The following is a 57671-nucleotide window of genomic DNA, read 5'->3' on the forward strand; positions in this document are numbered from 1 at the left end:
AGGTGGAAAGCCCTGTACTGACGTACAGGGCTTTTTGCTATGGGGAATTTGGATTTTATTGTTCAATATTTGTTCGAAAATCGTAAGTGTTTACTCGTTTGACGCCTGTTTCTTATCGCATCTTTCCCTTCATTTCCCGTTCTTTATAACCAGACCCTCTAAATTAATAACTGAAGCTGAAACATTTTCACTTACCACTTGCAAGCTCGACATCTTAAACAAAACCCGTTATCTTCGGCTATCTAGAAGTCTAAACGTATAAATGGATGCAGTGAGGAAGTTGTTATGCCGATCCGGGTTCCAGATGAACTACCAGCCGTGAATTTCCTGCGCAATGAGAACGTCTTTGTCATGACGTCATCACGTGCGAAAACCCAGGAGATCCGTCCTCTTAAGGTGCTGGTTCTCAACCTGATGCCGAAGAAAATTGAGACCGAAAATCAGTTTTTACGGCTGCTTTCAAACTCGCCTCTTCAGATTGATGTACAGCTGCTGCGCATCGATAGCCGTGAGTCTAAAAACACCCCCGCAGAGCATCTGAACAACTTCTATTGCGACTTTGAAGACATTCAACATGACAACTATGACGGTCTGATCGTCACCGGTGCGCCTCTGGGATTGGTCGACTTTTGCGATGTGGCCTACTGGCCGGAAATTGAGCGTGTCATTCACTGGGCGAAAGAGCATGTAACATCGACGCTATTTGTCTGCTGGGCGGTTCAGGCTGCACTGAATGTACTTTACGGTCTGCCTAAAATGACGCGTGAAGCCAAGCTCTCAGGGGTGTACCCGCATCAGACGCTGCAACCTCTGGCGTTACTGACCCGCGGTTTTGATGAAAGCTTCCTCGCTCCGCATTCTCGTTATGCAGATTTCCCCGCTGATGTGCTTCGTCAGCATACGGATCTGGATATATTCGCGGAATCTGAAGAGGCGGGGGCGTATCTCTTTGCGACGAAAGATAAGCGTATGGCCTTCGTGACGGGACATCCTGAATATGATGCAGGAACGCTGGCCGGAGAGTATCTGCGCGACGTCTCAGCGGGCTTATCTCCGGAAATGCCTTACAACTACTTCCCGCAGGATAACGCCGAACTTTCACCGAAGGCGACCTGGCGGAGTCACGGTCACCTGTTGTTCACTAACTGGTTGAATTATTACGTTTATCAGATCACGCCGTTTGACCTGCGTCAGATGAATCCAACCCTCGAGTAATCCCTTGTTCACGTTTTCAGCAGACGATCTTGCCGGTCGTCTGTTCATCCTCTTTTTATCCCTGCGATCCTTTTCTCTGGTCCCTTCCTGTTCTTCGTACTCTTCCTTCGATCGAAATTCATTACCATTTTATGAAAAAATAATTTACGCATATCTCATTGATTAAAAATAAGTCTTTTTATATTTAAAAATAAAATGGAAATCGTTTTTGATTTTATTGAATTCCTGATTACGCTTAAATCTATCGGGCAATAAATGACCAGAGGAAAATTGCCTCAGAAATATGAGTGCATCTCCGGTGTATTTCCAACCGTAAAAGTGTCTGTTCAGTGAAGCGGTCTGGCAGATTAAGCAGATAATTCAGGAGAAAAGCGATGTCAGAGCAAATTACACGCAGTCAGCTTGGCTTTACGCGTCGTTTTGGCGAGAACGAAGCGCAAATTCTGACCGAAGAGGCCGTGGAGTTTTTGTCCGAGCTGGTCGTGCATTTTACACCGCAGCGTAACCGCTTACTGGCTGACCGTATTGCCGTGCAGCAGAACATAGATCAGGGGGCATTGCCTGATTTTATTTCGGAAACTACTTCCATTAAAAATTCAGACTGGAAAATACTCGGGATCCCTGCTGATTTGCTGGACCGCCGCGTAGAGATCACCGGTCCTGTTGAACGCAAGATGGTAATCAATGCGCTCAATGCCAATGTGAAAGTTTTTATGGCGGATTTTGAGGATTCTCTGGCTCCGGACTGGCAGAAAGTCATCGAAGGGCAAATCAACTTACGCGACGCGGTGAACGGGACGATCAGCTACACCAATGAATCCGGGAAAATTTATCAGCTCAAGCCCGATCCGGCCATCCTGATTTGCCGTGTCCGTGGGCTGCATTTACCCGAAAAGCATGTGACCTGGCAGGGCGAAGCTATTCCCGGCTCGCTGTTCGATTTTGCTTTGTATTTCTTCCACAACTACCGCGCTTTGCTGGAAAAAGGCAGTGGCCCTTATTTCTACCTGCCAAAAATGCAGTCTTATCATGAAGCTGACTGGTGGAACCAGGTCTTCAGTTTTGCCGAAGACTATGCCGGATTATCTCGCGGTACGATTAAAGCGACGGTACTGATTGAAACCCTGCCTGCTGTTTTCCAGATGGATGAAATCCTTTATCACCTGCGGGATCATATTGTCGGCCTGAATTGTGGTCGCTGGGATTACATCTTCAGCTATATCAAAACACTGAAGAATCATGCTGACCGCGTATTACCCGATCGTCAGTCCGTGACCATGACTCAACCTTTCCTCAGTGCGTACTCGCGCCTGCTGATTAAAACTTGTCACCGCCGTGGCGCATTTGCGATGGGTGGCATGGCGGCCTTTATTCCCAGCAAAGACGTTAAGCGCAATGAATGGGTGCTGAACAAAGTCCGGACAGATAAAGAGCTGGAAGCGAATAACGGACATGATGGTACCTGGATCGCACACCCCGGGCTGGCTGACACCGTGCTTGAAGTGTTTGACAAAGCGCTGGGCAACCGTTCAAACCAGCTGGATGTCTTGCGGGAAGAAGATGATCAAATTACCGCCGGACAATTGCTCGAACCTTGTTCCGGCGAACGCACCGAAGAAGGTATGCGCGCCAATATCCGCGTCGCAGTGCAATACATTGAGGCCTGGATTTCCGGTAATGGCTGCGTGCCGATTTACGGGTTGATGGAAGATGCCGCCACCGCTGAAATCTCCCGGACATCTATCTGGCAGTGGATCCACCATGGCAAGTCGTTAAATGACGGCCAGCCGGTCACGAAACCGCTGTTCCGCCGCATGCTCAATGAGGAAATGCTGGTCATTCAGCAGGAGTTGGGCGAACAGCGTTTCAGCGCAGGTCGCTTCACACAAGCCGCGGCACTGATGGAAAAAATCACCACACAGGATGAATTAATCGACTTCCTGACCCTGCCGGGCTATCAGCTGCTGGCCTGACTCTTCTTACCCTACATAAAAAAGACCGGAGCATTTGCCATGAAAACGACCCGTACTCAGCAAATTCAGCAGCTTGAAGAAACCTGGAACCAGCCGCGCTGGAAAAATATCACGCGACCTTACACGGCGGCAGAGGTGATCAGCCTGCGTGGCTCAGTAAACCCTGAATGTACATTGGCTCAGCACGGTGCGGCACGTCTGTGGAATTTACTGCATGGCGCTTCGCGTAAAGGTTATGTGAATTGCCTCGGTGCTCTGACCGGCGGGCAGGCATTACAGCAGGCGAAAGCGGGGATTGAAGCCATTTATCTGTCCGGGTGGCAGGTGGCTGCCGATGCTAATACGGCTTCCAGTATGTATCCGGATCAGTCGTTGTATCCGGTGAATTCGGTGCCTGAAGTGGTGGCGCGGATTAACAATACTTTCCGCCGTGCGGATCAGATCCAGTGGGCGAATAACATTGAACCCGGTCAGCCCGGTTATACCGACTATTTTCTGCCGATTGTGGCCGATGCTGAAGCCGGTTTTGGTGGCGTACTCAATGCGTTTGAACTGATGAAATCCATGGTTGAAGCCGGTGCTGCAGCCGTTCATTTTGAAGATCAGCTCGCTGCTGTTAAAAAGTGCGGGCATATGGGCGGAAAAGTTCTGGTGCCAACACAGGAAGCGGTACAGAAACTGGTTTCCGCGCGTCTTGCCGCCGATGTTCTCGGGGTGCCGACGTTGCTGGTGGCGCGCACCGATGCAGATGCCGCAGATTTACTGACATCCGATTGTGACCCGTATGACAGCCAGTTTATTACCGGCGAAAGAACGCATGAAGGTTTCTACAGAACGCATGCGGGTATTGAACAGGCTATCAGCCGGGGGCTGGCTTATGCGCCATACGCTGACGTGGTGTGGTGTGAAACATCTACGCCAGATTTGAAACTGGCTCAGTGTTTTGCCGAGGCCATTCATGCCAAATTCCCGGGCAAACTGCTGGCCTACAACTGTTCGCCATCGTTTAACTGGAAGAAGAATCTCGACGATAAAACCATCGCCAGTTTCCAGGATCAGCTGGCCGCGATGGGCTATCAGTACCAGTTCATCACGCTGGCGGGCATTCACAGCATGTGGTTCAACATGTTCGATCTGGCTCATGCATACGCACAGGGCGAAGGGATGAAGCACTATGTCGACAAAGTGCAGGAACCTGAATTCGCTGCCATCAGCCGTGGCTACACTTTCGCTTCCCATCAGCAGGAAGTCGGAACGGGCTATTTCGACAAGGTCACCACCATCATTCAGGGCGGGCGCTCCTCGGTGACCGCGCTGACCGGTTCTACCGAAGAACAGCAATTCTCATCCACATCGCACTGACTCTCTTCCTGGCCCGGCGAAATCCGGGCCTTTTTCTCTTTTGGAGCTGCCACTATGCGTATAGAACTGTTGATTGCACAGACTATTTTGCAGGGATTCGACGCACAGTACGGCCGCTTTCTGGAGGTGACATCGGGGGCGCAGCAACGTTTTGAAAATGCCAACTGGCCAGCGGTACAGGCGGCGATGAAGCAGCGTATTCATTTGTATGATCACCATGTCGGACTGGTGGTTGCCCAGCTTAAATGCATCACCGGTCAGCACTTTTATGATGCCGCATTCCTGATCCGCATAAAGGAATGTTACTCCGAATTACTGCCTGATTATCCCCGGGCTGAAATCGCCGAAAGCTTTTTTAATTCAGTCTATTGCCGGATCTTCAAACATCGTGATCTGACGGCAGATAAGCTTTTTATTTTCAGCGAGCAGCCTGTCAGAAAACCACAAAATTGTTCACGTCCCTTGTCACGTGAGTATCCGGTGCAGGGCAATCTGATAGCCGCATTATCAAAGGTGCTTGATGACCTGCCGGTACGTTTACCGTGGGAAGAGGCGAACCGCGATGTTGATTATATTGCTACGGCATTGCAGCAACGCTTTTCCGCTGAGTGGCTGGCGGATGCTGATATTGAGATCGCCACAGAGCTTTTTTATCGCAATAAGGCCGCGTGGATTATCGGGAAAATCAGGGCAGGGTCGCAGATATTCCCGCTGCTGTTGCCGGTACATCTCAGTCATCAGAATCAGTTGTTTGTGGATACCTGTCTTACTGAAGGTAATGATGCCAGCATCGTTTTCGGGTTTGCGCGCTCTTATTTCATGGTGTACGCCCCACAACCCGGCGCGCTGGTTGAATGGTTGCGTGAGATATTACCGGCGAAAACCACTGCTGAACTTTACAGCGCCATCGGCTGCCAGAAGCATGCAAAAACTGAGTGTTACCGCGAGCACTTACGCTTTATGGCGCAGACCGACGAGGCTTTTATTATTGCGCCGGGTGTCAAAGGCATGGTTATGCTGGTCTTTACTTTGCCCGGCAGTGACCGGGTGTTCAAAGTCATCAAAGACAATTTTGCGCCGCAAAAAGAAGTGACCGAAGCACAGGTCATGGCCTGCTATCAGTTAGTGAAAGAGCATGACCGCGTAGGGCGGATGGCCGATACGCAGGAGTTCGAGCATTTTGTTCTGCCGAAGAAAAATATTAGTCCTGAGCTGATGACTGAATTACAGCGAGAAGTGCCGGCTAAAATTGAAGATCTAGATGACAGCATTGCGCTTCGTCATCTGTATATAGAACGGCGTATGACGCCGCTGAATTTATATCTGGAGCAGGCCAGTGATGCGCAGCTTCATGATGTGATAGAGGAATATGGCAATGCAATCAAGCAGCTGGCCGCGGCGAATATCTTTCCCGGTGATATGTTGTTTAAGAATTTTGGCGTGACCCGTCATGGTCGTGTGGTGTTTTATGACTACGACGAAATCTGCTACATGACCGAAGTGAATTTCCGCGACATTCCAGCAGCACGTTATCCTGAAGATGAACTGGCCAGCGAACCCTGGTACAGCATTGCGCCCGGTGATGTTTTCCCGGAAGAATTCCGGCATTTCCTGTGCAGTGACAAGCGTCTTGGCCAGATTTTTGAGTCGCTGCACGACGACCTGTTTAGCGCCGGTTACTGGCGCGGTTTACAGCAGCGTATCAGCGAAGGGCATGTGGAAGATGTGTTTGCTTATCGCCGTTCTCAGCGCTTTAGCCGCCGCTAAAGCGCGTAATCGTCCCGCCATATTTCGGCGGGATTTCATTGCCCTGTCAGTGTTTCCCGCCGCCGTACGCCTGCGTAATTTCTTTCGCCGCATGGATCACCAGAGCACCCAGCTCCGTCACCCGGTCATCAGTGATGCGCGAAATCGGGCCAGAGATGGAGATCGCCGCGTACGCATCATTATGCTCGTCGTAAATGCAGGTCGCCACACAGCGCAGGCCAAGTGCATGTTCTTCATCATCAAAGGCATAGCCGCGTTTACGTGTGTCCGCCAGCTCCTGCTTCAGGTTCGCCGGAGAGGTTTTTGTCAGCGGCGTATAGCTGTGCAGGCCAATCTTATGCAGCAGTTTTGCCAGGCGTTCTTCCGGTAATGTCGAAAGAAAGGCTTTACCGGCACCTGACGCATGCATCGGTAATTTGCCGCCAATCGGCGCGGACATTCGCATCAGCGCATTGCATTGCACCTGATCGATAATGATCGCCTGATAATCACTGTGATCCAGTACCGCCAGATTCACCGTTTCGCCGGATTCCTCCATCAGGCGACGCAACATCGGGTGGACCATCGCCAGTAAATTCCGGCTTTGCAGGAAACTGCTTCCCACAACAAAAGCGTGCGAGCCTATGGTCCACAAACCCAGATCGCCGACCTGACGGACAAAACCTTGTTGCTGCATCGTGGTCAGCAGGCGATGGGTGGTGGAATTCGGCAATCCTGCCTGCTGAGCAAGATCTGTCAGCGCTACGCTGCCTTGCGCTTCAGCGATATATTCCAGCAACTTAAGGCCACGTGTCAGAGACTGAACCTGCCCGGTCGCGGCGCTGCTTGTTGCAGTCGCGGCTTTGGTTTTCTTAGCACGTTTGGCCGGAGTCGATACGGACGTTGCCATGAGCCTGTTCCTTGTAAGATGCGCCAAATGCTGGCGAAGAAAAATCATTTTTGGAATTGGTTTTCGTTTTTACAGTATGGATCGCAACCAGCCTTTGCGCTCATCCGATGTGTTGCACTGCATTTGCGGGATGCCTTCCTGAATTGAAAAAGTCTCACGTCGGCGCGGGCTTTTGGTTGGGGAAGGTATGCTAGGATGTTGACCATAATTTCCGGCGCATGAATGCACAATTTGCCGGGTGTGAGTGACGGGTGATGAGGTGAAAGTGACTAATCGAGTTGAGGCGCTACATAAGCAACTGGCACAGCGCATTTTGGTTCTGGACGGCGGCATGGGCACCATGATCCAAAGCTACCGTCTGGAAGAAGAAGATTACCGTGGCGAACGTTTTGCTGACTGGGAAAGCGATCTTAAAGGCAATAACGATCTTCTGGTCTTGTCTAAACCTGAAGTGATCGTCGAGATCCATAACGGTTATCTGGCTGCTGGCGCCGATATTCTCGAAACCAACACTTTTAACTCCACCACGATTGCGATGGCTGACTACCATATGGAATCGCTGTCGGCTGAAATTAACTATGAAGCAGCCCGGCTGGCGCGTCAGTGCGCCGATGAGTGGACCGCCCGCACACCGGATAAACCACGTTACGTCGCCGGTGTGTTAGGCCCGACCAACCGTACGGCGTCGATTTCCCCAGACGTCAACGATCCCGCTTTCCGTAATGTGTCTTTCGATCAACTGGTCCAGGCCTATCGCGAATCGACCCGTGCGCTGATTGAAGGCGGCGCAGATTTGATCATGATCGAAACCATTTTTGACACGCTCAACGCCAAAGCCGCCACATTCGCGGTTGAAAGCGAGTTTGAAGCGATGGGCATTGTATTGCCTGTGATGGTTTCCGGCACTATCACTGACGCTTCCGGCCGTACGCTATCAGGCCAGACGACAGAAGCTTTTTATAACTCACTGCGTCACGTTAAACCGCTCACTTTCGGTCTGAACTGCGCTCTGGGTCCTGATGAGTTACGTCAGTATGTTGCTGAGCTATCCCGCATTGCAGAATGTTATGTGACAGCTCACCCCAACGCCGGTTTACCCAACGCCTTTGGTGAGTACGATCTGGAAGCCAAAGAGATGGCGGAGCACATTGCCGAATGGGCGCGCTCGGGCTTCCTGAACATCGTCGGTGGCTGCTGTGGTACCACGCCTGCACATATTGCGGCGATGGTGAAAGCTGTCGAGGGCGTACCGCCACGTGCGTTGCCGGTTATCCCGGTTGCCTGCCGTCTTGCAGGGCTGGAACCACTGACTATTGATCCGCAGACGCTGTTTGTGAACGTCGGTGAACGCACCAACGTCACCGGTTCCGCCAGATTTAAACGGCTGATTAAAGAAGAAAAGTATTCGGAAGCGCTGGCCGTGGCCCGTCAGCAGGTGGAAAGTGGCGCCCAAATTATCGACATCAACATGGATGAAGGGATGCTCGACGCCGAAGCGGCGATGGTGCGTTTCCTCAATCTGATTGCCGGTGAACCGGATATTGCACGCGTGCCGATCATGATCGACTCGTCCAAATGGGACGTCATTGAAAAAGGCCTGAAATGCATTCAGGGCAAAGGGATTGTTAACTCCATTTCCATGAAAGAGGGCGAAGAAGCCTTCCTGCATCACGCCCGCATGGTGCGCCGCTATGGTGCGGCCGTAGTGGTCATGGCATTCGATGAAACCGGACAGGCGGATACCCGCGCCCGCAAAATTGAAATATGCCGCCGTGCTTACAAATTACTGACTGAAAAAGTCGGTTTCCCGCCGGAAGACATCATTTTTGACCCGAATATTTTCGCGGTCGCCACCGGCATTGAAGAGCACAACAACTACGCTGTCGATTTCATCGAAGCCTGCGCCGATATCAAAACACAATTGCCGCACGCACTGATTTCCGGCGGTGTTTCCAACGTTTCCTTCTCGTTCCGGGGTAATGAACCGGTGCGCGAAGCTATTCACGCCGTTTTCCTGTATCACGCTATCCGCAACGGTATGGATATGGGCATCGTCAACGCCGGGCAGCTGGCGATTTATGATGATTTACCTGCTGAACTGCGCGACGCCGTTGAAGACGTGATCCTCAACCGCCGCGACGATGGTACTGAGCGTCTGCTTGAACTTGCCGAAAAATACCGTGGCAGCAAGGACGATGGCGAAGCCAACAAACAGCAGGCGGAATGGCGCAGCTGGGAAGTCAAAAAACGCCTTGAATACTCGCTGGTGAAAGGCATTACCGAATTTATCGAACTGGATACCGAAGAGTGTCGCCAGCTCGCTGCGCGGCCGATTGAAGTGATCGAAGGTCCGCTGATGGACGGCATGAACGTTGTCGGTGACCTGTTTGGTGCCGGTAAAATGTTCCTGCCGCAGGTGGTGAAGTCTGCACGCGTAATGAAGCAGGCCGTGGCCTATCTGGAGCCGTACATCGAAGCGAGTAAGGAGAAGGGCCAGACCAACGGAAAAATCCTGCTTGCAACAGTCAAAGGCGACGTACATGACATCGGCAAAAACATCGTTGGCGTGGTACTGCAATGCAATAACTACGAGATTATTGATCTCGGTGTGATGGTGCCGACCGACAAAATCCTGAAAACGGCAATTGAAGAAAATGTCGATATCATTGGGCTTTCAGGGCTGATTACGCCGTCACTGGATGAAATGGTTAACGTGGCGAAAGAGATGGAACGTCGAGGTTTCACCATGCCGTTGCTGATTGGCGGCGCGACCACCTCAAAAGCGCACACCGCGGTTAAAATCGAACAAAACTACAGTGGCGCGACCTGTTATGTGCAAAATGCCTCGCGTTCTGTCGGCGTGGTCTCGGCCTTGCTGTCAAAAGATCAGCGTGACGCGTTTATCGAACGTACGCGCAAAGAGTACGACACCGTGCGTATCCAGCATGCACGTAAAAAACCCCGCACACCGCCGGTCAGCCTTGAGGTCGCCCGCGATAACGCCACGACCATCGACTGGGACAACTACACGCCACCTGTCGCTCACCGGCTGGGCATTCAGAAAGTGGAAGCCAGCATTGAAACGCTGCGTAATTACATCGACTGGACGCCGTTCTTCATGACCTGGTCGCTGGCCGGTAAATACCCGCGCATTCTTGAAGATGAAGTGGTCGGCGAGGAAGCGAAGCGCCTGTTCAAAGATGCCAATGACCTGCTGGATAAACTCTCCACAGAGAAATTGCTTAATCCGCGTGGTGTCGTCGGCTTGTTCCCTGCAAACCGCAAGGGTGATGACATTGAAATCTATAGCGATGAACGTCGTGAAGACGTGCTGGTCGTCAGCCATCATTTACGTCAGCAAACCGAAAAAACCGACTTCGCCAACTACTGTCTGGCGGACTTTGTTGCGCCGAAATCCAGCGGCAAGAAAGATTACATGGGCGCGTTTGCTGTCACCGGCGGGCTGGAAGAAGACGCGCTGGCTGAGGCGTATGACAAGCAACATGATGATTATAATAAAATCATGATTAAAGCGCTGTCAGACCGTCTGGCAGAAGCGTTCGCAGAATACCTGCATGAAAAAGTGCGTAAGGTTTACTGGGGCTTTGCGCCGACAGAAAATCTGAGCAATGAAGAACTGATCCGCGAGAATTATCAGGGCATCCGTCCGGCTCCTGGTTATCCGGCCTGTCCTGAACACACTGAAAAAGGTCAAATCTGGAAACTGCTTGATGTCGAAGCCAACACCGGTATGCAACTGACCGAATCCTTCGCCATGTGGCCGGGGGCGGCGGTATCGGGCTGGTATTTCAGTCACCCGGACAGCAAATATTTCGCCGTGGCGCAGATTCAGCGTGATCAGGTGGAAGATTATGCGGCGCGTAAAAATATGCCTGTCGCCGAAGTCGAACGCTGGCTGGCGCCGAACTTAGGTTACGACGCCGACTGATCCTGAATACTCCCGCTCTCTGGAGGTGAAAACAGGCAGAAGAGTAAAGCGTCCGCGCCATGGATGGCGCGGTTTGAGCCATCAGGGATGATTTTACGGCGTCTTTACGATCTGCCTGTTTTCACTGATCCTGACATTCATCTTCAGCCCTCGTCCGGTTCCACCTGCCATTTCTCTGCTTCTTTAAATCAGTTGACTTCCACATCAATGTGCAATGCGTCATAGCGCCAGTATTCCAGATCGCAGTCGATAACCCGGTCATGCTGGTCACGGTTGATACGCGTAATAAACAACGCCGGACTGCCGGAAGCAACTTTCAGCGCATGTGACGCTTGTTCAGGCAGCAATGTCGGCACCATGTCGAAACGCACGCGTCCATAGTGGATGTCATAGCGGGATGCGTACAAATCAGTCAGCGATGTCGTGAGATCCGCGTCAAGAATGCCCTGAAAATACAGAGGATTAAGATAGTGCTCGACGTACAAAACCGGACGTTTATCGATATAACGCAGCCGGCGGATACATATCACCTCACTCTCAGACGGTAACAGTAACTTCTGGCAGACAGTCTCACTGGCAACGCAGTGCTTCGCATCGATCACTTCGGTCTGCGCGCTACGTCCCTGGTCTTTCGCCATCGCGTGAAAGTGACTTCTTTGCAACGGGTTGTAAACAATGCGGGGCGGTGACACAAACCAGCCACGGCGCACTTCCCGGTAGATCAGCCCCTGTGCCTCAAGCTGGCTTAATGCTTCCCGTATTGTGATACGGGTTGTGGAAAATTGTTCACTTAACGCCCGCTCAGAAGGCAGCCTTCCCTCGGCAGAAAATGCCCCGGCCGCAATACTTTCGCTCAATGCCTTGCAGATAACAGTAAGGGTGGTCTGCGATTCACTCATCGGTCAGCAAGCCTCATTTCAGTGCGTTTTTGCACCAATCCGACTCTTTATCGCGTAAATAATGTGCGCGTGTTAACAGCGATAAGCTTAAAACTGCTGCTTTTTCACGCTGACATATAATTATCACAATTGAGCGTTAGATTGGCTTGGTTCTTGCTGGACTAGACCAGCACTTCACACACTACCATCCGGAGCATCCGTTATGAAACAGTTGTTCGCATCTGTGTTAACCAGCGCGCTTGTCCTCTCCTCCTCATCGGTATTTGCCGCTGAGCCTCCTGCTGAACTCCTGAAAGCGGCGCAAGCCGAAGGAACCGTAAACAGCGTCGGTATGCCTGATGACTGGGCGAACTGGAAAGCCACCTGGAGTGATCTGAATACCAAATATGGCCTGAAACACAGCGATACCGACATGAGCTCCGCGCAGGAAATTGCGAAATTCCTGGCGGAAAAAGACAATGCCAGCGCTGATATCGGTGATGTGGGGGCGGCCTTTGGTCCGGTTGCTGTTTCAAAAGGTGTGACTCAACCTTATAAACCTACCACCTGGGATCAGGTGCCAGACTGGGCGAAAGATAAAGACGGTATGTGGGCACTTGCTTACACCGGCACCATTGCTTTTATCATTGATAAATCTCAGGTCAAAGATGAGCCTCACAGCTGGGCTGATCTGCTGAACAGCAAATACAAAGTGACCATCGGTGATGTGAGCACGGCAGCGCAGGCCGCGAACGGCGTGCTGGCGGCAACGTACGCGATGGGCGGCAATGAAAAGGATCTGAAACCAGGTCTGGAATATTTCGGCAAACTGGCGAAAGCAGGGCGTCTTAGCCTGACTAACCCGGTCATTGCTTCTCTGGAAAAAGGTGAAGTGCAGGTCGGCGTGGTCTGGGATTTCAATGGGCTGAGCTATCGCGACAAAATTGACAAAACCCGCTTCGACGTGGTGATCCCCTCTGATGGCAGCATCACTTCCGGCTATACCACCATTATCAACAAATTCGCCAGGCACCCGAATGCCGCCAAACTGGCGCGTGAATACATCTTCTCTGATGCAGGTCAGATCAACTTAGCGCAGGGTTATGCCCGTCCAATCCGTGCTGATCACATCACGCTGCCCGACGATGCCAAAGCCAAACTGCTTCCTTCAAGCGAATACAAAAATGCTCACCCGATTGCCGATCCGGCTGCCTGGGATAAGAGTGCCAAAACCTTGCCTCGTCTGTGGCAGGAAAACGTCATGATCAACATGCAGCAGTAATCCATTAAGCAAAAATAAGAAAAACCGGACAGCGAAAGCATTGGTTCAATGACAACACCTGTTTGAAACGAAAGGCATAAGTGTAATGAAGAGCATTCTGGTAGTACTCGACGGCCTGAATTATCAGGTCGGCAAAGACGCAATGGGTTATTTACAGGCTCAGTGTGCCGCAGGACGCGGCCGCTTGTATCAACTGGAATGCGAACTGCCATCGCTGTCCCGGCCGCTTTATGAATGCATCCTCACCGGCATTACGCCGGTGGTGAGTGGGATTGTGCATAACCACGTTGACCGGTTATCCACGCAACGCAGTATTTTCCATTATGCCCGCGACGCCGGTCTGACCACGGCGGCTGCGGCTTATCATTGGGTCAGCGAATTGTATAACCGCACGCCGTTTGACCCGCCGCGTGACCGCCATACCAGCGATGAGTCGCTGACAATTCAGCATGGTCATTTTTATTACGATGACGGTTACCCCGATTCGCATTTGTTCGACGATGCAGAAAGCCTGCGCCGTCGGCATGACCCCGATTTTATGCTCATCCACCCGATGAATATTGATGATGCTGGCCATAAATTTGGCCTGTCGACGCCGCAATACCGCAACAAGGCACGGACGGCGGACGGCATACTTTCGCGCTATCTGGGCGACTGGCTGGATGCCGGTTATCAGGTGATGGTGACCGCCGATCACGGCATGAACGATGACCGCAGCCACGGTGGTATTTTGCCAGAAGAGCGACAGGTGCCGCTGTTCGTGTTCGGCAGTGCGTTCAGCTTGAAAGACGCCGCGCCGTTGCAAACCGAGCTGTGCGGAACAATTTGCCAGATCCTGAATATTGCCCACGACAAGCCACATTGCGCGGCATTACTGGCCTGAATCCTGTCACTTTTAGAGGATAACCGATGAAAGCTAAGTGGATTGCGGCGCTGTTTATGTTGCCATTTCTGGTGTTTTTCATCGCTTTTCAGCTGGCGCCGCTGGCCTGGATTGCGGTGAGCAGTTTTTACAGCGAAACCTATGAAGCCTGGGGGCTGGGCAATTACAGCGACATTCTGACGTCACCGTTTTATCTGCAGGCGATGCGCTTCTCGCTGGATATTTCCATCTGGTCGAGTTTGTACGGCTTACTTATCGCGTTAGTGGGCAGTTATTCACTTCGCCAGTTGGGTCCGACAAAACTTCACGACTTCGTGATGTCATTTACCAATATGACCAGCAACTTCGCGGGTGTACCGCTGGCGTTCGCCTTTGTGATTTTGCTCGGACTGAACGGCTGCCTGACGCTGCTGCTGAGAAAATATGGCCTGATGGAACACTTCGACCTGTATTCGAAAGACGGGCTGATTGTTCTCTACACCTATTTCCAGATCCCGCTTGGTGTTTTGCTGATGTATCCGGCATTCGATGCCCTGCGCGAAGACTGGCGCGAATCTGCAGCGTTGCTGGGTGCGGGGCGCTGGAGTTACTGGCGGTATATCGGCATTCCGGTGCTGTTCCCGGCGCTTCTGGGGACCTTTGTGATTTTGCTCGCCAATGCACTGGGCGCGTATGCCACGGTCTACGCGCTGACCACTGGCAACTTTAACGTGGTGCCTGTGCGTATTGCGGCGCTGGTGTCGGGAGATATTTCGCTCGATCCCAATATGGGCAGTGCGCTGGCGATGTTACTGGTGGTGCTGATGGCGTTTATCACCCTGATCCATCAGTGGTTATTGCGTAAAAGCTATCTCAGTCAGCGCAGCTGATTGCCTGAAAAAGGAACGTAAGATGTCGCGCTCTGAAGCGATTTACCACCGTGTGGTGATCTGGGTTTTACTGATTGTCCTGATGTTGCCGTTGCTGGCGACGCTGGTGTATGCGCTGGTACTGGAATGGGGCGCCACCATTTTGCCTAGCGGCTTTACGCTCAAATGGCTGGTGGAACTGTGGAGCGATCCGCGATTCCTGATCGCACTCTGGCACTCACTGCTGGTGTGTTTCGGCACGCTTTTCCTGTCGCTGGTGCTGATCCTGCCACTGATGTTTGTGATTGCTTACTACTTCCCGAAGCTCGACGCGCTGATGAATATCCTGATCCTGCTGCCGTTTGCCGTGCCGCCGGTGGTGTCTTCAGTGGGGCTGATGCAGCTTTATTCCGCTGAGCCACTGGCGCTGACCGGTACGCCGTGGATCCTGATTGGCTGTTACTTCACCATCGCCTTGCCGTTTATCTATCGCGCCATCTCAAACAACATGCAGGCCATCAATCTTCGTGACCTGATGGATGCGGCGCACCTGCTCGGTGCCAGCACCTGGAAAGCCGCGCTGCTGGTGGTTTTACCGAACTTACGCAAGGGCGGAATGATTGCCGTGCTGCTGTCGTTCTCGTTCCTGATCGGGGAATTCGTATTCGCCAACCTGCTGGCGGGCAGCCGTTATGAAACGGTGCAGGTTTATCTCTATAACATGCGCAATGGCAGTGGCCATTTCACCAGCGCATTGGTTATCTCCTATTTCATGGTCGTCCTGATTTTCACCTGGGTGGCGAACATGCTGAACAAAGGAAAGAGCTGATTATGTCGTATTTGCAGGTCACTCAACTCAACAAGTCTTACGGCCCGACACAGATTTTCAACAACGTTGATTTCTCGGCAGAAGAGGGCGAATTCGTCACGCTGCTGGGGCCGAGCGGCTGCGGGAAATCCACGCTGCTGCGCTGTCTGGCCGGGCTGACTTCGGTCGACAGCGGAAAGATTCTAATCCAGGGGCAGGATATCGTGCCGTTGCCGCCACAACAGCGCGGGATCGGGATGGTCTTCCAGAGCTACGCGCTTTTCCCAAATATGACGGTGGAAGCCAACGTCGCGTTTGGTCTGAAGATGCAGAAGATACCGGCTTCCGAACTGCATCGCCGCGTGGGAGAAGTGCTGGAACTGGTGGAAATGAACGATTACGCCAAACGTTATCCGCACCAGCTTTCCGGCGGTCAGTGTCAGCGTGTGGCGCTGGCGCGCTCGCTGGTGACTCAGCCGCGTCTGCTTCTGCTCGACGAACCCCTTTCCGCGCTCGATGCCCGTATCCGTAAGCATCTGCGTGAGCAAATCCGCCGCATTCAGCGCGAAATGAACCTGACGGCGATTTTCGTTACTCACGATCAGGAAGAAGCACTGACCATGTCAGACCGGATTGTGCTGATGAACAAAGGACAAATCGTCCAAAATGCCGATGCCGAAACCCTGTATACTGAGCCTGTCGATGCGTTTGCCGCGGGCTTTATCGGCAGCTACAACCTGCTGAGCCCTGAACAGGCGATGGCGCTGACCGGTATTACTTACACGGGCCGCGTTGCCATTCGTCCGGAGTCGGTGACGATATGCGAGCTGATTGAAGGTATTCCGGCTAAAGTTCTCAGCCACAGCCTGCTTGGTAATGTGGTGCGTTATCGTGTTATAGCGCACGGAGTCGAGCTTTCTGTGGATGTGTTAAACCGTTCTGTGGCCTCACTTCGCGCCGATGGCAGCGATATTGGTCTACAGTTAGATCTTGTTACGTTACGGGAAGTTGCATGAAACTGGCGCTGTTTGATCTCGATGAAACCCTGATTAGCGGCGACTGTTCCAGCCTCTGGTCTGCCTACATGGTGGAGAATGGCTGGGTGGCAGATGAGCAGGCTTTCCTGCAACAGGATGCCGCGCTGATGCAACAATATGCCGTGGGTAAGATGGACATGCAGGAGTACATGCGCTGTACTTTGGTGCCACTTGCCGGACGCAGCGAAAGTGACGTCGCGGCAATGGTCGCGGGTTATATTCAGGCTGTGATTGCACCGCGCATTTATGCGCAGGCGCGTGAGTGTCTGGCCGCTCACCGCGCACAGGGCGATCGGACGGTGATTATTTCCGCGTCCGGAGAGCATCTGGTGCGTCCGATTGCCCGTTACCTCGGTATTGAGGAAACGCTGGCGATTGGTGTTGAAATAAAAGACGGGCGCTTTACCGGCGCCACGCAGGGGATGATGACCTATCGCGAAGGTAAAGTGTCGCGTTTGCTTGAACTCATCAATCAGGACGATTCCCTGCTGCAACAAGCCAGTTTCTATTCGGATTCCCATAATGATCTGCCCTTACTGACCCGTGTGGGTCAGCCGGTGGCTGTGAATCCGGACGCCATCCTGCTCCAGCACGCCCGGCAGGCAGGATGGCCGGTCTATGCCTGGCGTTAATGGAGCTGTTCTTTCGTGTTAACCCTTTTGCATCTGTTGTCTGCTATTTCTTTACTCGTATGGGGTACGCACATCGTGCGTACCGGCATCATGCGTGTCTTTGGCGCCAATCTGCGCCGTGTTCTGAGTAACAGTGTCGAGAAAAAACCGCTGGCGTTTGTCGCCGGTATTGGCGTGACCGCACTGGTACAAAGCAGTAATGCGACGGCGCTGCTGGTGACGTCCTTTGTTTCGCAGGGGCTGGTTGCGCTGACACCGGCGCTGGTGATTATTCTCGGCGCAGATGTCGGGACCGCCGTGATGGCGCGTATCCTGACGTTCGATCTGTCCTGGCTTTCCCCGCTGCTGATTTTCGTCGGTGTCGCTTTCTTCCTCAGCCGCAAGCAAACCCGCGCCGGACAAATGGGACGTGTCTGTATCGGGCTGGGTCTGATTTTACTGGCGCTGGAACTGATTGTGGGTGCGGCAACGCCGATCATGCAGGCGTCCGGCGTAAAAGTGTTGTTCTCTTCCCTGACCGGTGATGTGCTGCTCGATGCCCTGACCGGCGCAGTCTTTGCCATCATCAGTTATTCCAGTCTGGCCGCAGTTCTGCTGACGGCAACGCTCGCCGCAACCGGCGTTATCTCACTGAAAGTGTCGTTGTGTCTGGTGATTGGTGCCAACCTCGGCAGCGGGCTGCTGGCGATGATCAATGCCAGCAAAATGAACGCCGCAGGCCGACGTGTCGCACTGGGCAGTACGCTGTTTAAACTGATTGGTTTGGTGATTGTGCTGCCGTTTGTCGGGCCGCTTTCGACGCAGCTGGCGCGACTGGGCATTCCGGACGAAGAGCTGGTGATCTATTTTCACATGTTCTACAACCTGATCCGCTGTCTGGCGATGGTGCCTCTGACCGCGCCGATGGCGAAGATTTGCCAGCTGATGATTGCCGATGTGCCGGAAGATGACCCGCGTTTGCGTCCGCGCCATCTGGACGTCAGTGCGATCGATACCCCGACGCTGGCGCTGGCTAATGCCGCACGTGAAACGTTGCGTATGGGCGACGTGGTCGAACATATGCTGATCCTCAACCGCGAAGTGATGCACGGCAAACTGGCGCAGGATCGCGAAGTACGCCGTCTCGACGATGATGTGGATGTGCTCTACACCGCCATCAAGCTGTATCTGGCTCAAATCAATAAAGAAGGTCTGGGCGAAGATGATTCACGCCGCTGGGCTGAAATCATTGAAATGGCGCTGAACCTCGAACAGGCCGGTGACATTATCGAGCGCATGACCGGCGATATCACGGCCAAATCTCACGCCACGCGCCGGGCATTTTCGCCGGAAGGGCTGGTGGAGCTGGATGCTCTACATGAAAAATTGCAGGATAACCTGCGTCTGAGTCTGGGTGTTTTCCTGTCGAACGACCTGACCAGTGCGCGCCGTCTGCGCCGTTCTAAACATCGTTTCCGTATTCTTGACCGGCGTTATGCGCACGCTCATGTTGACCGTTTGCATCAGCATAACGTGCAAAGCATCGAAACCAGTTCGCTGCACCTCGGGTTGCTGGGTGATATGAAACGTCTGAATTCGCTGTTCTGTGCGGTGGCGTATAACGTGCTGGATCAGGACGAGCAGGAAGATGAACAGCGCGAACCGAATGACGATATGAAACGGGTTTAACATCATCGGTCGTTAAGAAAACAAATGGTTCGTTAAGAAAACAACGGGCGCTGTAAAAAGCGCCCGTTGTTTTATAAGAGGAGAGTTAGTCTTTTTTAACCGGTTTACCGGACCAGTAACCGGCAAGCAAAGAACCCGACAGATTGTGCCAGACCGAGAACAGCGCACCTGGCAGCGCGGCCAGCGGGGTGAAGTAGATTTTCCCCAGCGTCGCCGCTAAACCTGAGTTCTGCATCCCGACTTCCATCGCCAGCGTGCGGCAGGTGGTTTCGTCAAAGCCAAACAGTTTCCCGCCCCAGTAGCCGCTCAGCAGGCCGATGCCGTTGTGCAGGATCACCGCCACAATCACGATAAGGCCGACGGAGCCAATAAAACCCTGACTGCCCGCGACCACGGCGCTGATAATTGCCACGATGCAAATCATGGAGAAAAGTGGCAACAGCGGTTCGATGCGTTTCACGGTTTTCGTGAACAGATGATGAATAATCAGACCGGCTAAAATCGGGATCACCACGATCTGCAAAATGCTCAGCAGCATGCCTTCCACATCCACCTTGATGTGTGTATCGACATACAAACGTGTCAGCAGCGGGGTTGCGAAAACGCCCACCAGCGTGGAGACAGCCGAAATGGTCACGGAAAGCGCAACGTCACCTTTGGCAAGGTAAATCATCACGTTAGAAGCCGTTCCGCTGGCCACGCTGCCGACCAGGATCATGCCCGCCGATAAATCTGCAGGCATATGGAACAACTTCGCCAGTACCCAGGCCGCCAGCGGCATCACCAGATAATGCAGGAATGTCGCCGCAGCGACCGGGCCGGGACGTGAAAGAACGCGTTTGAAATCACCGAATTCGAGGGTAACGCCCATCGCGAACATAATCAGCATCAGCAGTGTGGAAACGTGCGGGCCGATTGGGGTGAATGTGCCGGGCGAATAATAGGCCGCGACGGATAACAGCACGGCCCACAGCGGGAACAGGCGGGTTATTTTAGCTAACATTGAGGATGATCCTTGTCTTTGTTGTTTTGCAAAAGTACAGACAAAAAAAGACCGGGCACATGGCCCGGTCTTCTCATATACCGCGCCCGTAATTATTCGAACAGGTTGCGGTGTAGAGTTTTAACGACCTGATCCGCATCATTGCCCGGCACCAGGAAGCACAGGTTGTAGCTGCTTGCGCCGTAGCAAATCATGCGGATATTGAACGGATCCAGCACGCCGAACACTTCTTTGCCGACGCCGCAGGCCTGTGACAGTTTGTTGCCGATGATGGCGACCAGCGCCAGATTTTCTTCCACTTCCACGCGGCACAGTGAGGATAATTCTGTCAGCAGCGAGGTGGTCAGCAGGCTGGCATCAGAAGAGGTCGAACCGGTGGTATCCAGCGTCAGCGCTACGCTGACTTCGGATGTGGTGATGAGATCCACGGAAATGCTGTGACGAGCCAGAATGCCAAACACTTCGGCGAGGAAACCGCGTGAATGCAACATGCTCAGGCTGTGCAGCGTGACCAGCGTTTGTCTGCGACGCAGGGCAATCGCGCGGAATAGCGGCGGGTTGTCAGTGGTATCACACACTAACGTGCCACCGCCCGACGGATCTTTGCTCGAACCGACAAACACCGGGATCCCGCGACGTACTGCCGGCAGTAATGTGGCAGGATGCAGAACTTTCGCGCCAAATGTCGCCATTTCAGCGGCTTCTTCAAAGGCGATATGATCAATGCGTTTTGCCGCGGGCACCAGACGTGGATCGGTGGTGTAAATCCCCGGTACGTCCGTCCAGATATCGACACGGACGGCGCTCAGCGCTTCGCCCAGCAATGCAGCGGTGTAGTCACTGCCGCCACGGCCAAGTGTCGTGGTGCGGCCTTTGCCTTCAGAACCGATAAAGCCTTGTGTGATAACCAGCGCGTCCTGCAGTCGCGGTTGCAGTTGCTGAACGGTCAGCTCGCTCAGTACCTGCGTGTCCGGTTCAGCACGACCGAAACGATCGCTGGTGCGCATGATTTTACGCACGTCGAACCACTCCACCGGCACGTTGCGCTGGCGGATGATTTCTACAAATAACAGCGTGGACATCAGCTCGCCGTGGCTGACCAGTTCGTCAGTCAGTGCCGTTGATGTCGCGAGGCTGGCAGCTTCGGACAACATGGCGATGTTTTCCAGCATGCGGGTCAGCTCTTCACGGATCACCGTCGGATTGTCCAGACGGTCAATAATGGCATTCTGGATACGGCGAATTTCATCAAGCAGGAACGCCCGGCGTTCGGCTTCTTTGCCTTCGGCCAGCTCGACTAATAAATTGGTGACGCCCGCAGAGGCGGAGAGAACAACCAGACGCACTTCAGGGCGCGACAGAACGATATCTGCACTGCGATTCATGGCGTCGAAATCCGCTACGCTGGTACCGCCGAATTTGGCGACGATAACGTTGCCCAGAGGCTGCGGGTTGGCGTTGCGGGTTGCTGCGTAATTCATGTAAAACCTCGTGTCAGGGTCGTCATACCAGACGGCCATCTATTCCATAAACTTTAAGAATTGGCACAAGGGGAGAGCGGGAAGGGGGCAGACGTAGAAATGCTACGATACACCCAGAAGCGCCCCACCTTGTCGACATCCTCTCGGATGCCCGGTGACAACCCAGGGGATTCAGCCCCTGTAGTCGATCATATGCCTGCCGCGGGCTTCAGACCTCGGCGTCGCTCCCCCTGATGTACCTTCGTAGGATTCGGCTCCTCCGATACACTTCCTGGGCGACGCGCCTCTTCTGGCTCACGCGACACGCGCGCGAGTTAGGTGCTTAGGAATAACGGGTTATGGCGCGTCTGTCAACGGTCTCGCGGCCCTTGCGCCACATTTTGAACGATTCTCATCTAATATTGTTCTCTGTCATTGTGATTTAGCAGATCTGACCTATCGCAAGAAAAGGCATCTCTTCCCGGGAAGTTCAGGATACAATCGGGACAGTTACCTCATATTTATTCTCAGCCTAAGAGCATTGCTATGAAAAATATCAATCCAACTCAGACCGCTGCCTGGCAAGCCCTGCAGCAGCATTTCGACAAGATGAAAGATGTGCAGATTAGCCATCTGTTTGCTGAAGATGGTGATCGTTTCTCCAAATTCTCTGCCACGTTTGAAGACCAGATGCTGGTCGATTTCTCCAAAAACCGAATCACTGCAGAGACGCTGGACAAACTGCAGGCGCTGGCGAAAGAGACCGACCTTCAGGGCGCCATCAAATCGATGTTCTCTGGCGAGAAGATTAACCGCACAGAAGACCGTGCCGTGCTGCACGTTGCCCTGCGTAACCGCAGCAACACGCCGATCGTCGTGGACGGCAAAGATGTGATGCCGGAAGTGAATGCGGTTCTGGCGAAAATCAAAGGTTTCACCGAGCGCGTTATCGGTGGCGAGTGGAAAGGTTATACCGGTAAGGCCATCACTGACGTGGTGAACATCGGTATCGGCGGTTCAGATCTCGGTCCGTTCATGGTCACCGAAGCGCTGCGTCCGTACAAAAACCACCTGAATATGCATTTCGTCTCCAACGTGGATGGCACGCACATCGCCGAAACGCTGAAAGACTTGTCACCGGAAACCACGCTGTTCCTGGTCGCATCAAAAACCTTCACCACCCAGGAAACCATGACCAACGCCCACAGCGCGCGCGACTGGTTCCTGAAAACCGCTGGCGACAACAAACACGTGGCGAAACACTTCGCGGCGCTGTCCACCAACGGTAAAGCGGTGAGCGAGTTTGGTATCGACACCGACAACATGTTCGAATTCTGGGACTGGGTCGGCGGCCGTTACTCACTGTGGTCTGCAATCGGTCTGTCCATCGCCCTGTCTGTTGGTTTTGATAACTTCGAACAACTGCTGAGCGGTGCTCACGCGATGGATAATCACTTCGCGAATACCCCGGCGGAGAAAAACCTGCCTGTTCTGCTGGCGCTGATCGGTATCTGGTACAACGATTTCTACGGCACCGAAACCGAAGCGATTCTGCCATACGACCAGTACATGCACCGTTTTGCTGCTTACTTCCAGCAAGGCAACATGGAATCTAACGGTAAGTTCGTTGACCGTAACGGCAACCCGGTAGATTACCAGACGGGCCCGATCATCTGGGGCGAACCTGGCACCAACGGCCAGCACGCGTTCTATCAGCTGATCCACCAGGGAACCAAAATCATCCCTTGTGACTTCATCGCGCCGGCCATCAGCCATAACCCGCTGAGCGATCACCACGCCAAACTTCTGTCTAACTTCTTCGCACAGACAGAAGCGCTGGCGTTCGGTAAATCTCTGGATGTCGTCGAGAAAGAATTCGCGGATCAGGGTAAAAAACCGGAAGACGTTAAACACGTTGCACCGTTCAAAGTGTTCGAAGGTAACCGTCCGACCAACTCTATCCTGCTGCGTGAAATCACGCCTTACAGCCTGGGTGCGTTGATCGCGATGTACGAGCACAAAATCTTTACTCAGGGCGTTATCCTGAATATCTACACCTTTGACCAATGGGGCGTAGAGCTGGGCAAACAGCTGGCGAACCGTATCTTGCCAGAGCTGGAAGACGACAAAGATGTTACCGGTCACGACAGCTCGACTAACGGTTTGATTAACCGCTTTAAAAACTGGCGCTAATCCCTCGTTATCCTTCGCGCTGACCCGGCATTGGCTGCCTTCACGAATCCCGGTCACATACTTGTGTATGCTCCCGGGAGTTCACTCAGTTGCAGTCTGGATGCAGCACGAATGATTTAGAGGGACGGGCCAAAATATTTCTAAATAAAAGGGTTAGCCTTCACCGGCTGACCCTTTTTTAATGCTCGTTTTCTGGTGCGGACTCTGTGGTATTCTGCGGGTATTCATAACAAAAGTGGGATGTAGATCACATGGCAGGATCAAAACGCGCAATGATGATATCCGTCATTATGCAGCGAATCTTGAACGTTTTCTTGTTGGGACTGGCCGCGATCCTGATGATTTTTATCGGGCGCGAGACGTATCATCTGGCGATGGTATTGTTCGTGAATAACGACCAGTCTTCGTCGTATTTACTGATAGAGGGGATTGTCATTTACTTCCTCTATTTCGAGTTTATTGCACTGATTATCAAATACTTTTCCTCGGGCTATCACTTCCCGTTGCGCTATTTTATTTACATCGGTATCACCGCGATTATCCGTCTGATTATCGTCGACCATAAAAGTCCTTATGACACGCTGGTTTACGCCTGTGCGATCCTCGTGCTGGTCGTGACGCTGTTCCTGGCTAACGGCGAACGTTTGCGCCGCGAATAAAACAGGCCATTACTGACCCGCATTCATGCGCTAGAATGCGGGGCAGATAATTCATTGGAGGTATGAATACCTTCATTACGGAGCCGTTGATGTCTGATTCCCATTCCCCCGAACAATCCCCGATCCACTGGTTTGACGATCCCTCGCAGGTGCCTGCAGATGTCGCCGACTGGCTGATGGAAATGGGATCCATGACCCGCCGGTTCGAAAAGCAGGGTGTTACCGTCACCGTGAAGCCGCAAAACGAATGTTTTGTCAGCCGCGAGGAATTGGGTGAAAGCGAAGCACAGCAGTTGCCGGAAAGTGCCCGTTACTGGATCCGCGAAATCGTGCTGTTTGGCGATGCCGAACCCTGGCTGTTGGGCCGCACGGTCATTCCTGAAGAAACGCTGACCGGGCCAGACCTGGCGCTGGTCGATCTGGGCACCGTGCCGCTCGGACGCTATCTGTTTAGCGGCAACAACCTGACCCGCGATTACATTCACTTAGGGCAATTACAGAGTGAACAGGGCGATTTATGGGCGCGTCGTTCCCGCCTGCGGCTTTCAGACAAACCGCTGCTGCTGACGGAAATTTTCCTGCCGGACTCGCCGGTGCATCGCCCCGAGGGTAAAGTGAGCAAGGCATGAGCCAGACTAATCAACAAGGAGAACAGAGAGTGTCAGGAAGTATGACTCAGGGCACATGGCGTGATTACTGCCGCCTGATGCGTATTGATAAACCTATCGGCTCGCTGTTGCTGCTGTGGCCAACATTATGGGCATTGTGGGTGGCCGGTGGTGGAATGCCATCTGCTAAGATTTTGCTGGTGTTCGTACTGGGCGTTTTCTTTATGCGTGCAGCCGGTTGCGTGGTGAACGACTACGCAGACCGTAAATTTGACGGTCATGTAAAACGGACCGCGAACCGTCCGCTGCCAAGCGGTGCGATCACCGGTAAGCAGGCGAAAATGCTTTTTGTCGGGCTGGTGCTGGTGTCCTTCCTGCTGGTTCTCCTGCTCAACCGCATGACCATTTTGCTGTCTCTGGCCGGGCTGGCGCTGGCATGGATTTATCCGTTTATGAAGCGGGTCAGTCATCTGCCGCAGGTCGTTTTGGGCGCGGCGTTTGGCTGGGCAATTCCGATGGCGTACGCGGCGGTAAGCGAAAGCGTACCGCTCAGCTGCTGGCTGATGTTTGCCGCCAATATCTGCTGGACGGTGGCTTACGATACGCAATATGCCATGGTGGATCGCGATGATGATTTGAAAATCGGCGTGAAATCGACAGCGATTCTCTTTGGTCGTTTTGACACGCTGATTATCGGCCTGCTGCAACTTGCCACACTGGTTCTGATGGGATTTGTGGGACATCTTTCACAACTTGGCGCACCGTTCTACTGGTCGCTGCTGCTGGCCGCTGCGCTGTTTATGCATCAGCAAAAGCTGATTGCTAAACGCGAACGCGATGCCTGTTTCCTGGCTTTCCGTCAGAACAACTATGTCGGACTGGTGCTGTTCCTCGGCATTCTGATGAGCTTATCAGCGTTCAGTTTCTAAGATTTCCAGACCAAAGACGGCATCCATAAAAAACGCCCGGACTCTGTAAAAAGTCCGGGCGTTTTGTTTTACCAGCCAGCAGGCGTTCGCTAATACCGGTTAATGATCGGTATCGCGCACATCCATTTTCGGCTCAGCCGGTGGCTCTGTCGGTTGTGGCAGCTCAGAAGGCATTCCCGCACTTTCGATCGTCAGCTTGATATCCGGCGTCATCAGATCACTGAGCATGATGTAAATCTCACGCGTTTGTTCCTGAATCGCATCACCGGTGTCACTGATATAACCCTCAGCGCGCAATGTGCCGACCAGCGTTGAGAACACTGCTTTGTCGAAGAATTCAGGTGCATTGATACCGTGTAAAACGGACAAGCGCTGCGCCATAATCCGGCTCTCTTTCTCCAGCGCACCGCGGTTGATGCTTGGATTATTGGTGAGCAGCGAGAAAGTAATGGCATAGCGTTGCAGCGTTTCACGCACACCCGCGGCCAGCAGTTGCAGGGTACGGATACGCGCCGGGTTCAGGGTCAGTTCATCGTCTTCCAGATGAATGATTTGCTGACGTGCCAGTTCCAGCGTCAGAACATCCAGTACCTGCGGCAGCTCTGACTTATCGAAATGCATAAACAGTTCAGCTTTGAGCATCGGGTAAATCAGTTCCACCTGACGCAGTAATTCTGCGCGGGTGACCTGACGGTGATGCATCACGATGCTTGAAATCAGTGACGGCAATACCAGCATATGGTGGATATTGTTGCGGTAATACGTCATCAGAACAGCCTGCTCGCGCGGCAGAACGATGATGTCACCGATGTTGTCTTTCTCGACCTGGAACTTGTTCATGTTCAGCGCGTGATCGAGCAGCTGATCGGCGGTCAGATCAGGCACCGTCGAATCTGCGTTATACGGCACGTTACGCAGCAATTGCAGATAGCAGTCGATTTGTTCGGTCAGCTGTTCACGGGTCAGTGAACGCTGACGCGATGCCAGCAGCGCGGTACAACACAGGTTCATGGCGTTAGCCGCGGCTGAGTTGTTAATACGCACCATAATCTGCTCTGCCAGATCCTGCACCGTTGGCGTCAGCCAGCTCGGACGCTGCGCTTCGATTGGGTCGATCGCTTCACGCCAGGTAGGTACATTCTGGTTCAGGTAAGTGGTTAGATGCAGCGGCTCGCCGAAGTTCACATAACCCTGACCGAGGTTGCGCAGCTTGCGCAGCCCGTTCAGCATCTGCGTCAGGCTTTCTTTCTCTTTGGTCGCACCGCGTAATTCTTTGGCGTACGTGCCCACTTCCATCACGTGCTCGTAACCGATGTAAATCGGCACTAACGTAATCGGACGTGAACCGCCGCGCAGCATGGCCTGAATGGTCATCGCCAGCGTACCGGTTTTCGGTTCCAGCAGACGTCCGGTTCGTGAACGGCCACCTTCCACAAAGTATTCGACCGAATAACCGCGGCTGAACAACTCACCCAGATATTCGCGGAAAACGGTGGAATAAAGCTTGTTGCCTTTAAAGGTACGACGGATGAAGAACGCACCCAGACGACGGAAAATCGGGCCAGCCGGCCAAAAATTCAGGTTGATACCGGCAGCGATATGCGGCGGCACCAGCCCCTGGTGATAGAGCACGTAAGACAGCAGCAGGTAATCCATATGGCTGCGGTGGCAGGGCACATACACAATTTCCTGACCATCGAGCGCCAGCTGACGGACACGCTCAGCATTGTTGACGTTGATGCCTTTATACAAGCGATTCCACGTCCAGCTCAGCACGCGGTCTGACAGACGCACGGCCTCATAAGAGAAGTTCGCCGCGATTTCTTCCATCAGCGCGATAGCATTCTGCTGGGCTTTTTCGTGGGAAATTTTCTTGCTGCGGGCTTCGTCTTCGATCGCTTTTTCGATGGCTTTGGAAGCCAGCAATTTATTGAATAAATCCTGACGCGCCGGAAGACGCGGGCCGACCGCTGCCAGACGCTGGCGGGAGAAATGCATACGCGCCACGCGTGCCAGTTTCTGAGCGATGGTTTTGTCGGTGCCGTGCTCTGTCGCCATATAGCGCAGGGAAACGGTATTGGAGAAACGGACAAAACTGTCACGTCCGAGCCACAGCACGGCAAAGAATTTCTGGATGCCATTCAGTACGCGCAGATGCGGCGTATCATCCTGACCTTCACGGCCCGGCGCACGACCAAACATCACGGAAACCGGCAGCATCTGGATGTCTAAATCCGGATTGTTGCGGTGCAAATCCAGATAGTCGTGGAACAGCTTTACGGATTCCTGCTTCGGCGTGTAATACGAGAACACGCGCGGGCCTTCAGCAATGAAAACATGGCTTGGCAGCAGCGTTCCGTCGATTTCCAGCGGAATAAGGGGATCGGGCAGATTCTCTGCCAGACATTGCGCACGCAACGTCAGCAAGTCTGCTTTGGAGTTGTAAGGCAATACGTACAAAATCGGGCGCGTCGGGTCCAAATGCAACTCGGTAACCGGATCTGAAGGTATGACCTTGCTCTTTACCAGCAATGAGAGTGGTAAATTCAATAATGTGTAATAAAGTCTACGCCAACCTGACATAAAAACGTGAAGCCTCTTGTTAGCCATTTCGCCGCAAGGATACCAGAAAGATCCGTGGAGATCTGTGGTCATATAAAAGCTAAAATACGGCACACTTTTAAGGACAACCCTTCAAGGATCAGTACCCGAAATGGCGAACCAAGTCACTGGATTTACCCGAATTTATAAAGCGGCCGGATATTCCTGGAAAGGATTGAAAGCCGCATGGCAGAACGAAGCGGCTTTTCGCCAGGAAGCCAGCGTGGCTATCCCGTTAATTTTGTTATCTTTCTGGCTCGATGTCAGCACGGTTGAACGCATTTTACTTGTAAGCTCCGTGATGCTGGTCTGCGTCACCGAGTTGCTCAACAGTGCGGTGGAATGCGCGATTGACCGTATCGGCTCTGAGTTTCACGTGCTCTCAGGGCGGGCAAAAGATATCGGTTCTGCTGCCGTACTTCTGACCATCATATTGGCGATTTTTGTCTGGGTCAGTATCTTTTGGCCGCGATGGTTCTGATCTGGAATCTGTATTCCAGGAATCACCGTTATGCCCTGTTTTTATTCAATCTTAGGTTTTCATTGACCGTTTAGCTGTATATACTCACAGCAAGACTGTATAAACAACCAGGGGGCGGAATGAAAGCTTTAACGACCAGACAACAAGAGGTCTACGACCTTATTCGCGATCATATCTCCACCACCGGTATGCCACCGACTCGCGCAGAGATTGCATCGCGTCTGGGTTTCCGTTCTCCCAATGCGGCGGAAGAACACCTGAAAGCGCTGGCACGTAAAGGCGTTATCGAGATTGTCTCCGGTGCATCTCGTGGTATCCGTCTGCTGATGGAAGAAGAAGAAGGTTTACCGCTGATCGGCCGCGTTGCCGCCGGTGAACCGTTGCTGGCACAGCAACATATCGAAGGGCATTATCAGGTTGATCCAGCGATGTTCAAGCCGAGCGCCGATTTCCTGCTGCGCGTCAGCGGTATGTCGATGCGTGACATTGGTATCCTCGACGGCGATTTGCTGGCCGTGCATAAAACGCAGGATGTGCGTAACGGCCAGGTTGTCGTGGCGCGTATCGACGATGAAGTCACCGTGAAACGCCTGAAAAAGCAGGGCAGCGTGGTGCAGTTATTGCCTGAGAACAGCGAATTCCAGCCGATCGTGGTGGATTTGCGCGAACAGAATTTCAGTATTGAAGGGCTAGCCGTAGGCGTCATCCGTAACGGCAACTGGATCTGACCTTCGTACTTCGAGCTGCAGACGCGTTGGCTGCGTGCGTTCACCCGAATCACTGACTCATGTCAGCTCATCGGGATTCTCTTACTTGCCGCCTTCCTGCAACTCGAATTACTCGGTCAGAAATTGCTGAGTCAGCAATTGCCGGGTCAGAAATAGAAAACTAAAACTAATTGAATATGGATGGCGGCCGCCTCTGGCATCCATGTGAATTCAAAGAGAAATGCGTTTCTCTCATCATCGCCCCTTTCGGGGCGATGTCATTTTGGGCATAACCTGAACCTCCGGCATGAGATTCTCTATGCAACATCATTCCCTGCGACAATCATTTAAAAACACCTTTCTAAGCCCCGCAGATAAAGCACTCTGGACGCTGGCGTTACCGATGATTTTTTCCAATATCACGGTGCCTCTTCTTGGTCTGGTGGATACCGCAGTGATCGGTCATCTCGACAGTGCCGATTATCTCGGTGGTGTGGCGGTTGGTTCGATGGTCACGACTTTCCTCTTCATGATGCTGCTGTTTCTGCGCATGAGCACCACCGGCATGACCGCACAGGCGCTGGGCGCAAAAGACAATCAGTTGCTGGCACGTGCTTTTGTGCAGCCCTTTTTGCTGGCGGTGCTGGCCGGTGTCATCATCCTGTTATTTCGCCATCCGCTGATGGAGCTGGCGTTTCATGTTGTGGGTGGCAGTCAGTCGGTGCTGGAACAGGCGAGGCTGTTTATCGAAATCCGCTGGTACAGTGCGCCTGCTTCTCTGGCGAATCTGGTGATCCTCGGCTGGTTGCTGGGCATCCAGTATATTCGCGGGCCGGTGATTTTGCTGATCGCGGGAAATCTGCTGAATATTATTCTGGATATCTGGCTGGTAATGGGGCTGGGGCTGAACGTACGTGGTGCGGCAATGGCAACTGCCAGTGCAGAGTATTTCACGTTGTTCATCGGGCTGTATTTAGTCTGGCGTGTCATGAAACGACGCGGTATCACCGGTGCAGAAATCACCGGTGCGTGGCGCGGTAATTTGCGCCGTCTTCTCGGACTTAACCGCGACATCATGCTGCGCTCATTGCTGTTGCAGCTATGCTTTGCCTCACTGACCATACTGGGTGCGCGGCTGGGCAGCCACATTGTTGCGGTCAACGCTGTTCTGATGAACCTGCTGACCTTTACCGCATTTGCACTCGACGGCTTTGCGTATGCCATCGAAGCCCATTCCGGTGAGGCATTCGGTGCGCGCAATCGCGAAAAGCTGCTCAACGTGTGGCATGCCGCGTGCCGTCAGGCCGGACTGGTGGCGCTGGCCTTTGCGCTAATTTATGCCGTAGCCGGCGGGGCGATTATAAATGCGCTCACATCACTCCCCGAATTGCGCGAGCTGGCGGATCATTACCTCGGCTGGCAAATTGTATTGCCGCTGGTGGCGGTCTGGTGTTATCTGCTCGACGGGATGTTTATCGGTGCCACGCGCGGGCGGGATATGCGTAACAGCATGGTGGTTGCAGCGCTCGGATACGGGCTGACGCTTCTGACTTTACCGGTACTGGGAAACCATGCGTTATGGCTGGCGCTGACCGTCTTCCTCGGCTTGCGCGGGATTTCACTGGGCTGGATATGGCGTCGTTACTGGCAGCGCGATACCTGGTTTTCTTCTCCCGGACACTGAATTGGCAGTGTTTTATCAAAAAGATAAATGTTCTTTTGCCGTTATTTCCTGCTTTGGAATAATCCTAATAATGGTTTTTATCCCTGTTCGGGGAGGATTAATCCAGATTCTCTACTAACCTTAGAAGTGTTAAGGACGGGCTGCCGGAACAAAACGCAGCTCCATAAACCCAAGGTAACAGGAGATATTTTATGAATAAGGACCAAGCCGACGGTAACTGGAAACAGTTCAAAGGGAAAGTGAAAGAAAAATGGGGCAAACTGACCGATGACGACCTGACAGTGGTTGAAGGTAAACGTGATCAGTTGGTTGGTAAGATTCAGGAGCGTTACGGCTATCAGAAAGATCAGGCCGAGAAAGAGCTCAAGGAATGGGAAACCAGCAACAAATATCACTGGTAATACGCGACTCCCCCTCGCGTGTCAGTGACGTATCCTGAGATTTAGCTGCTCCTACCCGAAACGCTTCAGGATACGGGTACACGGATGTACCCAACTGTATGTCTTCACTACTTAATGTCTTCACTTCTTAGCTTTTGCACTTCACTTCTTAGCTTTTTCACATACTCAGCTTCAGTAAATCCCCGCTCAAATACCCAAATCCCTTAGCGTTTTTTCACCACAATACTATGGTCATGATCGCAGTGCTCATGGCTGTCACAGGTTTCCACAACCTTACATTCCCCGCATAAACCGTGGGCTTCCACGACAGAATGGCGAAGCTCAAAGCCGGATTCCGTCGCCAGTTTCGCCAGACGCTCTTCAATACCGTCAGTGGTTTTTTCTGTCACCAGCCCGCATCGGTCGCAGATGAACAGCGCAGACGTGTGGCTCGGCTCTTCGAAATGGTGGCAAAGCACGTAGCTGTTAGCCGACTCAACCCGATGGATAAAGCCTTGTTCAAGCAGAAAATCCAGCGCGCGGTAAACGGTTGGCGGTTTTGCCTGTGGCTCGCTGACACGCAGCAGATCCAGCAAATCGTAGGCGCTGATGGCACCGGGTTGTTGCGCCATCAGGCGCAGTACTTCCAGCCGCTGCGGCGTAAGACGAACATTGCGCTGCTGGCAAAGTTCTTCAGCTTGCGAAAGTAATTTTTCCGGATTATTCAGGGTCATAGCAACGTTCTCTGAGCGCAGATTGGGATCGACAGGCCACAACATGCGACCATTGTTGATTTTATCATGCTTAGGCTAAAACGACGAATTATGCGCCATTCATTAAGATGTATTGCGGCGACGTTATTTCTCTGCACGATGGCGCAGGATGCCGAATCTTTGTTCTGTGGTATAATCACCGATTAACTTCTCTCTGGCGTTGCGTCAGAGAGAGCGCCACGAACCCCTTCAGCGAATGTCAGGCCGATGTCAGAAACTCAACACGCAATGCCCCAGACCACTCCGTTTTCCGCTCAGCGTTTTTCCGTTGCGCCGATGCTCGACTGGACCGATCGCCACTGCCGCCATTTTCACCGGCTGATGACCGGCCAGACGTTGCTGTACACCGAAATGGTGACTACCGGTGCCATTATTCATGGTAAGGGGGATTATCTCGGGTTTGGCGACGCTGAACATCCGGTGTCATTGCAGCTTGGCGGCAGCAATCCTGCCGATCTGGCACATTGCGCTAAACTGGCAGAAGAACGCGGTTATGACGAAATTAACCTCAACGTCGGTTGCCCGTCGGATCGCGTGCAGAACGGCATGTTTGGTGCCTGTCTGATGGGGCAGGCGTCGCTGGTAGCGGACTGCATCAAAGCCATGCGCGATGTGGTTTCAATTCCGGTGACGGTCAAAACCCGTATCGGTATTGACGATCAGGACAGCTACGAATTCCTGTGCGATTTCATCCGTCAGGTGTCTGAAAACGGCGGCTGCGATACCTTTATTATCCATGCGCGCAAAGCCTGGCTTTCCGGTCTCAGCCCGAAAGAAAACCGTGAAATCCCGCCGCTCGATTACCCGCGTGTGTATCAGCTTAAGCGTGATTTCCCGCAGCTGACGATGGCGATTAACGGCGGCATTAAAACGCTCGAAGAAGCCAAAACGCATCTGCAATTTATGGATGGCGTGATGGTCGGTCGCGAGGCTTACCAGAATCCGGGCATGTTGCTGAACGTCGATCGCGAGCTGTTTGGCTCCGACGCGCCGCTGAAAACCGGGCCGGATATTATCCGCGCGCTGTATCCGTATATCGAAGCGGAACTGAGTAAAGGCACCTATCTGGGCCACATTACCCGCCATATTCTTGGTCTGTTCCAGGGCGTGCCGGGCGCACGTCAGTTCCGTCGTCACCTGAGTGAGAACGCTCATAAAGCCGGCGCGGGCATTGATGTGGTTGAACAGGCATTGCAGATGGTCGCTCAGCAACAGGAAATGGCGGCACAGGCCTGAAAATCAGGTGAGTAAAATCACTATCTGTTAGTCAAATTTACTATCTTTTCGCAGGCCATTCGTGCCTGCGAAATATTTTCTTCTTGTAATTCAATCCATTATTTATCCCGTCACACTGGCACGTTTCTTGTAATAGCTAACGTGTGTTCTGACATCACGTCTTATTGCACATGGCTTATTAAGGAGCACCCGATGCTGGAAATTCTCTTCGTGCTTGGTTTTTTCTTTATGCTGATGCTGACCGGCATTTCGTTGCTGGGCATGATCGCTGCGCTGATCGTCGCATTCGCAGTAATGATGTTGGGTGGCTTTCTGGTGATTGTTATAAAAATGTTGCCTTGGCTGATTTTGGCCGTGGTTGCCGTGTGGATTTACCGGGCATTTATCAAACCGGATCAGCCAAAATATCGCCGCCGCCGTTTACCGTAATTTCTACTGTCGATAACTAGTTTCTGTAACTGCATGAAATACTGGTGATTAGCGGGGGTATTTTGAGCACAAAAAAATGTAACCGTTGCAGCGATAACTTTTGCTTATGTGCTAGCGATCACAAGCTGGGTCAGAATGTGCGGTCGAAATGCATAAATCATATTTTTTAACATGGGTGACTGTTAGGATGGAATTCATTGGCAGCCGTCAGGCTGTAAACCGAATTCATCAAGTCCGCTGAGGCATACAATAGTCGCTTAAGTGACATCGCCCTGCGGATTTACCCGGCAGTACCCTACAGCAGTACCCGTCTGAAATCAGAGGTCGTCTGAGTCAGACAGTAAGAAAGGCTTTCACATCTGTGAAAGCCTTTTTTGCATTGGCTTAGGGAACTGTTATGGGATCAGTAAACTTGAGCCTTGTGTCACGCGGCTTTCCAGCGTTTCGTGCGCGCGTCTGGCTTCGGAGAGCGGGAATTTCTGCGCATCGCTGACGTCCACTTTTATCGCGCCGCTGGCAATCAGTGAAAACAGCTCGCTGCTCGCGTTTGCCAGTTCTTCGCGGTTGGTCACGTAGCCATTCAGGGAAGGGCGCGTCACGAACAGCGAACCTTTCTGATTGAGGATCGCCAGATCCACGCCTTTCACCGGGCCGGAAGCATTGCCGAAACTGACCAGCAAACCGCGACGTTTCAGGCTGTTCAGCGATTTCTCAAAGGTGTCTTTACCGACGGAATCGTAAACCACGCCGACTTTTTCACCGCCGGTCAGCTCCGCCACGCGGGACGCGATATCTTCTTTCTGATAATTAATCGTCGCCCAGGCACCGGCCTGTTTCGCGCGTTCGGCTTTTTCGTCCGAACCCACAGTTCCGATCAGTTTAACGCCCAGCGCTTTCGCCCACTGGCAGGCAATCAGACCGACGCCACCGGCCGCAGCATGGAAAAGAATGGTTTCGCCGGCCTGCACTTCGTGGGTCTGGCGCAGTAAATAGTAAACCGTCAGTCCTTTGAGGAAGGACGCCGCCGCCTGTTCAAAACTGATGGCATCCGGCAGCAGGGCGATTTTTTCCTGCGGCACGTTATGGAATTCACTGTAAGCACCGAGCGCCGATTGCGCGTAGACCACGCGGTCGCCCGGCTTAACACCGGTCACGTCGCTGCCGACTTTACTGACAATCCCTGCCGCTTCAGTCCCTAAACCGGCCGGAAAACTGGCGGGCGCATAAAGACCGCTGCGCACGTAAGTGTCGATATAGTTGATACCGATGGCCTTATTCTCAACCTGAACTTCGCCAGCCTGCGGATCTTGTGGCTGATAATCAACGTATTGCAGAACGTCTGGAGTGCCTGTCTCAGAAAACTGGATGCGCTTTGCCATGTTTATCCCTCGTGATGGAGTCTGATTTCAACCCTAGGCTAAATGTCCGGGACAATCCAGATTTTCGGCACTAAGGGTTAATACCCTTTTGAAATGGTTTATACTGTCGCGCGAGTCTGGCTCTGATTTTTGGAAACCGGACGCTCATAAAACAGGCGCTTAGAGCAGGAACTATTCCACAGATGGCAGCAAAAAAACCGACCAATCAACAGAACGAAAACCGCGATCGCCAGATGGAAGGATTGAAACTTCCGCCGCATTCGCTGGAAGCTGAACAATCCGTTCTGGGCGGGCTGATGCTGGATAACGAACGCTGGGATAACGTCGCCGAGCGTGTGGTCAGCAATGACTTCTTCAGCCGCCCGCATCGCCTGATTTTCACCGAAATGCAGCGTTTGCTGGAGATGAGCAAACCGATCGACCTGATTACGCTTTCTGAATCCCTGGAACAGAAAGGCGAACTGGATTCCGTCGGCGGTTTCGCCTATCTGGCTGAGCTCTCGAAAAACACCCCAAGTGCGGCGAATATCGGCGCTTATGCCGACATCGTGCGTGAACGCGCAGTCGTTCGCGAAATGATTTCCGTCGCCAATGAAATTGCCGATGCGGGTTATGATCCGCAGGGGCGCAGCAGCGAAGACCTGCTGGACTTAGCCGAATCCCGCGTATTCCAGATTGCCGAATCCCGCGCCAGTAAAGACGAAGGCCCGAAAAGCATCGACCGTATTCTGGAAAGCACCGTTTCGCGTATCGAAGAACTGTTCCAGCGCCCGCACGACGGCGTAACCGGTGTGTCCACCGGCTATGCGGATCTCGATAAGAAAACCGCCGGTTTGCAAAAATCGGATCTGATCATCGTGGCGGCACGTCCGTCGATGGGTAAAACCACGTTTGCGATGAACCTCGCCGAAAATGCGGCGATGATGCAGGATAAACCGGTCTTAATCTTCAGTCTTGAGATGCCCGGCGACCAGATTATGATGCGTATGCTGGCGTCGCTTTCCCGCGTCGATCAGACCAAAATCCGTACCGGTCAGCTTGATGACGAAGACTGGGCGCGAATTTCCAGCACCATGGGGATCCTGCTCGAAAAACGTAACATGTATATCGATGACTCGTCCGGCCTGACGCCAACGGAAGTCCGTTCGCGCGCGCGCCGTATCTTCCGTGAACACGGCGGTCTGAGCCTGATCATGATTGACTATCTCCAGCTGATGCGCGTTCCGTCGCTGTCCGATAACCGTACGCTGGAAATCGCCGAAATCTCCCGCTCGCTTAAAGCGCTGGCGAAAGAATTGCAGGTGCCGGTGGTGGCGCTGTCGCAGCTTAACCGAAGCCTGGAGCAACGCGCCGATAAACGCCCGGTCAACTCCGACTTACGTGAATCAGGTTCCATCGAGCAGGACGCCGACTTAATCATGTTCATCTATCGTGACGAGGTTTATCACGATAACAGTGAAGAAAAAGGCATCGCGCAAATCATCCTCGGTAAACAACGTAACGGCCCGATCGGTACCGTCCGCCTGACCTTTAACGGTCAGTGGTCACGATTTGATAATTACGGCGGCCCGCAATACGACGAAGACTAGTGCGGAGCTAGCTTACTTGCCATTTTGAACCCGGGCAGTGCTCACTTTTTTTGGAAAGATTGGCTCACGTACTTTGTGTACGCTCCGGTTTTTCCGCGCTGGCCGTGTCCAAACTGGCCGCGACGCTGACGCCCCTAAGCATTAGCGGTTAGGTTAACACTCTCAATTTCATGCAAAGGACTTAAAATGAAAGCGGCTACGGCTGTCATTGATCGCCGCGCTCTGCGACACAATCTGCAACGGGTGCGTCATCTGGCGCCACAAAGTCGTCTGGTTGCGGTAGTGAAAGCAAACGCTTATGGGCACGGTCTGTTAGAGACGGTGCATAGCTTGCAGGATGCCGATTATTACGGCGTTTCCCGTCTCAGCGAAGCACTGATGCTGCGCAAAGCCGGTGTCGTTAAACCTGTTCTTCTGCTCGAAGGCTTTTTCTCCGCCAGTGAATTACCGTTGCTGACTGAACATCAGCTGGACACCGCCGTTCACAGCATCGAACAGCTCGACGCGCTGGAAAGCGCTGACCTCGCGCGTCCGCTGAATGTCTGGCTGAAAATCGATACCGGTATGCACCGTTTGGGCGTTCATCCCGCACAGGCCGACGCGTTTTATCAGCGCCTGAGTGCCTGCAAAAATGTCGTTCAGCCGGTCAATATCATGAGTCATTTCTGCCGTGCCGATGAACCGGAAAGCGATGCCACAACCAGGCAACTGAACAGCTTTAACGCGTTTGCTGAAGGCAAGCCGGGGCAGAAATCGATCGCGGCTTCCGGCGGGATTTTGCTGTGGCCGGAATCGCATATGAATCTGGTTCGTCCCGGCATTATTTTGTACGGCGTCTCGCCGATGGAAACCGGAACGGCCAGCGATTTCGGGCTGAAACCGGTCATGACGCTGACGTCCAGTCTGATCGCCGTGCGTGAGCATGCTGCCGGTGAACCGGTCGGTTATGGCAGTACGTGGGTCAGCGATCGCGACACTCGTCTGGGCGTCGTGGCGATGGGCTATGGCGACGGGTATCCGCGCAGTGCGCCGAACGGTACGCCGGTGCTGGTCAATGGCCGGGAAGTGCCGGTTGCCGGGCGCGTGTCGATGGACATGATCACCGTGGATTTAGGGCCGGAATCGACAGATAACGTTGGCGATGAAGTGATTTTCTGGGGCGAAAAATTACCGGTTGAGCGCATTGCGCAGGCAACCGGTATCAGTGCTTATGAGCTGATTACCCAGCTCAGCGAGCGCGTTGCCCGCATTTATACTGGCGACTAAACCTTACTTCTTCACGCCCAGCCACTGGCTGACAATCTTCTGATAGTCGCCGGTGGCTTTACTCAGGTGCAGCCACTGGTCGACATACATCTTCCAGCTCACGTCATCACGCGGCAACATGTAGGCTTTCTCGCCATATTGCAGCGGCTTTTTCGGATTCACCGCACACAGTTTCGGATAGTGTTTCTGCTGAAATAGCGCTTCCGACGCATCCGTAATCATCACATCGGCTTTCTTATCCATCAGCTTCTGGAAGATGGTGACGTTATCGCTCAGCGTCAGCGTGGCTTTTGGCAGGTGGCTGTGGACAAAGGCTTCGTTGGTGCCGCCCTCCGGTTCAATCAGGCGCACAGATGGCCGGTTCAGCTGTTCAACCGTCTGGTACTGACGCACATTCTCGCAGCGCACCAGCGGGATTTTCCCGTCCTGATCCAACATGTTAGCGAACCAGGCTTTCTGCTGGCGTTTCAGCGTGACGGAAATTCCGCCCATGGCGATGTCACAATGACCGGCACTCATTTCGTCTGGTAATGATTTCCAGGTGACCGGCACCCAGTTCACTTTAACGTCCAGACTCGCCGCCAGCGATTGCGCCATGGCGATATCAATGCCTTCATATTCCCCGTTTTCTTTCAAAAACGTATACGGCTTATAGTCGCCAGTGGTGCAGACATTCAGCGAACCTTTCTGTAATACCCGCTCAAGATGGGAAGACGTGGTATCCGCCTGTGCAAAAACGGGTAAAGCAGACAGTAAGGCGAGAGAAAAGAGTACTTTTTTCATTATTTTTTCCTTGCGGTATCAATGTGCGCAAGTATAAGAAAAAACAGCCGATAAGTATTTATAACTCGTTATAGTGGGAATGCTTTTTGCAATAAGATTGCAACAGGAATGCGACATATAAAAAAATTAAAACGACAGGAAAGGCGCCATGTACAGCGTTGATGATTATGACCTGAAAATTCTGACCCTATTACAAGCTAACGGAAGACTGACCAACCAGGAATTAAGCGAACTGGTCGGGCTGTCAGCTTCACAATGTTCACGCCGCCGGATTGGTCTGGAACAGGCTCAGTTAATCCTCGGTTATCACGCGCGTCTGGCACCGGAGGCACTCGGCTTAGGCATGATTGGTCTGATTGAGGTCAGACTTATCAACCATTTGCCCGCACAGGTCGATGCTTTCCACAGCATGCTGGGAGAAGTGGCTGCGATTATTGATGCCTATAAAACGACCGGGGATGCGGATTACTTGCTCAAGGTCGCGGTGAAAGATTTAGCCGGTTTAAGCACGTTGATCAGCCAAATCCTGTCAGTACATAAAAGTGTGGCGCATGTAAAAACATCGGTAGTCCTTAACCGGTTAAAAGAAAACGGCTTATTAACGCTGGGATAAGATTATTAACCCTGTATTTTGTGCGCACTGTTATGGTGATTTATTTTGGTGCAATCTCACTTTAATGGTGCATTATTTTGAATTGTTATGCGCGTTCTGTGCATGTAAAGAATAATTAACGCGTCATAAAATCTTATTTTCGATTTTTAATGCAAATTCCGTGAGTGAATATTGCCTTAATTCCTCATCTCATTAATTATCTCAAAATCAGTCTTTAGTCTTAATATTTTGGGGTACAGGGAATTATGGCAAGTGTTGACGACATCAAACAGCCGGTTGAGCAGCCGCGCATCGGGCATACGCTGGTGGAAGATGCGCTGGCGATCATTATCGGTACGCTGATGGTTTCTTTTGGCGTGGTGATGTTACGTCAGGTTGGCGCACTGACCGGTGGCACGGCGGGAATGGCATTTCTGGCGCATTACGTGACACAAATTTCGTTCGGCACCGCATTCTTTATCATCAACTTACCTTTCTATTACCTGTCTTTCCGCCGCATGGGCTTGCAGTTCACGCTGAAAACCTTTGCTGCCGTTGCGCTGGTTTCCGTCTTCTCGGACCTTCATCCGCTGTTTGTGCATTTCGATCATCTTCAGCCGTTCTACGCCACGTTATTTGCCAATGTAATCATGGGCATCGGCTTCATTGTGCTGTTTCGCCATAAAGCCAGCCTCGGCGGCGTGAACATTCTGGCGCTGTTTCTGCAGGACAAATACGGGATCCGCGCCGGTAAATTGCAAATGGGCGTGGACTGCTGCATCGTGCTGGCGTCGCTGTTTGTCGTCAGTTACGAAATGCTGATTGCCTCGGTGCTGGGCGCAGTGATTGTGAATCTGATTATCGCGATGAATCATCGTCCGGGGCGTTACAGCGTCTGAAGATAAGAAATAATGGCGCACACGTGCGCCATTATTTTAGTGAACTCTGGCCAGTTAAGCGCCGAAACCTCCGTCAATGGTCAGGTTCGCGCCGGTGATGTAACCCGCTTCCGGACCGGAGAGATAGGCGACAAAGCTGGCAATTTCGCTGTCTTTACCGTAGCGGTTGAGCGCCATGTAGGAACGCATGCCCTCAGCCATTTCGCCGTCAGCCGGGTTCATATCGGTATCAACCGGACCGGGTTGCACGTTATTCACGGTAATACCGCGCGGACCTAAATCGCGTGCCAGACCTTTGGTCAGACCGACGATCGCGGATTTACTCATGGCGTACACCGCACCGCCCTGGAATGGCATTCGGTCGGCGTTGACGCTGCCAATGGTGATGATGCGACCGCCGTCAGGCATATGGCGCGCAGCCTGCTGGCTGGCGACAAACACGCTGCGGACGTTGATGGCAATGGAACGGTCGAAATCATCGATTGTCAGCGCATCGATTTCGCCGAAGGCCAGCACTCCGGCGTTATTCACCAGAATATCGATTTTACCGAACGCCTTTGCCGCGTTGTCGATAGCGGTGCGAACGCTGCTTTCATCGGCGCTGTCGGCTTTAATCGCCAGCGCTTTGCCACCACCGGCTTCAATACTTTTTACCAGTGCCTGCGCTTTGTCATCAGAAGAGACGTAGGTGAATGCCACGCTGGCGCCTTCGCGGGCCAGACGCTGAACGATAGCGGCACCGATGCCGCGTGAACCGCCCTGAACAAAAGCGGCTTTACCCTGCAGTGAATGTTGCGTCGTCATTGGTTTGCTCCGGAAAGAATGAGAGGTCCATTTGATCGTAGTCCATGCGTGCAGATCAGCATCTCAGACGAACGGGCGGTTTGATACGCACGGTGTGCTCGCTAAATGACAACATAGTTGTCATCTTTTTTAACGAACTTTGATAGTCTGTGAAACAGTCGTGATCCACCCGAAAACCGGGACGGATCGCCGCGCCACTCAACCAAACCAAGGAGATGTATACCGTGTTCCAACATGTCGATGCCTATGCCGGTGACCCGATTTTGTCGCTGATGGAAAGTTTCAAGACCGATCCGAGACAAGATAAGGTAAACCTGAGCATCGGACTTTATTACGACGAGCAGGGTATTATTCCGCAACTGGCTGCGGTGGAAAATGCAGAGAACCAGCTGAACGCGGGGCCACAGGCTGCGTCAGTGTATCTGCCGATGGAAGGTCTGCCGGCATACCGCGCAGGCATTCAGGAACTGCTGTTTGGTGCCGATCATCCGGCGCTGAAACAACAGCGTATCGCAACCATTCAGACCGTCGGCGGTTCCGGCGCGCTGAAAGTGGGTGCGGATTTCCTCAAGTTTTATTTCCCGAATTCAGACGTTTACGTCAGTGATCCGACCTGGGAAAACCACGTGGCTATCTTTGGCGGCGCAGGCTTCAAAGTGCATACTTATCCGTACTTTGATGCAGAAACGCTGGGTGTGAATTTCACCGCGATGATCGAACGCCTGAAAACCTTACCGGCGCAAAGCATTGTATTACTGCACCCTTGCTGTCATAACCCGACGGGTTCTGACCTGACGCCAGCGCAGTGGGATCAGGTGATTGAAGTCACCAAACAGCGCGAGCTAATCCCGTTCCTCGATATCGCTTATCAGGGCTTTGGTGCAGGCATTGACGACGACGCTTACGCCATCCGTGCGATGGCGGCGGCAGGCGTGAACTGCTTCGTCAGCAACTCCTTCTCGAAAATTTTCTCCCTGTACGGCGAACGTGTCGGCGGATTGTCCGTGGTCTGTGAAGACAGCGAAGCCGCAGGCCGCGTACTGGGTCAGCTGAAAGCGACCGTGCGTCGTAACTACTCCAGCCCGCCGAATTTCGGTGCGAAAGTGGTGGCGAAAGTCCTGAGTGACAGCGCCCTGAACGCGCAATGGAAAGCCGAAGTCGAGAAAATGCGTACCCGTATTCTCGAAATGCGCCACACGCTGGTCGACAGCCTGAAAACCGCGTTGCCGGGTCGTAATTTTGACTACCTGCTGCAACAGCGCGGGATGTTCAGCTATACCGGATTCAGCGAAGCGCAGGTCGTGCGTCTGCGTGAAGAGTTCGGCGTGTACCTGATCCTCAGCGGTCGCGTGTGTATGGCGGGTCTGAATCACCACAATGTGAAGCAGGTGGCTGAAGCTTTCGCCGCCGTCCAGTAAATCCCCGTCATACTTCGGGCTACGGATGCGTTGGTTGCGTTCACTCACCCCGGTCACAGGGTACGTCCCTGCTCCCGGGGCTTCCTGAACTTACCGCCTTCCCGTAACCCAAATTACTTAGGGGATTGGATGTGTATAAGGCCGACAGAAATGTCGGCCTTTTTCGTATTTGCGATCTGCTACCTTTCTTTTTTGCGAAGTTTCTGCACACTAAATAGACGATTCCGGTTCGCGGGGTCGTCAACATCAGACAAGGAGAAAGGCCAAAATGACCAGTGCGGAATTGCTCGACTATTGCATGGGGAAACCCGGAGCAGAACAAAGTACCCAAAATCAGCACGGCGCGAATCAGATAAAAGTGGGCGGCGTGATGTTCGCCATGTTCTGCGATTGTCAGGGACATGAAGCGGTTTCGCTGAAAACCAGCACCGGCATGGCCGGCAAGTTACGCGCCGAACATACCTGTATTCTTCCGGGTAAGAATCTCAACAAAGCGCACTGGAATACCGTGGTTCTTGATGGCACTTTGCCGGATTCTCAATTTTATTCCCTGATCGACAGTTCTTACCAGACGGTCATCTCCGGTTTAGAAGAGCATCTGCGTCAGGAAATAGGCAACTGACCGCCCGACCAGTGGCCGGTTTTCAGGGCCGCGGGGGAGAAATCGGCTGATGCTGCACGCCACGGTAACGCGGCACGAAAGCGCCACACGCGGGTGATGTCCAGACTCCAGTAGCGTTCCGCGCCTTCCGGGCCGGGAAATACCTCCGGCTGCCAGTGGATCTGCGTATGTCCCTGCAGATGCAAAATATCGCCGTTATCGAAATCCATAAACAGCAACGCTGCACGCGGCTCTGCCAGTAAATTTCCCAGCGTATTCATAAAGCGGTTGCCGCGATAATCCGGCACCCACAAACGGTTTCCCACCAGATGTGCGAATCCCGGCTGACCACCGCGATGTGACACATCCGCGCCGCCGTGCGCGTGACTGGCGATGAAAAAAGTGTCCGAACGCGCAATCAGCGCACGCGCATCCGCATCCGGCTCCGTCATGTCCTCTCTTGCGGGCAAGGGTAAACTGACCGGTACATCCGTCAGTTTGCGGATCTGGATATACTGCGGACAATTACCAAAACTTTGATCGACCACGATCTCGATCCGATTTTTATCGATGCGCCCGATCCTGCCATTCACGCGATTACGCCGCCGGTTGGAAAAATCGATCCCCAGTCCACCGATCTGTTTTCCGGGCTGTAAGGCCACCAGCGCCGGATCGTCAGTCCGTCTTGGCGCGTTAATCCGTAAATGCGTGTCATCCGGTGTGCGGATAAAACCGGCTGGTCCGGTCAGCAATGTCGCCACCGGCCAGCCGTTTTCATCCAGCGTTGAGATAAACAAATAGGGCAGTGCGGTGAAAAACAGCCGGTGCTGTTCCGGCATCGCTTCACGGATGCCGTGTGCTTCGACGTCAAACCCTGCCATGTCCTGAGCCAAGATTTCGTCTGCATGGAAAGGGTTATTCATCGTTTTACCCCGCAATTTCTGGTAAAGGTAACGCCGGAAGCGGCGTAAAGCCGGGCAGACTTTCAATCCGTGCAAGCCAGCGCTGAATGGCCGGATAACCCGTCAGTGAAACGCCGCCTTCCGGGGCAGTCGCCACATAGCTGTAACAGGCCAGATCGGCAATGGTGGCGCGCTCCGTCGCCAGAAACTCATGGCTTTCCAGATGTTGTTCCAGCTGCGGCAGGAATTTCGCCGAAATCTGCAGTGCGCTTTCGTACGCTTCCGGCGCCGAGAATTGTTTGACCATACGCGCAGAGGCCGGACCGAAACGCACTTCACCGGCGGCGCGGGATAACCATTTCTGCACCTCAGCGGCCTTCAGCGGATCTTCCGGCAACCAGTGGCTGTCCGGCGCGTAGCGTTTGACCAGATACACCAGGATCGCATTGCTGTCGGTGAGCACGTGCCCGCCGTCGATCAGAACGGGGATCTGACGCAGCGGATTCAGCCGCGCAAAATCTTCCGTCTGGCGCACGCCGGCACCGGCTTCCATGGCCTCGAAAGGCAGACTGAGCATGTTCAGCAGCAGGGTCACGCGGTGGCAGTGGCCGGAAAGTGGCGTGCTGTAAAGTTTGATGTCGGGCATGGGCTGTCTCCTTAAAGTGTCTGAACACAACATTACTCTTGCGCTAAACGATTGGGATCCACGAAGATTGAAATTGAGTGTTTCACTTTGTGGAAGAATCTATGGATCGATTGGATGAAATGGCGATTTTTGTCGCCGTACTTCAGTATGGCAGCCTGGCGGAAGCCGCCCGTAAACTTCACCGGTCGCCACCCGCGATCACCCGCGCCATTGCCTCACTGGAGCACCGTTTCGGCGCAAGGCTGGTCGAGCGCACCACGCGCAGTCTGGCACCGACAGAAGCGGGCGCACGGCTGGCGGAAAAGGCCCGCCTGCTGCTCAGCCAGTATCAGGACGCAGTGGAAGACACCGCAGAAACTCAGCTCAGCGGCCTGTTGCGTATCACCGCGCCGGTGCAGTTCGGGCGTAAACATGTCGCGCCGCTGGTAATGGAATTTCTGGCGCAACATCCTGATATGCAGATCGAAATGATGCTTAACGACCGCAATCTGGATCTGATCGATGAAGGATTGGATCTGGCGGTGCGTATCGGGCACCAGGAAGATTCAGGCAAAGTGGCGCGTAAGGTCGCGGAAGTGACCCGCGTACTGGTCGCCAGCCCGGCGTATCTGGCGCGGCATGGCGAACCGCAACATCCTTCGGAACTGGCCGCGCACCAGACGGTGATGGGCACGCTGCGTACGCAAATCCGCGAATGGCGTTTCGGACCGCATGAGGATGATTTGCGCGTCCGGCTGTCACCGCGTCTGCTCTCCAATGACGTTGAATCTCAGCTGCTGGCAGTGCGCAGCGGGCAGGGGATTGCACGCTTGCTGTCCTATCAGGTGAGCGACGATTTGCAGGCTGGCAGCATGGTGCGGCTTCTGGCGGAATTCGAACCACTGCCGTTGCCGGTACAACTGGTGGCGCAACAGGTGCAGCAGATGCCGCGCAAGGTCCGTACATTCTGGGATTTCGCCTGTCAGCGGCTGAGCGAACTTCCGCAACTTCATGCGCTGGACGCATCTTCTGAACAGTGACGCCGATCACGCTTGTATGCGGTAAAAATAACCTACTCTGAGAGTTGTGCAAAAACAGTGAGTTACTTCAGGACAGGTTGTCCGTTGCTCACGCCAACCCAGAAGGAAAGGATGATGACCCGTAACCGGCTGAATCTTGCCACGCTTTTGATACTGGCGCTCAGCGCGCCGATCTCCCTGACTGTCTCCGCGCAGAGTTTGCCACAGGATCCTGATGCTTCGGTGCCTGCGAAAAATTACATCACGGCAGTAAATCCTGATTTAACCATTACTTACCGCCTGTATGCACCGGCTGCTGAACACGTTGACGTGGTAACCGGCGCGACGCCGGTGACGTACATTCCGCATCAGATGAGCAAGGACGATAAAGGCGTCTGGAGCTGGACGTCCGCAGCGCAAAAACCTGATCTGTATGAATATTTCTTCAATGTTGATGGCCTCCGGATTGCCGATCCGGGCAGTGCGATGCCTAAGCCGCAGCGTCAGGTGAATACCAGCCTGATCCTGGTGCCGGGCAGTATTCTGGATGTGAAAAGCGTTCCGCACGGTGAAGTCCGTACGCTGACCTATCATTCCGCTGCGCTGAATTCTGAGCGTCAGGTTGCGGTATGGACGCCGCCGGGTTACAGCGATGCGTCACAGCCGTTGCCGGTGCTGTATTTCTACCACGGCTTTGGTGACACCGGCCGCTCGGCGCTGGACCAGGGACGCATTCCACAAATCATGGATAACCTGCTGGCGGAGAAGAAAATCGCGCCGATGCTGGTGGTCATTCCTGATACCGAGACCGATGCCAAAGGTGTGGTGCCGGAAGATTACGTCACCAAAGATCGCCGTAAGGAATTCTATCCCCGAAATGCGGCGGCGGCCGATAAAGAACTGACCGGAGACATTATCCCGCTGATTTCCAAAACCTTCCGCGTACGCGATGACGCCGCCGGACGCGCACTCGCCGGGCTTTCGCAAGGCGGTTATCAGACGCTGGTCAGCGGCATGACCCACCTCGACCAGTTCGGCTGGCTGGCGACCTTTAGCGGCGTCAGCACCACGACAGTCCCGAATGCTGACGTCGAAAAACGCTTCGCCGAACCGGAGAAAATCAACGCACAGCTGAAAAACTTCACGTTAGTGGTGGGGGAAAAAGATGTGGTAACAGGCAAGGACATCGCCGGACTGAAGTCTGAACTGGAAGAGAAAAAGATTAAGTTCGATTATCACGAATACCCGAATCTTGGCCATGAAATGGATGTCTGGCGTCCGGCCTACGCGGAGTTTGTGCAGAAGATATTTAAGTGATCTACGCGCCTCCCTCTGCGAAGGGGGAGGATGGGAGGGGGTTCTAAAGGCATAACCAACGTTAAAGCCTAATTCAACTTATTGATTTTCCATTAATACCCCACCCCAACCCTCCCCTTCGCAGGGGAGGGCGCTGATCGGCACTATCACCTCTGGGCAGGAGAGGATCTAAATCATTAAGCGCTTTTCTTCGCCTGCTGGCTGTGGCGTTCCAGCAACGGTTTCAGGAAGCGTGCGGTATGCGATTCTTTGCATTCTGCGACGGTTTCCGGCGTACCGGCAACCAGAATCTGTCCGCCGCCCGCACCGCCTTCCGGCCCGAGATCGACAATCCAGTCCGCCGTTTTAATCACGTCCAGATTGTGTTCAATCACCACGATGGTGTTGCCCTGATCGCGCAGCTGATGCAGTACTTCCAGCAGTTGCTGAATGTCGGCAAAGTGCAGGCCCGTGGTCGGTTCGTCGAGAATATACAACGTCTGACCGGTGCCGCGTTTGGACAGCTCACGCGCCAGTTTCACGCGCTGCGCTTCACCGCCGGACAGCGTGGTTGCTGACTGGCCGAGGCTGATGTAAGTCAGACCGACGTCGATCAGCGTCTGCAATTTACGCGCAAGAGCAGGGACGGCATCGAAGAAATCACGCGCTTCTTCAATGGTCATCTCCAGTACTTCGTGGATGCTCTTGCCTTTGTATTTAATTTCCAGCGTTTCGCGGTTATAGCGTTTGCCTTTGCACTGATCGCACGGCACATAAATATCCGGCAGGAAGTGCATTTCGACTTTGATCACGCCGTCGCCCTGACAGGCTTCGCAGCGTCCGCCTTTGACGTTGAAACTGAAACGTCCCGGCGTATAACCGCGTGAACGGGATTCCGGTACACCGGCAAACAGTTCGCGAACCGGCGTGAAAATGCCGGTGTAGGTTGCCGGGTTAGAACGCGGCGTACGACCAATCGGGCTCTGGTCGATGTCGATGACTTTATCGAAATGCCCCAGACCTTCGATTTCGCGATACGGTGCGGCTTCGGCAATCGTCGCACCATTCAGTTCGCGCTGTGCCAGCGGGAATAGCGTGTCGTTAATCAGCGTCGATTTACCCGAGCCGGACACGCCGGTGATACAGGTAAAGAGACCTACCGGCAGCGTCAGCGTGACGTCTTTCAGGTTGTTGCCTTTGGCGCCAGATAGCTTCAGCACTTTGGTGGCATCCGCCGGAACGCGCTGCGCCGGTACAGAGATTTCACGTTTGCCGCTCAGGAACTGGCCGGTCAGTGAATTCTCGGTCGCCATAATGTCTTCAGCGGTGCCTTCTGCCACCACTTCGCCGCCATGCACGCCCGCACCCGGACCGATATCAATAATATGGTCAGCGGCGCGGATCGCGTCTTCGTCGTGCTCGACCACAATGACGGTATTACCCAGATCGCGAAGGTGGATCAGGGTTTCCAGCAGACGTTCGTTGTCGCGCTGATGCAGACCGATAGACGGCTCATCCAGCACGTACATGACGCCCACCAGACCGGCACCAATCTGGCTCGCCAGACGGATACGCTGGGCTTCGCCGCCGGACAGCGTTTCCGCAGAACGGGACAGCGAGAGATAGTTCAGACCAACGTTCACCAGGAATTTCAGGCGATCGCCAATCTCTTTCAGCACTTTCTCAGCAATCTTGGCGCGCTGACCGCTGAGTTTCATATTGCGGAAGAAATCCATCGCATGACCGATGCTGAAATCAGAGATTTCCGGCAACGTCGTTTCTTCCACGAACACGTTACGTGCTTCTTCACGCAGGCGTGTGCCACGGCAGGATGTACACGGGCGGTTGCTGATGTATTTCGACAGTTCTTCACGTACCGCGCTGGATTCCGTTTCTTTATAACGGCGTTCCATATTGTGCAGCACACCTTCAAACGGATGGCGGCGGATAGATGTATCACCGCGATCGTTGATGTATTTGAATTCAATCGTAGTTTTGCCGGAGCCGTGCAGGATCGCGTGTTTTACGTCGCTGCTCAGTTCGTTAAACGGCGCTTCCACGTCGAAATCATAATGCTCGCCAAGAGAGCGCAGCATCTGGAAGTAATAGAAGTTACGGCGATCCCAGCCACGAATTGCGCCACCTGCCAGTGAAAGCTCAGGGTTTTGCACCACGCGTTCCGGGTCGAAGAATTGCTGCACGCCCAGCCCGTCACAGGTCGGACAGGCACCGGCCGGGTTATTGAACGAGAACATACGCGGTTCCAGTTCGCGCATACTGTAACCGCACACCGGACAGGCGAAGTTGGCAGAGAACAGCATCTCATCGGCTTTCGGGTCATCCATATCGGCGACCACGGCGGTACCGCCGGAAAGCTCGAGCGCGGTTTCAAACGATTCCGCCAGACGCTGTGCCAGATCCTCGCGCACTTTAAAGCGGTCAACGACCACTTCAATGGTGTGCTTTTTCTGCAATTCTAATTTCGGCGGATCGGAAAGATCACACACTTCGCCGTCGATACGTGCACGGATATAGCCCTGCGACGCCAGGTTTTCCAGCGTCTTGGTGTGCTCGCCTTTGCGGTCTTTAACAATGGTCGCCAGCAGCATCAGGCGCTGGCCTTCCGGCTGCGCGAGGACGTTATCCACCATCTGACTGACGGTCTGGGCTGACAGCGGAATATTATGATCCGGGCAGCGCGGCTCGCCCACGCGGGCAAACAGCAGACGCAGGTAGTCGTGGATTTCGGTGATCGTCCCGACGGTTGAACGCGGGTTGTGTGACGTTGATTTTTGCTCAATCGAAATCGCCGGAGACAGACCTTCAATATGGTCGACGTCCGGTTTTTCCATTAAGGATAAAAATTGGCGTGCATAGGCAGACAGCGACTCGACGTAGCGGCGCTGGCCTTCGGCGTACAGCGTATCGAACGCCAGAGAGGACTTGCCTGAACCGGATAAGCCGGTGACAACAATCAGTTTGTCGCGCGGAATAATCAGGTTGATATTCTTGAGATTATGGGTGCGTGCGCCCCGAACTTCGATCTTATCCATTCATCATTCCCGGATTAACTTGATAGCTCACCGTGCCGGTAACCGCCGTGAAAACCTGTTTCGCGCCAGCCATCGAATCGGGCACAGAGAAGAACGTAACGCGCAATTATGACACAAATCACAATCTGTGCCACCCCAAAACCTGAATGTATATCCAGTACTCGATGTAACGATGGAATGTTTGCTGAACAATCTGGAAAGAATGCCGCATCCTCAGACATCCATGGTACGAAGGTATCGTTTTATGGTTATAATGCTGCAAAGTGTGACCTTCCACACCTCGGATTGTGGTTTCAACCACGACATACATCATCAGGAGAATCCACATGGCCAGCAGAGGCGTAAACAAAGTTATTCTCGTCGGTAATCTGGGACAAGACCCGGAAGTCCGCTACATGCCTAACGGCGGCGCGGTTGCCAACATCACTCTGGCAACGTCTGAAAGCTGGCGTGACAAAGCCACCGGCGAGCAGAAAGAAAAAACGGAATGGCACCGTGTGGTGTTGTTCGGCAAATTAGCGGAAGTCGCAGGCGAATACCTGAAGAAAGGTTCTCAGGTCTACATCGAAGGCGCACTGCAAACCCGTAAATGGACCGATCAGGCTGGCGTTGAAAAATACACCACCGAAGTCGTCGTTAACGTGGGCGGCACCATGCAGATGCTCGGCGGCCGTGCCGGCGGCGGCGCACCAGCAGGTGGCGGTCAGCCATCCGCAGGCGGCCAGCAAGGCGGTTGGGGTCAGCCTCAGCAGCCACAAGGCGGCAACCAGTTCAGCGGCGGCCAGCAGGCTCGTCCGGCTGCGCAAAACAACGCGCCAGCACAGAACAACGAACCACCAATGGATTTCGACGACGATATCCCGTTCTGATTGTTTGCCTTCGGGCATCAACGTTCAGAACAACAAAAAGCCCCGAAAGGGGCTTTTTGCTATCCGGCATTCAGGGATCTCTGATACCTCACACTTTCCCAACAGCTCCAAACACTAATCTGCCCTGATGGAATGTCGCTTTCACCTCCGACACCCGCGCGACCGCTTCGGCGGAGCAGCTGGCGTCGACCAGGATCATTTCGGCGTTATCGTTCACCGCAGGCCACTGGCGTTTGCCGCTGTCGTCGAGCGGCAGGACGTTGCCGGTGGCGATAGCGAGGGAGCGCGTCAGGCCAAATTCGTCGGAGTTGCCGTAGAGCTGGGCGTAGAGGCTGGCTTTTTCCAGCATGCTGCCGGTACCGAACGGCGACCAGTGGTCGATTACACTGTCGGTGCCGGTCATAACAAATACGCCATTCTGGCTGAGCTGCGGCAGCGGCATGTTCAGTTTACCGAGCGGAATGGTGGAGGCGACGGTGAACTGCTGTTCGGCAAGCCCGTTGATTACCTCGTCGAGTTCTGCGCCCTGCATCATCGCCAGTGCGAAACCGTGGCTGAGCGTCACTTTGCCTTTCAGCTGCGGGTTTTTCTCCACCGTCTGAATCATGTATTTTACTGCCGCAATACCGGCTGGCGTGGTTTCATGCAGATGAATATCCACGCCCTTGTTGGTATCGAGCGCAATCTGGAACATCGCGTCGAGGGATTTTTCCATCGCGCCGTCCACGTTGGTCGGATCCAGCCCGCCGACGTACTGCACGCCCATTTGCATCGCTTCGCGCATCAGGCCATAGACTTTTGAATGCAGTAAACCGTGCTGCGGGAACGCCACGATTTCACAACTGAAATCCTGTTGATGTTTTTCCAGCGCAATCTTCAGATGTTCAAGGCTTTTCAGGCCGCTGACCGGGTCGATATTGCAGTGGCTGCGCGCAACAGTCGTGCCTTTGGAATGCAGCAGGCCAATGATTGCTTCAGCGTGTTCCACCGATGTCGGTAACAGTTGGGGGATCAGCACCTGTTCGCGGGCAATCATGTCCATGATGGTTTTGCCTTTCCGCGGGCGGGGTGCTTCCCATTTGCCGCCGTAGAAGGTCTTGTCGAGGTGAATATGCATGTCGCGTGTGGCGGGCAGCAGAAGTAATCCTCTGGCATCAAAAGCAGGCAAGGTACTGGCCGGGGCATCTTTTGCAGGCTGGATCGCCACGATTTTGCCGTTGTTGATTTCCAGGTTGTACAGCCCGGTTTGGGTGGCGACAACGATATCGTCTTCGCGCTCAAAACCCTCTTCCAGCCGCACATTGCGCAGCTGGTAATGCGGTGCAGAAATCGCGTTGATCTGGCTTGCATCGTTACATTTTTCGTCCATCGCGCCCGCTTTAAACGGCGCGGCTGATGCGATTCCGGAGGACATTCCTGCGGTGAGCAATGCGCCGGTGGCGGTGATTTTGGCGCTATGAGAGAGAAAGTTTCTGCGGCTTTGATGCTGAGGATTTTGCACGTCGAATTCCTTAATCATGATGCGGGAGGATGCTGTTTCCCTTTCACCCTAAAAGATATCGCCGGTTCCGGCTGCGATTTTTCCCACTGCCTGTCAGTGGGAAACGTAATGGCTAACTGAGCTGACAAAAATCTTTTAATTTTCCGGCCAGTGCGATTTGTGCCGGTGTTGCGTCGGGGCGATAAAACAGCGCGAGTTCGACGTTATTCACCGGCGGCAAGCCGCTTTCGGTGTCTAAAATCCGGTGTTCCGGCAGGCGGCAACTGGCAGGCAATAAGGTGACGCCCAGTCCGGCGGCACTGGCGGCGACCAGCGCCGCGAGGCTGGCGCTGCTGTAACTGATGCGCCAGCTGCGTCCAAGAGTATCCAGCGCCTGACACAGTTCTTCGCGGTATAACCCGTTGAGCGGAAACAGCACCAGCGGGATCGGATCCCGTTCAAACGCCGGAAACGCGGCGCTGTCGAGCCACTGCATCGGCTCGGGGCGCGAGGCATTGGCTTTCTCGCCGGTCAGCTGTTTCACCAGAATAATATCCAGCATCTCCTGCTGCCAGGCGCGGCGCAGTTCGTGGCTCAGGCCGCTGGTCACATCGAGGCGGATATGCGGATGGGCGCGGCTGAACTGGGCCAGCAACGATGTGGTGGCGGCGGCAAAATCTTCCGGCACGCCAAGACGCACCACGCCGTCCGGCCACTGGTCACTCAGCGCGTCGTGCGCTTCACCGTTCAGCGCGATAATCCGCCGCGCATAACCCAGCAACCGTTCGCCTTCTTCGGTGAGCTGAACCTGATGTGAGGTGCGTTCCAGCAGCGGTTTGCCCAGCGCCTCTTCCAGCCGGCGGATTTGCTGGCTGACGGTGGATTGCGAGAGATAAACGCGGTCGGCAGCACGGGTAAAACTGCCGGTTTCGCAGACGGCGACAAAACTAAGCAACTGCTGCGGGCTGAACATCGGATAGCGATTCATTTTATAAATACTTATGTTTTATGTATTCAAAATATCAATACTACCCAGAGTATCAACCTTCGCCCGTGCGCACCAGACTGGTTCATTGCATGCTGGTTGCGGCACGTTTGCTCCAAAAGTGCGCCTCGTTTTAGCGCATTCCTTCCGTGCTTTGGCAGTGGTTGATTTCACTTAAGATTGACTATAAGGCTTTGGCGGCAAATCGTCTTTCTGGTACAGAAATTGCTTTCCCCTAAAGAGACTCAGGGGAGAAAAATATGAAAGCGATCGTGATTGGTGGCGGTATTGGCGGGGCGTGTGCGGCGATTGCGCTGAAGCGTTTTGGCATCGAAACGGCGGTATACGAGGCAGTGAAAGAGATCAAACCGGTCGGCGCGGCGATCTCCATCTGGCCTAACGGAGTGAAGTGCCTGAATTATCTCGGCATGAAAGATGCGCTGCGCGAACTTGGCGGCAACATGCGTTTTATGGCGTACAAAGAATATCAGCAGGGTCAGACCATGACGCGTTTCAGTATGGATCCGCTGATCCAGAGCGTCGGCGAGCAGCCGTATCCGGTGGCACGTGCGGAACTTCAGTCGATGCTGCTCGAGACGTATGGCCGCGATCAGGTGCAGTTTGGCAAGCGCGTGACGCATGTTGAAGGATCCGCCGACAGCGTGACCGCCTGGTTTGACGACGGCACGTCTGCGACCGGTGATTTATTGATTGCCGCCGACGGCACCCATTCTGTTATCCGCCAGCATGTTCTGGGCTATGCGACGGAGCGCCGCTACGCCGGTTACGTCAACTGGAACGGTCTGGTGGAAATCGACGAAAGCATCGCGCCAGCCGATCAATGGACGACGTTTGTCGGCGAAGGTAAACGCGTTTCGCTGATGCCGGTGAGCGGCAACCGTTTTTATTTCTTCTTTGATGTGCCGCTGCCGAAAGGTTTGCCGCAGGATCGCACCACCGTGCGCGAGGATTTGCAGGGCTACTTTGCGGGCTGGGCGGAACCGGTGCAGAAGCTGATCAGCCAGATCAATCCTGAAACCACTAACCGCGTCGAAATCCACGATATCGAACCCTTTATGCAACTGGTCAAAGGCCGTATTGCGCTGCTCGGCGATTCCGGCCACAGCACCACGCCGGATATCGGGCAGGGTGGTTGTGCGGCGATGGAAGACGCAGTCGTACTGGCGAATATGCTGCAAACCAATTCATTAGGCATTGAAGACGCATTGCTGCGTTATCAGGAAAAACGCGCATATCGCGTGAAGGATCTGGTACTGAAAGCGCGTAAACGCTGTGATGTCACTCACGGCAAAGAAATGGCCGTGACCGAACAATGGTATGAAGATTTGAAAACTGAAACCGGTGAACGCATTCTTTCCGGAATGTGTGAAACCATTCTGGGCGGCCCGCTGGAATAACGCGGTGACTGACAGGAAATAACTTTTTACACATCCTTAAAGTTTCCTGTGTTTTTGCCGAAAATAGCATCAGAAGGATCAAGGTATCCACTGGCGCTTTGACGCAAAAACATAGGGACTCATCAGGATGACAGTTATCTCTGCGACAGGTAATCAGACGCTTAATACGCTGGTTACGTCAACAAAATCACTGACGGCAGTCACTACTGCAGCCAGTCAGCAGCAGGCTTCAGCGACGCAATCCTCCGCAGTGATGATCGGCCAGACGGAATCTGCGTCGCCGGTATACAGCATCACCAAACCGGCTCTGGTCTGGGAACGTTCTTCCAGTGATCTGATGTCTTCAAAGCTCGCATCCAATTTTAGCAACGCTGGCAATGCGGCGCGTTTTACCGGACTCGGTGCGGCGCTGCTTGAACGATTTACTACCGACAGCAGCAGTTATTCCCAGTCGGTGATGAAGCAGACTTCCGCTCAGTCAGCCAGTTCTGCGGCCAACGTCGCCGCCCAAACCCAGCTTCATACTAAAGCCGATAACCAGATAAGCCTGAGCATTAAAACCGCCAGCGGCGCGCTGGTCGATATCACGCTGGGCAGCGATGATGACGGTCTCGGCGTGCAGGTGAATGTCAGCAAAGGCACGCTCAGCGATGCGGATCGCAAAGCGCTGGCCGGTCTTGCAGAAGGTTTTCAGAAAGCGATTGATGGCCTGACGGCGCAGCCGCCGAAGCTGGATCTGAGCGGCCTGACAAAATTCGATACCTCGGTGCTGTCGTCGGTGGATTTACACGCCACGCTGGGCACCACTAATACCCAGACGCTGGATTTTCATGCTGATGCGAATACGCGCTCAGTCAAATCGACCGGTGTGGCTGGCACGGTAGATATCAGCGTGGACATGAGTCAACGCGCACTGCTGGGCACCGATAATCAGCAGAAACAGGCGCTGAACAGTTATCTGAAGCAAATCAACAGCGCAGGCAATCGCGGCAATGCCGATGAATCGCTGATGGCCATGTTCAAAGATGCCTTTACCGCCCTGAACAGCAATTACGGTGATACGGCGACGACATACAAAACTCGTGGCTCAGAGCCGGTGTATTTCTCGCTGACCAAAACCGATAAAAACATGATGACGGGGCTGGCGGATTTCACGGCGTCCATCTCACAGACGCCGGTCGATACCACCAATCCGATGCGCCCGGACGAAACCGATACGTTCTCTTATCAGGTTTCTCAAACCAGCAGCATCACCGGTACGGGTACGCAGGATCGCAATATCACCCAGAAGCAGCAGTCGCATCTGGTCGCCAGTTACCATCAGTCGCTGACGCCGGGTTTACAGCTGAACCTGACCAGCGACCGGAATTCGCAGAATTACCTGTACTATCAGATTGATGACTCGGCAGAAAGCACGACGTCCGTGCAGTATCACAAAGGGGCGCTGGTGAGTGCGTCAGTGGCTCAGTCCGCCAGCAACTCAACACATATTCAGAAATATGTGAAAGGCGCACTGGAATCCGACACCACCACGCCGGAAATCACGTCGAAAACCACTGACCTGCTCGGCAAGCTGCAATCCGCCTGGGAAAATAATGCCCCGCGGATGTCGTTCCAGGATTACCTGAATCATCAGACCCTGCCTGATCTCAGCGGGATGGTACTGATGGAATCTGAACCTGCGGTATTGAAAAATAATTAATATTTTGCAGTAACGTTATTAAATAAACGGAAACTATAAGCCTCTCTGAATATTTCAGAGAGGCTTTTTATTTCTGGAAGTGTGATATTTCTTCAGTTAAAAATCATTTTTACCAATATCATATAAATGAAGTTATTTGATGGGTCATGTGAATGTATTTATTATGAATGATATATTTCAATAATAGCTGAGGTCTAAAATGATAGAATGTGGTGGAGGTTCCGTAACTTTCGGCCAGCAGAGTATCAATACCATTGAAGAAATACGTCGAAAGAGAAAATTGGGAACATTACTTCAGGCACTGAATGCAACTAGTGTTCTTTATTCTATTTTCGTTAAAAATAATTCATTAACCAGTAGTTTTTACGTTACACAACAAGATTTCTTTATGTTTTCTCAGGCAGCGAAAGGAACCGGTGACCTTGTCAGGAACTTGATATATAGAGATATCGAAATGCTAATATTAACAACTGGATTGCAAGGTGAGGAACGTGCTTTTTGGATGTGTATGAAGGACAGTCTTCGTTAAACATTTAAGGAATGAATGTGAAGCTATTACCATTAACCGCACTCTTACTCTTTTTTCCTCTGTGCGTATTTGCTACTCAGAGTATCTCGCCGGAACAATTAAGACTAAAGCAGGCAATGCAATCTGCG

The 57671-nt window shown here is 53.3% G+C and carries 49 protein-coding genes and 1 riboswitch (1 of these 50 running past the window's edge); of the genes, 35 read left to right on the top strand and 14 right to left on the bottom strand.

Annotation, left to right across the window (positions count from 1 at the left end; all coding sequences use genetic code 11):
• The first annotated feature begins 285 nt into the window (after positions 1 to 285).
• The 4 genes from metA (at position 286) to aceK (ending at position 6317) form a co-directional block, all read left to right on the top strand.
• A complete protein-coding gene (metA, locus tag ACJY2G_RS00005) occupies positions 286 to 1215 on the top strand; it encodes a homoserine O-acetyltransferase MetA (protein WP_113876657.1) in 930 nt (309 codons plus the stop codon).
• 374 nt (positions 1216 to 1589) lie between these two features.
• Positions 1590 to 3188, top strand: coding sequence for a malate synthase A (aceB, locus tag ACJY2G_RS00010; RefSeq protein ID WP_430319835.1), 1599 nt, complete (start codon positions 1590 to 1592; stop codon positions 3186 to 3188).
• A gap of 39 nt (positions 3189 to 3227) precedes the next feature.
• Positions 3228 to 4550, top strand: a complete 1323-nt coding sequence (gene aceA, locus ACJY2G_RS00015; protein WP_430319836.1) for an isocitrate lyase — start codon at positions 3228 to 3230, stop codon at positions 4548 to 4550.
• A 54-nt stretch (positions 4551 to 4604) separates the two neighbouring features.
• Positions 4605 to 6317 (top strand): bifunctional isocitrate dehydrogenase kinase/phosphatase, encoded by a 1713-nt coding sequence (gene aceK / locus ACJY2G_RS00020; protein ID WP_430319837.1) that lies wholly within the window; start codon positions 4605 to 4607, stop codon positions 6315 to 6317.
• Between the two features lie 46 nt (positions 6318 to 6363).
• Here aceK and iclR read toward each other — a convergent pair whose 3' ends face one another.
• Positions 6364 to 7206: a glyoxylate bypass operon transcriptional repressor IclR gene (gene iclR, locus ACJY2G_RS00025; protein ID WP_430319838.1), complete on the bottom strand. Its 843-nt coding sequence runs from the start codon at positions 7204 to 7206 to the stop codon at positions 6364 to 6366.
• Between the two features lie 265 nt (positions 7207 to 7471).
• On the opposite strand from iclR, the gene metH reads away from it, so the two are divergent.
• Complete coding sequence (gene metH / locus ACJY2G_RS00030) at positions 7472 to 11155, top strand: methionine synthase (protein WP_430319839.1); 3684 nt, start codon at positions 7472 to 7474, stop codon at positions 11153 to 11155.
• Between the two features lie 188 nt (positions 11156 to 11343).
• Here the strand turns inward: metH and ACJY2G_RS00035 are convergent, their stop codons facing one another.
• Complete coding sequence (locus ACJY2G_RS00035; RefSeq protein ID WP_430319840.1) at positions 11344 to 12054, bottom strand: UTRA domain-containing protein; 711 nt, start codon at positions 12052 to 12054, stop codon at positions 11344 to 11346.
• A 202-nt stretch (positions 12055 to 12256) separates the two neighbouring features.
• On the opposite strand from ACJY2G_RS00035, the gene ACJY2G_RS00040 reads away from it, so the two are divergent.
• From ACJY2G_RS00040 to ACJY2G_RS00070, 7 genes are all read left to right on the top strand, one after another.
• A complete protein-coding gene (locus ACJY2G_RS00040; RefSeq protein WP_112287091.1) occupies positions 12257 to 13315 on the top strand; it encodes an ABC transporter substrate-binding protein in 1059 nt (352 codons plus the stop codon).
• A gap of 85 nt (positions 13316 to 13400) precedes the next feature.
• Positions 13401 to 14198 carry an alkaline phosphatase family protein gene (locus tag ACJY2G_RS00045; RefSeq protein WP_430319841.1) on the top strand — a complete coding sequence of 266 codons (798 nt, stop codon included), beginning with the start codon at positions 13401 to 13403 and terminating at the stop codon, positions 14196 to 14198.
• A 26-nt stretch (positions 14199 to 14224) separates the two neighbouring features.
• Positions 14225 to 15067: an ABC transporter permease gene (locus ACJY2G_RS00050; protein WP_112287089.1), complete on the top strand. Its 843-nt coding sequence runs from the start codon at positions 14225 to 14227 to the stop codon at positions 15065 to 15067.
• A gap of 22 nt (positions 15068 to 15089) precedes the next feature.
• Complete coding sequence (locus ACJY2G_RS00055) at positions 15090 to 15875, top strand: ABC transporter permease (RefSeq protein WP_113876665.1); 786 nt, start codon at positions 15090 to 15092, stop codon at positions 15873 to 15875.
• 2 nt (positions 15876 to 15877) lie between these two features.
• Positions 15878 to 16870 (top strand): ABC transporter ATP-binding protein, encoded by a 993-nt coding sequence (locus ACJY2G_RS00060; protein WP_430319842.1) that lies wholly within the window; start codon positions 15878 to 15880, stop codon positions 16868 to 16870.
• Entirely contained in the window at positions 16867 to 17523 is a 657-nt protein-coding gene (locus ACJY2G_RS00065; protein ID WP_430319843.1) for an HAD family hydrolase, read from the top strand. Before ACJY2G_RS00060 ends, ACJY2G_RS00065 begins: the two co-directional genes overlap by 4 nt.
• Before the next feature lie 15 nt (positions 17524 to 17538).
• Entirely contained in the window at positions 17539 to 19191 is a 1653-nt protein-coding gene (locus tag ACJY2G_RS00070) for a Na/Pi cotransporter family protein (protein ID WP_439291008.1), read from the top strand.
• A gap of 85 nt (positions 19192 to 19276) precedes the next feature.
• Here ACJY2G_RS00070 and panS read toward each other — a convergent pair whose 3' ends face one another.
• Together panS and lysC are read right to left on the bottom strand one after the other, a co-directional pair.
• The gene (gene panS, locus ACJY2G_RS00075) at positions 19277 to 20194 is read right to left on the bottom strand and encodes a ketopantoate/pantoate/pantothenate transporter PanS (RefSeq protein WP_112287084.1); all 918 of its coding nucleotides are present in this window, start codon (positions 20192 to 20194) and stop codon (positions 19277 to 19279) included.
• Between the two features lie 92 nt (positions 20195 to 20286).
• Positions 20287 to 21675, bottom strand: coding sequence for a lysine-sensitive aspartokinase 3 (lysC, locus tag ACJY2G_RS00080; protein ID WP_430319844.1), 1389 nt, complete (start codon positions 21673 to 21675; stop codon positions 20287 to 20289).
• A gap of 109 nt (positions 21676 to 21784) precedes the next feature.
• A riboswitch (Lysine riboswitch) is annotated at positions 21785 to 21972 on the bottom strand.
• A 228-nt stretch (positions 21973 to 22200) separates the two neighbouring features.
• On the opposite strand from lysC, the gene pgi reads away from it, so the two are divergent.
• From pgi to ubiA, 4 genes are all read left to right on the top strand, one after another.
• A complete protein-coding gene (gene pgi, locus ACJY2G_RS00085) occupies positions 22201 to 23847 on the top strand; it encodes a glucose-6-phosphate isomerase (RefSeq protein WP_112287083.1) in 1647 nt (548 codons plus the stop codon).
• Between the two features lie 251 nt (positions 23848 to 24098).
• Positions 24099 to 24506, top strand: a complete 408-nt coding sequence (psiE, locus tag ACJY2G_RS00090) for a phosphate-starvation-inducible protein PsiE (RefSeq protein WP_095924316.1) — start codon at positions 24099 to 24101, stop codon at positions 24504 to 24506.
• Positions 24507 to 24595: 89 nt separating this feature from the next.
• Positions 24596 to 25135 (top strand): chorismate lyase, encoded by a 540-nt coding sequence (gene ubiC, locus ACJY2G_RS00095; RefSeq protein ID WP_120163848.1) that lies wholly within the window; start codon positions 24596 to 24598, stop codon positions 25133 to 25135.
• A gap of 41 nt (positions 25136 to 25176) precedes the next feature.
• Complete coding sequence (gene ubiA / locus ACJY2G_RS00100; RefSeq protein ID WP_181955561.1) at positions 25177 to 26043, top strand: 4-hydroxybenzoate octaprenyltransferase; 867 nt, start codon at positions 25177 to 25179, stop codon at positions 26041 to 26043.
• A gap of 99 nt (positions 26044 to 26142) precedes the next feature.
• On the opposite strand, the gene plsB is transcribed toward ubiA, so the two are convergent.
• Positions 26143 to 28626 carry a glycerol-3-phosphate 1-O-acyltransferase PlsB gene (plsB, locus tag ACJY2G_RS00105; protein ID WP_120163847.1) on the bottom strand — a complete coding sequence of 828 codons (2484 nt, stop codon included), beginning with the start codon at positions 28624 to 28626 and terminating at the stop codon, positions 26143 to 26145.
• Positions 28627 to 28756: 130 nt separating this feature from the next.
• Between plsB and ACJY2G_RS00110 the strand changes: the two genes are divergently transcribed.
• The 4 genes from ACJY2G_RS00110 to ACJY2G_RS00125 all read left to right on the top strand — a co-directional run bounded on the left by ACJY2G_RS00110 (position 28757) and on the right by ACJY2G_RS00125 (position 31917).
• A complete protein-coding gene (locus ACJY2G_RS00110; RefSeq protein WP_120163846.1) occupies positions 28757 to 29125 on the top strand; it encodes a diacylglycerol kinase in 369 nt (122 codons plus the stop codon).
• Between the two features lie 119 nt (positions 29126 to 29244).
• Complete coding sequence (lexA, locus tag ACJY2G_RS00115) at positions 29245 to 29853, top strand: transcriptional repressor LexA (RefSeq protein ID WP_095924321.1); 609 nt, start codon at positions 29245 to 29247, stop codon at positions 29851 to 29853.
• Positions 29854 to 30151: 298 nt separating this feature from the next.
• Positions 30152 to 31516, top strand: a complete 1365-nt coding sequence (dinF, locus tag ACJY2G_RS00120; RefSeq protein ID WP_430319845.1) for an MATE family efflux transporter DinF — start codon at positions 30152 to 30154, stop codon at positions 31514 to 31516.
• Between the two features lie 191 nt (positions 31517 to 31707).
• Positions 31708 to 31917 (top strand): CsbD family protein, encoded by a 210-nt coding sequence (locus ACJY2G_RS00125; RefSeq protein ID WP_112287077.1) that lies wholly within the window; start codon positions 31708 to 31710, stop codon positions 31915 to 31917.
• Positions 31918 to 32120: 203 nt separating this feature from the next.
• Here the strand turns inward: ACJY2G_RS00125 and zur are convergent, their stop codons facing one another.
• Positions 32121 to 32630 (bottom strand): zinc uptake transcriptional repressor Zur, encoded by a 510-nt coding sequence (gene zur / locus ACJY2G_RS00130; protein WP_112287076.1) that lies wholly within the window; start codon positions 32628 to 32630, stop codon positions 32121 to 32123.
• Between the two features lie 267 nt (positions 32631 to 32897).
• Here zur and dusA point away from each other — a divergent pair, with 267 nt between their 5' ends.
• Together dusA and pspG are read left to right on the top strand one after the other, a co-directional pair.
• On the top strand, positions 32898 to 33905 hold the full coding sequence (dusA, locus tag ACJY2G_RS00135) for a tRNA dihydrouridine(20/20a) synthase DusA (protein WP_113876674.1): 1008 nt from the start codon (positions 32898 to 32900) through the stop codon (positions 33903 to 33905).
• 192 nt (positions 33906 to 34097) lie between these two features.
• Positions 34098 to 34334 (top strand): envelope stress response protein PspG, encoded by a 237-nt coding sequence (gene pspG / locus ACJY2G_RS00140; protein ID WP_430319846.1) that lies wholly within the window; start codon positions 34098 to 34100, stop codon positions 34332 to 34334.
• 395 nt (positions 34335 to 34729) lie between these two features.
• On the opposite strand, the gene ACJY2G_RS00145 is transcribed toward pspG, so the two are convergent.
• Positions 34730 to 35713 carry a quinone oxidoreductase gene (locus tag ACJY2G_RS00145; protein ID WP_430319847.1) on the bottom strand — a complete coding sequence of 328 codons (984 nt, stop codon included), beginning with the start codon at positions 35711 to 35713 and terminating at the stop codon, positions 34730 to 34732.
• Positions 35714 to 35895: 182 nt separating this feature from the next.
• Between ACJY2G_RS00145 and dnaB the strand changes: the two genes are divergently transcribed.
• Both dnaB and alr read left to right on the top strand, forming a co-directional pair.
• A complete protein-coding gene (gene dnaB, locus ACJY2G_RS00150) occupies positions 35896 to 37302 on the top strand; it encodes a replicative DNA helicase (RefSeq protein ID WP_113876676.1) in 1407 nt (468 codons plus the stop codon).
• Positions 37303 to 37488: 186 nt separating this feature from the next.
• Positions 37489 to 38568, top strand: coding sequence for an alanine racemase (alr, locus tag ACJY2G_RS00155; RefSeq protein ID WP_113876677.1), 1080 nt, complete (start codon positions 37489 to 37491; stop codon positions 38566 to 38568).
• Between the two features lie 3 nt (positions 38569 to 38571).
• Here the strand turns inward: alr and ACJY2G_RS00160 are convergent, their stop codons facing one another.
• Positions 38572 to 39351, bottom strand: a complete 780-nt coding sequence (locus ACJY2G_RS00160) for a transporter substrate-binding domain-containing protein (RefSeq protein WP_112287070.1) — start codon at positions 39349 to 39351, stop codon at positions 38572 to 38574.
• 148 nt (positions 39352 to 39499) lie between these two features.
• On the opposite strand from ACJY2G_RS00160, the gene ACJY2G_RS00165 reads away from it, so the two are divergent.
• Together ACJY2G_RS00165 and ACJY2G_RS00170 are read left to right on the top strand one after the other, a co-directional pair.
• Positions 39500 to 39964: an Lrp/AsnC family transcriptional regulator gene (locus tag ACJY2G_RS00165; protein WP_120163841.1), complete on the top strand. Its 465-nt coding sequence runs from the start codon at positions 39500 to 39502 to the stop codon at positions 39962 to 39964.
• A gap of 245 nt (positions 39965 to 40209) precedes the next feature.
• Positions 40210 to 40842 (top strand): YitT family protein, encoded by a 633-nt coding sequence (locus ACJY2G_RS00170; protein ID WP_112287068.1) that lies wholly within the window; start codon positions 40210 to 40212, stop codon positions 40840 to 40842.
• Positions 40843 to 40896: 54 nt separating this feature from the next.
• Here the strand turns inward: ACJY2G_RS00170 and ACJY2G_RS00175 are convergent, their stop codons facing one another.
• Complete coding sequence (locus ACJY2G_RS00175; RefSeq protein ID WP_120163840.1) at positions 40897 to 41646, bottom strand: 3-oxoacyl-ACP reductase family protein; 750 nt, start codon at positions 41644 to 41646, stop codon at positions 40897 to 40899.
• Between the two features lie 224 nt (positions 41647 to 41870).
• Between ACJY2G_RS00175 and ACJY2G_RS00180 the strand changes: the two genes are divergently transcribed.
• A complete protein-coding gene (locus ACJY2G_RS00180; protein ID WP_113876790.1) occupies positions 41871 to 43064 on the top strand; it encodes an amino acid aminotransferase in 1194 nt (397 codons plus the stop codon).
• A 268-nt stretch (positions 43065 to 43332) separates the two neighbouring features.
• Positions 43333 to 43686, top strand: coding sequence for an MmcQ/YjbR family DNA-binding protein (locus ACJY2G_RS00185; protein WP_120163839.1), 354 nt, complete (start codon positions 43333 to 43335; stop codon positions 43684 to 43686).
• On the opposite strand, the gene ACJY2G_RS00190 is transcribed toward ACJY2G_RS00185, so the two are convergent.
• Positions 43668 to 44588, bottom strand: a complete 921-nt coding sequence (locus ACJY2G_RS00190; RefSeq protein ID WP_120163838.1) for a pyridoxamine 5'-phosphate oxidase family protein — start codon at positions 44586 to 44588, stop codon at positions 43668 to 43670. The genes ACJY2G_RS00185 and ACJY2G_RS00190 overlap by 19 nt on opposite strands.
• A 4-nt stretch (positions 44589 to 44592) precedes the next feature.
• Positions 44593 to 45213, bottom strand: a complete 621-nt coding sequence (locus tag ACJY2G_RS00195; RefSeq protein WP_439291014.1) for a glutathione S-transferase family protein — start codon at positions 45211 to 45213, stop codon at positions 44593 to 44595.
• Positions 45214 to 45314: 101 nt separating this feature from the next.
• On the opposite strand from ACJY2G_RS00195, the gene ACJY2G_RS00200 reads away from it, so the two are divergent.
• Complete coding sequence (locus ACJY2G_RS00200; protein WP_430319849.1) at positions 45315 to 46232, top strand: LysR family transcriptional regulator; 918 nt, start codon at positions 45315 to 45317, stop codon at positions 46230 to 46232.
• Between the two features lie 114 nt (positions 46233 to 46346).
• The gene (locus ACJY2G_RS00205; protein ID WP_430319958.1) at positions 46347 to 47528 is read left to right on the top strand and encodes an alpha/beta hydrolase-fold protein; all 1182 of its coding nucleotides are present in this window, start codon (positions 46347 to 46349) and stop codon (positions 47526 to 47528) included.
• A 176-nt stretch (positions 47529 to 47704) separates the two neighbouring features.
• Here the strand turns inward: ACJY2G_RS00205 and uvrA are convergent, their stop codons facing one another.
• Entirely contained in the window at positions 47705 to 50560 is a 2856-nt protein-coding gene (gene uvrA, locus ACJY2G_RS00210; protein ID WP_120162207.1) for an excinuclease ABC subunit UvrA, read from the bottom strand.
• A gap of 326 nt (positions 50561 to 50886) precedes the next feature.
• Between uvrA and ACJY2G_RS00215 the strand changes: the two genes are divergently transcribed.
• Positions 50887 to 51429 carry a single-stranded DNA-binding protein gene (locus tag ACJY2G_RS00215; protein ID WP_095924349.1) on the top strand — a complete coding sequence of 181 codons (543 nt, stop codon included), beginning with the start codon at positions 50887 to 50889 and terminating at the stop codon, positions 51427 to 51429.
• Between the two features lie 88 nt (positions 51430 to 51517).
• Here ACJY2G_RS00215 and ACJY2G_RS00220 read toward each other — a convergent pair whose 3' ends face one another.
• Together ACJY2G_RS00220 and ACJY2G_RS00225 are read right to left on the bottom strand one after the other, a co-directional pair.
• The gene (locus ACJY2G_RS00220; RefSeq protein ID WP_430319850.1) at positions 51518 to 52948 is read right to left on the bottom strand and encodes an amidohydrolase family protein; all 1431 of its coding nucleotides are present in this window, start codon (positions 52946 to 52948) and stop codon (positions 51518 to 51520) included.
• A 94-nt stretch (positions 52949 to 53042) separates the two neighbouring features.
• Positions 53043 to 53897 carry a LysR family transcriptional regulator gene (locus ACJY2G_RS00225; protein ID WP_430319851.1) on the bottom strand — a complete coding sequence of 285 codons (855 nt, stop codon included), beginning with the start codon at positions 53895 to 53897 and terminating at the stop codon, positions 53043 to 53045.
• Positions 53898 to 54154: 257 nt separating this feature from the next.
• Here ACJY2G_RS00225 and hpxO point away from each other — a divergent pair, with 257 nt between their 5' ends.
• The 4 genes from hpxO to ACJY2G_RS00245 form a co-directional block, all read left to right on the top strand.
• Positions 54155 to 55312, top strand: a complete 1158-nt coding sequence (hpxO, locus tag ACJY2G_RS00230; RefSeq protein ID WP_430319852.1) for an FAD-dependent urate hydroxylase HpxO — start codon at positions 54155 to 54157, stop codon at positions 55310 to 55312.
• A 127-nt stretch (positions 55313 to 55439) separates the two neighbouring features.
• Positions 55440 to 57014, top strand: a complete 1575-nt coding sequence (locus tag ACJY2G_RS00235) for a hypothetical protein (RefSeq protein ID WP_430319853.1) — start codon at positions 55440 to 55442, stop codon at positions 57012 to 57014.
• A 199-nt stretch (positions 57015 to 57213) separates the two neighbouring features.
• Complete coding sequence (locus tag ACJY2G_RS00240; protein ID WP_095924354.1) at positions 57214 to 57543, top strand: hypothetical protein; 330 nt, start codon at positions 57214 to 57216, stop codon at positions 57541 to 57543.
• Between the two features lie 17 nt (positions 57544 to 57560).
• Positions 57561 to 57671, top strand: the 5' portion of a protein-coding gene (locus ACJY2G_RS00245) for a hypothetical protein (RefSeq protein ID WP_430319855.1). It continues 429 nt past the right edge of the window; the window shows 111 of its 540 coding nt (coding positions 1-111); it begins with the start codon at positions 57561 to 57563; its stop codon lies beyond the right edge, outside the window.

This window comes from Rahnella sp. ATs2, assembly GCF_051851855.1.
GTDB classification, from domain to species: domain Bacteria; phylum Pseudomonadota; class Gammaproteobacteria; order Enterobacterales; family Enterobacteriaceae; genus Rahnella; species Rahnella variigena.

Bases quoted from the DNA above. Each gene is read 5' to 3' on its own strand.
- ACJY2G_RS00110 (WP_120163846.1), top strand. From the start codon at position 28,757: ATGGCGAACCAAGTCACTGGATTTACCCGAATTTATAAAGCGGCCGGA.
- ACJY2G_RS00175 (WP_120163840.1), bottom strand. From the start codon at position 41,646: ATGACGACGCAACATTCACTGCAGGGTAAAGCCGCTTTTGTTCAGGGC.
- alr (WP_113876677.1), top strand. From the start codon at position 37,489: ATGAAAGCGGCTACGGCTGTCATTGATCGCCGCGCTCTGCGACACAAT.
- ACJY2G_RS00055 (WP_113876665.1), top strand. From the start codon at position 15,090: ATGTCGCGCTCTGAAGCGATTTACCACCGTGTGGTGATCTGGGTTTTA.
- zur (WP_112287076.1), bottom strand. From the start codon at position 32,630: ATGACCCTGAATAATCCGGAAAAATTACTTTCGCAAGCTGAAGAACTT.
- aceA (WP_430319836.1), top strand. From the start codon at position 3,228: ATGAAAACGACCCGTACTCAGCAAATTCAGCAGCTTGAAGAAACCTGG.
- ACJY2G_RS00235 (WP_430319853.1), top strand. From the start codon at position 55,440: ATGACAGTTATCTCTGCGACAGGTAATCAGACGCTTAATACGCTGGTT.
- dinF (WP_430319845.1), top strand. From the start codon at position 30,152: ATGCAACATCATTCCCTGCGACAATCATTTAAAAACACCTTTCTAAGC.
- ACJY2G_RS00165 (WP_120163841.1), top strand. From the start codon at position 39,500: ATGTACAGCGTTGATGATTATGACCTGAAAATTCTGACCCTATTACAA.
- iclR (WP_430319838.1), bottom strand. From the start codon at position 7,206: ATGGCAACGTCCGTATCGACTCCGGCCAAACGTGCTAAGAAAACCAAA.
- aceB (WP_430319835.1), top strand. From the start codon at position 1,590: ATGTCAGAGCAAATTACACGCAGTCAGCTTGGCTTTACGCGTCGTTTT.
- pspG (WP_430319846.1), top strand. From the start codon at position 34,098: ATGCTGGAAATTCTCTTCGTGCTTGGTTTTTTCTTTATGCTGATGCTG.
- lysC (WP_430319844.1), bottom strand. From the start codon at position 21,675: ATGAATTACGCAGCAACCCGCAACGCCAACCCGCAGCCTCTGGGCAAC.
- dnaB (WP_113876676.1), top strand. From the start codon at position 35,896: ATGGCAGCAAAAAAACCGACCAATCAACAGAACGAAAACCGCGATCGC.
- ACJY2G_RS00225 (WP_430319851.1), bottom strand. From the start codon at position 53,897: ATGAATCGCTATCCGATGTTCAGCCCGCAGCAGTTGCTTAGTTTTGTC.
- ACJY2G_RS00170 (WP_112287068.1), top strand. From the start codon at position 40,210: ATGGCAAGTGTTGACGACATCAAACAGCCGGTTGAGCAGCCGCGCATC.
- ACJY2G_RS00215 (WP_095924349.1), top strand. From the start codon at position 50,887: ATGGCCAGCAGAGGCGTAAACAAAGTTATTCTCGTCGGTAATCTGGGA.
- ACJY2G_RS00060 (WP_430319842.1), top strand. From the start codon at position 15,878: ATGTCGTATTTGCAGGTCACTCAACTCAACAAGTCTTACGGCCCGACA.
- ACJY2G_RS00125 (WP_112287077.1), top strand. From the start codon at position 31,708: ATGAATAAGGACCAAGCCGACGGTAACTGGAAACAGTTCAAAGGGAAA.
- ACJY2G_RS00185 (WP_120163839.1), top strand. From the start codon at position 43,333: ATGACCAGTGCGGAATTGCTCGACTATTGCATGGGGAAACCCGGAGCA.
- ACJY2G_RS00050 (WP_112287089.1), top strand. From the start codon at position 14,225: ATGAAAGCTAAGTGGATTGCGGCGCTGTTTATGTTGCCATTTCTGGTG.
- ACJY2G_RS00190 (WP_120163838.1), bottom strand. From the start codon at position 44,588: ATGAATAACCCTTTCCATGCAGACGAAATCTTGGCTCAGGACATGGCA.
- hpxO (WP_430319852.1), top strand. From the start codon at position 54,155: ATGAAAGCGATCGTGATTGGTGGCGGTATTGGCGGGGCGTGTGCGGCG.
- psiE (WP_095924316.1), top strand. From the start codon at position 24,099: ATGGCAGGATCAAAACGCGCAATGATGATATCCGTCATTATGCAGCGA.
- aceK (WP_430319837.1), top strand. From the start codon at position 4,605: ATGCGTATAGAACTGTTGATTGCACAGACTATTTTGCAGGGATTCGAC.
- lexA (WP_095924321.1), top strand. From the start codon at position 29,245: ATGAAAGCTTTAACGACCAGACAACAAGAGGTCTACGACCTTATTCGC.
- ACJY2G_RS00205 (WP_430319958.1), top strand. From the start codon at position 46,347: ATGACCCGTAACCGGCTGAATCTTGCCACGCTTTTGATACTGGCGCTC.
- ACJY2G_RS00045 (WP_430319841.1), top strand. From the start codon at position 13,401: ATGAAGAGCATTCTGGTAGTACTCGACGGCCTGAATTATCAGGTCGGC.
- ACJY2G_RS00200 (WP_430319849.1), top strand. From the start codon at position 45,315: ATGGATCGATTGGATGAAATGGCGATTTTTGTCGCCGTACTTCAGTAT.
- ACJY2G_RS00035 (WP_430319840.1), bottom strand. From the start codon at position 12,054: ATGAGTGAATCGCAGACCACCCTTACTGTTATCTGCAAGGCATTGAGC.
- pgi (WP_112287083.1), top strand. From the start codon at position 22,201: ATGAAAAATATCAATCCAACTCAGACCGCTGCCTGGCAAGCCCTGCAG.
- ACJY2G_RS00065 (WP_430319843.1), top strand. From the start codon at position 16,867: ATGAAACTGGCGCTGTTTGATCTCGATGAAACCCTGATTAGCGGCGAC.
- ubiC (WP_120163848.1), top strand. From the start codon at position 24,596: ATGTCTGATTCCCATTCCCCCGAACAATCCCCGATCCACTGGTTTGAC.
- ACJY2G_RS00220 (WP_430319850.1), bottom strand. From the start codon at position 52,948: ATGATTAAGGAATTCGACGTGCAAAATCCTCAGCATCAAAGCCGCAGA.
- ACJY2G_RS00145 (WP_430319847.1), bottom strand. From the start codon at position 35,713: ATGGCAAAGCGCATCCAGTTTTCTGAGACAGGCACTCCAGACGTTCTG.
- metA (WP_113876657.1), top strand. From the start codon at position 286: ATGCCGATCCGGGTTCCAGATGAACTACCAGCCGTGAATTTCCTGCGC.
- ACJY2G_RS00040 (WP_112287091.1), top strand. From the start codon at position 12,257: ATGAAACAGTTGTTCGCATCTGTGTTAACCAGCGCGCTTGTCCTCTCC.
- dusA (WP_113876674.1), top strand. From the start codon at position 32,898: ATGCCCCAGACCACTCCGTTTTCCGCTCAGCGTTTTTCCGTTGCGCCG.
- uvrA (WP_120162207.1), bottom strand. From the start codon at position 50,560: ATGGATAAGATCGAAGTTCGGGGCGCACGCACCCATAATCTCAAGAAT.
- plsB (WP_120163847.1), bottom strand. From the start codon at position 28,626: ATGTCAGGTTGGCGTAGACTTTATTACACATTATTGAATTTACCACTC.
- ubiA (WP_181955561.1), top strand. From the start codon at position 25,177: ATGACTCAGGGCACATGGCGTGATTACTGCCGCCTGATGCGTATTGAT.
- panS (WP_112287084.1), bottom strand. From the start codon at position 20,194: ATGTTAGCTAAAATAACCCGCCTGTTCCCGCTGTGGGCCGTGCTGTTA.
- ACJY2G_RS00195 (WP_439291014.1), bottom strand. From the start codon at position 45,213: ATGCCCGACATCAAACTTTACAGCACGCCACTTTCCGGCCACTGCCAC.
- ACJY2G_RS00240 (WP_095924354.1), top strand. From the start codon at position 57,214: ATGATAGAATGTGGTGGAGGTTCCGTAACTTTCGGCCAGCAGAGTATC.
- ACJY2G_RS00160 (WP_112287070.1), bottom strand. From the start codon at position 39,351: ATGAAAAAAGTACTCTTTTCTCTCGCCTTACTGTCTGCTTTACCCGTT.